Annotated in this window: 50 protein-coding genes, 1 pseudogene and 1 other annotated feature (2 of these 52 running past the window's edge); of the genes and pseudogenes, 46 read left to right on the top strand and 5 right to left on the bottom strand. The window is 37.1% G+C overall.

All coding sequences use genetic code 11. The annotated features are described in order from the left end of the window. The 9 genes from rapZ to ACFO5Y_RS04190 form a co-directional block, all read left to right on the top strand. Window positions 1–239 carry the end of an RNase adapter RapZ gene (rapZ, locus tag ACFO5Y_RS04230; RefSeq protein ID WP_138404437.1) on the top strand. 649 nt of this gene lie to the left of the window's left edge, so only the last 239 of its 888 coding nucleotides appear in the window; its start codon lies beyond the left edge, outside the window; it ends in the stop codon at window positions 237–239. Beyond that, window positions 236–1255 (top strand): gluconeogenesis factor YvcK family protein, encoded by a 1020-nt coding sequence (locus ACFO5Y_RS04225; RefSeq protein WP_197103696.1) that lies wholly within the window; start codon window positions 236–238, stop codon window positions 1253–1255. Before rapZ ends, ACFO5Y_RS04225 begins: the two co-directional genes overlap by 4 nt. Before the next feature lie 26 nt (window positions 1256–1281). Then, entirely contained in the window at window positions 1282–2211 is a 930-nt protein-coding gene (gene whiA / locus ACFO5Y_RS04220; RefSeq protein WP_197103695.1) for a DNA-binding protein WhiA, read from the top strand. Between the two features lie 103 nt (window positions 2212–2314). Then, window positions 2315–2737, top strand: a complete 423-nt coding sequence (locus ACFO5Y_RS04215; RefSeq protein WP_138404434.1) for a single-stranded DNA-binding protein — start codon at window positions 2315–2317, stop codon at window positions 2735–2737. 326 nt (window positions 2738–3063) lie between these two features. After that, window positions 3064–3780: a response regulator transcription factor gene (locus ACFO5Y_RS04210; protein WP_197103727.1), complete on the top strand. Its 717-nt coding sequence runs from the start codon at window positions 3064–3066 to the stop codon at window positions 3778–3780. After that, window positions 3780–5195 carry a sensor histidine kinase gene (locus tag ACFO5Y_RS04205; RefSeq protein ID WP_197103693.1) on the top strand — a complete coding sequence of 472 codons (1416 nt, stop codon included), beginning with the start codon at window positions 3780–3782 and terminating at the stop codon, window positions 5193–5195. Before ACFO5Y_RS04210 ends, ACFO5Y_RS04205 begins: the two co-directional genes overlap by 1 nt. 11 nt (window positions 5196–5206) lie before the next feature. Then, a complete protein-coding gene (locus ACFO5Y_RS04200) occupies window positions 5207–5995 on the top strand; it encodes a hypothetical protein (protein WP_197103691.1) in 789 nt (262 codons plus the stop codon). Between the two features lie 14 nt (window positions 5996–6009). Next, complete coding sequence (locus ACFO5Y_RS04195) at window positions 6010–6711, top strand: NAD(P)H-dependent oxidoreductase (RefSeq protein ID WP_197103689.1); 702 nt, start codon at window positions 6010–6012, stop codon at window positions 6709–6711. Between the two features lie 13 nt (window positions 6712–6724). After that, window positions 6725–6901, top strand: coding sequence for a hypothetical protein (locus ACFO5Y_RS04190; protein ID WP_171031295.1), 177 nt, complete (start codon window positions 6725–6727; stop codon window positions 6899–6901). Window positions 6902–6951: 50 nt separating this feature from the next. Here ACFO5Y_RS04190 and tyrS read toward each other — a convergent pair whose 3' ends face one another. Beyond that, entirely contained in the window at window positions 6952–8220 is a 1269-nt protein-coding gene (tyrS, locus tag ACFO5Y_RS04185) for a tyrosine--tRNA ligase (protein WP_197103687.1), read from the bottom strand. 318 nt (window positions 8221–8538) lie between these two features. Between tyrS and ACFO5Y_RS04180 the strand changes: the two genes are divergently transcribed. The 6 genes from ACFO5Y_RS04180 to ACFO5Y_RS04155 all read left to right on the top strand — a co-directional run bounded on the left by ACFO5Y_RS04180 (window position 8539) and on the right by ACFO5Y_RS04155 (window position 15268). After that, window positions 8539–10332, top strand: a complete 1794-nt coding sequence (locus ACFO5Y_RS04180) for a C40 family peptidase (protein WP_197103685.1) — start codon at window positions 8539–8541, stop codon at window positions 10330–10332. Between the two features lie 241 nt (window positions 10333–10573). Beyond that, window positions 10574–12607 (top strand): methionine--tRNA ligase, encoded by a 2034-nt coding sequence (gene metG / locus ACFO5Y_RS04175; RefSeq protein WP_197103683.1) that lies wholly within the window; start codon window positions 10574–10576, stop codon window positions 12605–12607. A gap of 97 nt (window positions 12608–12704) precedes the next feature. Next, entirely contained in the window at window positions 12705–13499 is a 795-nt protein-coding gene (locus ACFO5Y_RS04170) for a TatD family hydrolase (RefSeq protein WP_197103681.1), read from the top strand. Further along, on the top strand, window positions 13489–14076 hold the full coding sequence (rnmV, locus tag ACFO5Y_RS04165) for a ribonuclease M5 (RefSeq protein WP_197103679.1): 588 nt from the start codon (window positions 13489–13491) through the stop codon (window positions 14074–14076). The genes ACFO5Y_RS04170 and rnmV overlap by 11 nt, the downstream gene beginning before the upstream one ends. Further along, on the top strand, window positions 14063–14944 hold the full coding sequence (rsmA, locus tag ACFO5Y_RS04160) for a 16S rRNA (adenine(1518)-N(6)/adenine(1519)-N(6))-dimethyltransferase RsmA (RefSeq protein ID WP_197103677.1): 882 nt from the start codon (window positions 14063–14065) through the stop codon (window positions 14942–14944). Before rnmV ends, rsmA begins: the two co-directional genes overlap by 14 nt. A gap of 90 nt (window positions 14945–15034) precedes the next feature. After that, the gene (locus tag ACFO5Y_RS04155) at window positions 15035–15268 is read left to right on the top strand and encodes a Veg family protein (RefSeq protein ID WP_197103675.1); all 234 of its coding nucleotides are present in this window, start codon (window positions 15035–15037) and stop codon (window positions 15266–15268) included. Window positions 15269–15418: 150 nt separating this feature from the next. Here ACFO5Y_RS04155 and ACFO5Y_RS04150 read toward each other — a convergent pair whose 3' ends face one another. Next, window positions 15419–16375 carry an L-lactate dehydrogenase gene (locus ACFO5Y_RS04150; protein WP_197103673.1) on the bottom strand — a complete coding sequence of 319 codons (957 nt, stop codon included), beginning with the start codon at window positions 16373–16375 and terminating at the stop codon, window positions 15419–15421. Window positions 16376–16547: 172 nt separating this feature from the next. On the opposite strand from ACFO5Y_RS04150, the gene pth reads away from it, so the two are divergent. The 5 genes from pth (at window position 16548) to ACFO5Y_RS04125 (ending at window position 22084) form a co-directional block, all read left to right on the top strand. After that, complete coding sequence (pth, locus tag ACFO5Y_RS04145) at window positions 16548–17111, top strand: aminoacyl-tRNA hydrolase (RefSeq protein ID WP_197103671.1); 564 nt, start codon at window positions 16548–16550, stop codon at window positions 17109–17111. Window positions 17112–17217: 106 nt separating this feature from the next. Beyond that, entirely contained in the window at window positions 17218–20754 is a 3537-nt protein-coding gene (gene mfd / locus ACFO5Y_RS04140; RefSeq protein ID WP_197103669.1) for a transcription-repair coupling factor, read from the top strand. A 2-nt stretch (window positions 20755–20756) separates the two neighbouring features. Next, window positions 20757–21017 carry an RNA-binding S4 domain-containing protein gene (locus ACFO5Y_RS04135; protein WP_197103666.1) on the top strand — a complete coding sequence of 87 codons (261 nt, stop codon included), beginning with the start codon at window positions 20757–20759 and terminating at the stop codon, window positions 21015–21017. A gap of 94 nt (window positions 21018–21111) precedes the next feature. Continuing rightward, entirely contained in the window at window positions 21112–21516 is a 405-nt protein-coding gene (locus ACFO5Y_RS04130) for an FtsB family cell division protein (RefSeq protein WP_197103664.1), read from the top strand. A gap of 49 nt (window positions 21517–21565) precedes the next feature. Next, window positions 21566–22084, top strand: a complete 519-nt coding sequence (locus tag ACFO5Y_RS04125) for a S1 domain-containing RNA-binding protein (protein WP_197103662.1) — start codon at window positions 21566–21568, stop codon at window positions 22082–22084. Window positions 22085–22226: 142 nt separating this feature from the next. Here ACFO5Y_RS04125 and ACFO5Y_RS04120 read toward each other — a convergent pair whose 3' ends face one another. The 3 genes and pseudogenes from ACFO5Y_RS04120 to ACFO5Y_RS04110 all read right to left on the bottom strand — a co-directional run bounded on the left by ACFO5Y_RS04120 (window position 22227) and on the right by ACFO5Y_RS04110 (window position 24736). Beyond that, on the bottom strand, window positions 22227–23282 hold the full coding sequence (locus tag ACFO5Y_RS04120; RefSeq protein ID WP_197103660.1) for a sensor histidine kinase: 1056 nt from the start codon (window positions 23280–23282) through the stop codon (window positions 22227–22229). Then, window positions 23279–23953, bottom strand: a complete 675-nt coding sequence (locus ACFO5Y_RS04115; RefSeq protein WP_197103658.1) for a response regulator transcription factor — start codon at window positions 23951–23953, stop codon at window positions 23279–23281. Before ACFO5Y_RS04115 ends, ACFO5Y_RS04120 begins: the two co-directional genes overlap by 4 nt. 81 nt (window positions 23954–24034) lie before the next feature. Continuing rightward, window positions 24035–24736, bottom strand: a pseudogene (locus tag ACFO5Y_RS04110) (HAD family hydrolase). A gap of 199 nt (window positions 24737–24935) precedes the next feature. Between ACFO5Y_RS04110 and tilS the strand changes: the two are divergent. The 26 genes from tilS to ACFO5Y_RS03980 all read left to right on the top strand — a co-directional run. Beyond that, complete coding sequence (gene tilS, locus ACFO5Y_RS04105) at window positions 24936–26396, top strand: tRNA lysidine(34) synthetase TilS (RefSeq protein WP_197103654.1); 1461 nt, start codon at window positions 24936–24938, stop codon at window positions 26394–26396. Window positions 26397–26516: 120 nt separating this feature from the next. Beyond that, window positions 26517–27059, top strand: coding sequence for a hypoxanthine phosphoribosyltransferase (hpt, locus tag ACFO5Y_RS04100; protein WP_197103646.1), 543 nt, complete (start codon window positions 26517–26519; stop codon window positions 27057–27059). A gap of 102 nt (window positions 27060–27161) precedes the next feature. Next, window positions 27162–29288, top strand: a complete 2127-nt coding sequence (gene ftsH, locus ACFO5Y_RS04095; RefSeq protein WP_197103644.1) for an ATP-dependent zinc metalloprotease FtsH — start codon at window positions 27162–27164, stop codon at window positions 29286–29288. A 248-nt stretch (window positions 29289–29536) separates the two neighbouring features. Next, window positions 29537–31072, top strand: coding sequence for a long-chain-fatty-acid--CoA ligase FadD (gene fadD / locus ACFO5Y_RS04090; RefSeq protein ID WP_197103642.1), 1536 nt, complete (start codon window positions 29537–29539; stop codon window positions 31070–31072). A gap of 312 nt (window positions 31073–31384) precedes the next feature. Then, window positions 31385–32590: an acyl-CoA dehydrogenase FadE gene (gene fadE, locus ACFO5Y_RS04085; RefSeq protein ID WP_197103640.1), complete on the top strand. Its 1206-nt coding sequence runs from the start codon at window positions 31385–31387 to the stop codon at window positions 32588–32590. Window positions 32591–32680: 90 nt separating this feature from the next. Beyond that, on the top strand, window positions 32681–34939 hold the full coding sequence (gene fadB / locus ACFO5Y_RS04080; protein WP_197103638.1) for a 3-hydroxyacyl-CoA dehydrogenase/crotonase FadB: 2259 nt from the start codon (window positions 32681–32683) through the stop codon (window positions 34937–34939). A 29-nt stretch (window positions 34940–34968) separates the two neighbouring features. Further along, on the top strand, window positions 34969–36156 hold the full coding sequence (locus ACFO5Y_RS04075; RefSeq protein ID WP_197103636.1) for a thiolase family protein: 1188 nt from the start codon (window positions 34969–34971) through the stop codon (window positions 36154–36156). 37 nt (window positions 36157–36193) lie between these two features. After that, window positions 36194–36979, top strand: a complete 786-nt coding sequence (locus tag ACFO5Y_RS04070; protein ID WP_197103634.1) for an enoyl-CoA hydratase/isomerase family protein — start codon at window positions 36194–36196, stop codon at window positions 36977–36979. A 67-nt stretch (window positions 36980–37046) separates the two neighbouring features. Further along, window positions 37047–37994 carry a LysR family transcriptional regulator gene (locus tag ACFO5Y_RS04065; RefSeq protein ID WP_209494281.1) on the top strand — a complete coding sequence of 316 codons (948 nt, stop codon included), beginning with the start codon at window positions 37047–37049 and terminating at the stop codon, window positions 37992–37994. Between the two features lie 102 nt (window positions 37995–38096). After that, window positions 38097–39068 carry an NAD(P)H-dependent flavin oxidoreductase gene (locus tag ACFO5Y_RS04060; RefSeq protein WP_197103628.1) on the top strand — a complete coding sequence of 324 codons (972 nt, stop codon included), beginning with the start codon at window positions 38097–38099 and terminating at the stop codon, window positions 39066–39068. Between the two features lie 94 nt (window positions 39069–39162). Then, window positions 39163–40728: an acyl CoA:acetate/3-ketoacid CoA transferase gene (locus tag ACFO5Y_RS04055; RefSeq protein ID WP_197103626.1), complete on the top strand. Its 1566-nt coding sequence runs from the start codon at window positions 39163–39165 to the stop codon at window positions 40726–40728. 208 nt (window positions 40729–40936) lie between these two features. Then, a complete protein-coding gene (gene hslO, locus ACFO5Y_RS04050) occupies window positions 40937–41812 on the top strand; it encodes an Hsp33 family molecular chaperone HslO (RefSeq protein ID WP_197103624.1) in 876 nt (291 codons plus the stop codon). Window positions 41813–41967: 155 nt separating this feature from the next. Further along, window positions 41968–43413: a lysine--tRNA ligase gene (gene lysS, locus ACFO5Y_RS04045; RefSeq protein ID WP_231606817.1), complete on the top strand. Its 1446-nt coding sequence runs from the start codon at window positions 41968–41970 to the stop codon at window positions 43411–43413. Window positions 43414–43504: 91 nt separating this feature from the next. Further along, window positions 43505–43792, top strand: coding sequence for a GNAT family N-acetyltransferase (locus tag ACFO5Y_RS04040; RefSeq protein ID WP_197103620.1), 288 nt, complete (start codon window positions 43505–43507; stop codon window positions 43790–43792). A 255-nt stretch (window positions 43793–44047) separates the two neighbouring features. Continuing rightward, on the top strand, window positions 44048–44458 hold the full coding sequence (gene rpsL / locus ACFO5Y_RS04035) for a 30S ribosomal protein S12 (protein ID WP_197103618.1): 411 nt from the start codon (window positions 44048–44050) through the stop codon (window positions 44456–44458). A 43-nt stretch (window positions 44459–44501) separates the two neighbouring features. Beyond that, complete coding sequence (gene rpsG, locus ACFO5Y_RS04030; RefSeq protein ID WP_138405197.1) at window positions 44502–44972, top strand: 30S ribosomal protein S7; 471 nt, start codon at window positions 44502–44504, stop codon at window positions 44970–44972. An 83-nt stretch (window positions 44973–45055) separates the two neighbouring features. Further along, window positions 45056–47137, top strand: a complete 2082-nt coding sequence (gene fusA / locus ACFO5Y_RS04025) for an elongation factor G (RefSeq protein WP_197103616.1) — start codon at window positions 45056–45058, stop codon at window positions 47135–47137. Between the two features lie 148 nt (window positions 47138–47285). Further along, entirely contained in the window at window positions 47286–48470 is a 1185-nt protein-coding gene (gene tuf / locus ACFO5Y_RS04020) for an elongation factor Tu (protein WP_197103614.1), read from the top strand. Between the two features lie 123 nt (window positions 48471–48593). Next, window positions 48594–49574, top strand: a complete 981-nt coding sequence (locus ACFO5Y_RS04015; RefSeq protein WP_197103612.1) for an aminotransferase class I/II-fold pyridoxal phosphate-dependent enzyme — start codon at window positions 48594–48596, stop codon at window positions 49572–49574. A gap of 401 nt (window positions 49575–49975) precedes the next feature. Continuing rightward, the gene (locus tag ACFO5Y_RS04010) at window positions 49976–51157 is read left to right on the top strand and encodes an ABC transporter substrate-binding protein (protein WP_197103610.1); all 1182 of its coding nucleotides are present in this window, start codon (window positions 49976–49978) and stop codon (window positions 51155–51157) included. Window positions 51158–51527: 370 nt separating this feature from the next. Further along, window positions 51528–52460, top strand: a complete 933-nt coding sequence (locus ACFO5Y_RS04005) for an ABC transporter permease (protein WP_197103608.1) — start codon at window positions 51528–51530, stop codon at window positions 52458–52460. 2 nt (window positions 52461–52462) lie between these two features. Continuing rightward, complete coding sequence (locus ACFO5Y_RS04000) at window positions 52463–53386, top strand: ABC transporter permease (protein WP_197103607.1); 924 nt, start codon at window positions 52463–52465, stop codon at window positions 53384–53386. A gap of 10 nt (window positions 53387–53396) precedes the next feature. Then, window positions 53397–54452, top strand: a complete 1056-nt coding sequence (locus ACFO5Y_RS03995; protein ID WP_197103605.1) for an ABC transporter ATP-binding protein — start codon at window positions 53397–53399, stop codon at window positions 54450–54452. 3 nt (window positions 54453–54455) lie between these two features. After that, a complete protein-coding gene (locus tag ACFO5Y_RS03990) occupies window positions 54456–55385 on the top strand; it encodes an ABC transporter ATP-binding protein (protein WP_197103723.1) in 930 nt (309 codons plus the stop codon). Between the two features lie 164 nt (window positions 55386–55549). Then, window positions 55550–55774: a binding site (T-box leader), on the top strand. 99 nt (window positions 55775–55873) lie between these two features. After that, window positions 55874–56683: a transporter substrate-binding domain-containing protein gene (locus tag ACFO5Y_RS03985; protein WP_197103603.1), complete on the top strand. Its 810-nt coding sequence runs from the start codon at window positions 55874–55876 to the stop codon at window positions 56681–56683. Window positions 56684–56697: 14 nt separating this feature from the next. Next, window positions 56698–57671 carry the 5' portion of a M20 metallopeptidase family protein gene (locus ACFO5Y_RS03980; protein WP_197103601.1) on the top strand. The gene runs 241 nt beyond the window's last position, so the window shows 974 of its 1215 coding nt (coding positions 1–974); it begins with the start codon at window positions 56698–56700; the stop codon falls past the right edge of the window.

Below are 57671 nucleotides of genomic sequence, written 5' to 3'. Positions count from 1 at the left end.
AGCAACCGGAGACAGAAGAATTTTATTCACGATTTATGAATTTAATTAAATACTGTTTACCTGGTTATAAAAAAGAAGGTAAATCAAGCGTGACAATCGCTATCGGATGTACGGGTGGTAAACACCGTTCAGTTGCCTTAGCTAAGAGAATGGGTCAAGAATTAGAAAATGATCATTACGTGGTGAATGTCTCACACCGCGATAAATTAAAAAACAAGGAATCGGTTAATCGATCATGAGCGAAAAAGCCAATCCACGCTATAAAGTGGCGGTTATCGGGGGAGGGACTGGCCTTCCGGTAATACTTCGAGGGTTAAAACATTTGAATGCAAGTATTTCTGCTATAGTTACTGTTGCTGATGACGGTGGAAGTAGTGGAGTGATTAGAGACTATATTAATGTGGTACCTCCCGGAGATATTCGAAATTGTATGAGTGCCTTATCGGCACGCGAACCAGAGTTTATTGATTTATTTCAATATCGCTTTGAATCCACGGATGATTTTCTAGCTGGTCACGCGATCGGGAACTTGTTGATTGCTGCCTTAAAAGAAATGCATGGTTCAATGCAAGATGCTATCGACATGTTATCAAAATGGATGCATATTCAGGGACAGATATTACCAGCAGCTCAAGAGCCACTAGTACTGAATGCTTTATTTGAAGATGGAACCATTGCAGTTGGAGAGTCAAGCATTGCTTCTCACCGCAAGAAGATAAAAGAAGTATTAGTCACAACAACTGAAGGAGAAGAAGCCTTAGAAGCTTCGCCCCGTGTGGTTGATGCCATCATGGATGCGGATATGATTATCCTAGGTCCAGGAAGTCTTTACACAAGTATCTTGCCAAACTTAATGATTAAAGAGATTGGTGAAGCCATTGTCAAGACAAATGCTGAAGTTGTCTACATCTGTAACATTATGACTCAATTTGGTGAGACTGAGAACTTTACCGATGCGGATCATGTAGAAGTTCTCCATCAGCATTTGAATAATAAATTTATTGATACAGTTCTAGTGAATACAACGGAAGTCCCTGAAGATTATATTAGAACACAACCAAACGAAGAATATTTATTACAAGTTAAACATGATTTTGAAGGCATTCGTAAAGAAGACTGTCGAGTCATCTCTAGCGAATTCTTAAGTATGAAACATGGTGGGGCATATCATGATACAGAGAAAGTTGTCGAAGAATTAGGCTACTTGTTAAATTCTTTAAAATTATCCCCCCGAAAAGTAGAAAAGACACAATAGTAATAAAGATAGAGAGGTGAGGCACGATGACATTTGCTTCAGACGTAAAAAAAGAATGTACGCTATTAGAAGTACACCGTGAGCATGCAAAAGCGGAACTTACTGCGCTGATTCGAATGAATGGTGCTGTAAGTATATATCAACAAAAATTCATTTTGAATATTCAAAGTGAGAATGCAGCAATCGCGCGTCGAATTTATACACTTTTAAAAGATCATTATGAAGTTGAAGGTGAATTAATTGTTCGTCGCAAGATGAAGCTGAAGAAGAACAATGTATATATAGTACGTTGTCGTATTAGAGTGAAAGAAATTTTAGAAGATTTAAATATTCTAGATATGCTTGGCATTGGATTGAACACAAAAGTTACAAGTGATATTACCGAGAATGAACAAAAGAAACGTTCATACTTACGTGGTGCATTTTTAGCTGGCGGTTCGGTAAATAACCCTGAGTCAAATAATTATCACTTGGAAATTTATTCAAGTTATGACGAACATAATAAAGATATTTGTCAAATGATGAATGATTTTGATTTAAATGCAAAAACAATTAATCGCCGAAATGGCTATATAACTTATCTAAAAGAAGCTGAGAAAATCTCAGATTTCTTAGCGATTATTGGCGCATCAAGTGCTGTATTACGCTTCGAAGATATTCGTATCGTTCGCGATATGCGTAATTCAGTGAATCGATTAGTAAACTGTGAGAATGCGAATATGAATAAAACGATTGATGCATCTCAACGTCAGCTTGAAGCGATTCGTTTAATTGACGATTATCAAGGTTTAACAACTTTACCTGACAAATTAAAAGTCATGGCAGAATTTAGATTAAGCAACCCGGATATGAGCTTAAAAGAACTTGGAGAGCAAATACCTGGTGGACCAATTTCCAAATCTGGTGTGAATCACCGCTTAAGAAAAATTGTGAAAATGGCAGAAGAAATCGGTTAATTGTAAATTTTATGTAAAGTTTATGTAAATTTGAAAATAAAATAATGGAATCGCCCCTTTTTTACGTATATATATATAGACCAAAAAGAAAGGGGTGATTTTTTTGAATAAAGCAATGTATGTTGGAAGAATTGTACGAGATGTTAAACGTAATAAAGTTGGTCAAAATGGTCGTGTTGTTAATAATGTTATTGCGATCAATCATTACCAAAAAGATGCAAACGGTGAACGCCGAGCTGATTTTATTCCATTTGTCGCTTGGAACCATCTTGCTGATTTGTTGCATAACTATACAGCCAAAGGGCAACAAATTGCCATCACTGGTAAGATGCAAAGTCGCAAATACACAGACAGCGATAATAATGACCGTTACGTTATTGAATGTCTTGTTGAAGAACTAACTTTATTGCAATCACGGGATTCAGACGACTCAAAACAAAAGCAAACCGACAATAATCAAGTTGAGCAAACTCAAAGTGCGGATATACAAATTGATGAAGAAAGCATTCGCGCTGTGATGAACTAATAAAAAATGTAATTCTGTATTTTCATTCATAAACCCCAGTAAAGTATATTATTCAAAAGTACCAAAGCCTAATTTATAAACCTCTAAAGATGCTTAATATAATCGATACCTTTTTATTTACGTATATTCCAACCTCCCAAAAAAGTGACGTAGGTAAATACGAAGGTAGATTATATTGAGCATTTTTTTGCGTGCAAATATGACGAAATTGTGAATATTATGAAGAGATGGGGGATAATGGATTCAAATTGCTTAAAATCATCAAATTCATGTATAATAATGACTACAAGGCACAAGGACTGTGCAAAAGGAGGCAGGAAACAATGATGAACGTTTTAATGATAGAAGATAATGAATCAGTGAGCGAAATGATGTCGATGTTTTTTGAGAATGAAGGCTATGAAGCAACCTTTCATCAGGACGGGGCAGAAGGCTACGAAGCGTATAAAATCAATCCAACGAAGTGGGATATCGTGATATTAGACTTAAATCTCCCTTCAATGGATGGCATGCAAATCTGCCACAACATTCGAAAAATATCTAAGGAAACACCGATTATAATGTTAACAGCAAGAGATTCAGAAAGTGATCAAGTGATTGGGCTTGAAATTGGGGCAGATGATTATGTAACAAAACCCTTCAGCCCGATTACATTACTTGCTCGTATGAAAGCATTACACCGTCGAGCTCAAGTAACACCGACTCAAGAAGCGGAAGTTGAGACAGCTTCAGAATTTGATGTTGAAACAGAAATTATCCATATCAATACATCAACACGCGAAGCTTATTACAAAGACAATCCTATTGAGAATCTTACACCGAAAGAATTTGACTTACTTGTCGCATTTACAGAGCATCCTAAACGAGTATTTAGCCGTGAAGATTTATTAACAAGTCTTTGGGAAGACCCATTCTTCGGCGATGAACGTACCGTTGATGCACATATTAAGAAATTACGTCAAAAAATTGAACAAGTGGGTCCACAAATTATTCAAACAGTCTGGGGAGTCGGTTATAAATACGAAGCACCTGGTGAGGAATAATGAAGGTTTTATGGCAACAGCTGATTGCATTTTTATTAGTCATTATTGCAACGGTTGCGCTTTTCGCTTATCGAATTGAAGATGAGATGACGACTGAGATTGAACAAACACGGGAGCAACAATTACTAAATTACGGGTATAACATCGTTAATAATAACTTTTCACGGAATGATTTAGTGAGAACATCTCAGTTATTAGCAAGTGAGAATATTGTTATTCAAGTGTATTTATCTGACGGAAGAACGATTTACCCGATTTATGATCAACGCTTTGATGCAAATTTATCACAAGAAGAGTTGCAATTAATTCAATCCGGCCAGTATCTTGGTTTCCGAACAGTAGACCGTTATAACCAAAACGGCGAAGTCGAACCTTACTTAACTGTTTATCTACCCCATCATGATGTTGGGGAATTTCCATCAGGCTTTATTAGTTTGGCGGCTCCATTAGATGACCTACAAGCAAGACTCGATGCAGTCAGACAGAATATATTTATATCACTAATCTTAGCGATTATTATGGGGATTATTATTAGTACAGTTTATTCAATCCTACAAACACGTAAAATCCATCGCCTCCAATATGCAACTAGACAAATTGGTCAGGGAAATTACGATGTAACGATAGCAACGGATGGTCACGATGAGTTTGGAGATTTATCAAGGGATTTCCAAAAGATGTCACATTCACTAATGGAGTCGCAAGAAGAAATAAAGAGACAAGAAGGTTTAAGACGTCAATTCATGATGGATGTTGCTCATGAAATGCGGACACCACTGACAACGATGAGCGGACTTCTGGAAGGCTTACAGCATAATATGATTCCAGAGAAGCAACGAGGACGAAGCTTAGAATTGATTCAACGGGAAACGCAAAGACTGACTCGATTAGTCAATGAAAACTTAGACTACGAAAAAATCCGTAGCCATCAATTCGTCTTAGCTAAACAAGAGAATGACGGAAATAAACTTCTAGACCAAATTAAAGAACAATTATCACGGAAAGCAGCTAAGAAAAATATTAATATTTTAGTTGAAGCAGAAGAGGGCTTAATTGTGTGGGCAGATTATGACCGAATAATTCAAATTCTCATTAACCTCGTTACTAATGCCATTCAATTCTCTGAAGACAGTGATATTATTCTTCAAGGGAAGATGCAAGAAGAGTATAGTGAAATTAAAGTTATCGACCAGGGTATCGGAATCGATCCGGCACATCTAAAGAGTATTTGGGAACGATTCTATAAAGTGGATGAATCAAGGAAAAATACCGAATTTGGCGAATCAGGCATTGGTTTATCTGTCGTTCAATCACTTATTGAAGCTCACCAAGGTAATATAGAAGTCGACAGTGAATTAGGTAAGGGTTCAGTATTCACTGTGAAGTTACCACATAAAAAAGAAAGTAAACTCTGAAAGGAACCGTCATGACGAAGCAAGCAAAAATTTTAGTCTCATTGGCCTGTATTATACTTGTTGCGGTAATCATTCAATTAAGTTTCTTTTTGTATTCACAGCATCAAGTGAAAAACATCCATCACCAAGAAGCTTATGCTCAAGGAGTCACTCAACAAATTGATCAATATTACTTTGATAAAGAAACAGGCTTTATTATTGAAGATATGAACGAAGAGGATCTTGTGAATATCCGCTCGCACTTAAACGACTTAGAGGAATCAGAAGCTCTTGGACCGAAACAAATCCAAGCGTATAATGATTTACATCGGCGGTATTTCGCTCGCGATGAAGTAAATGCAATGTACGTTGAACCTGTAATCACTGGTGGACACGTCAATAGTAATGTCCCTTATGTTGAAAATATTGACTATTACACTTTACTTGAAACGGTTGATCCTTACCGCTTTCAAGAGACAGAGGATTACTTTCAAGAAACAATCAATTTACTCATTGACGATGCTTTAACCCAAACGTTAAATTACGAAACAGCGATAACGACGTTAAATAATTTAAAGTTTATTCCTGTGACGGATGGGTATTTCGAAGTCATAGCCCGTGGAGTGAAGGAAGCAGAAGAGGCATATGCCTTAGTGTACAATCAAACGTTATTGACTAAACTAAATGATGCTTTTCAAAGCTATGCAAGAGAGTTAATCGAGGAAATAAATACCAGTAATATTGATGTAGCGAACCATCAAGAATTACAAAGCGCTATGGAGATATCTCCATATTTAAAGCGCCTATTTGTAGGAGAATAACTTAGGAGGATTGAATGAGTAAAACGATTGTTTATGTAGCCCACCCAGATGTTGCGACTTCGAGTAGTCAGCAGTTTTTATTAAGTTCAGGTAAACATATCACAGAGGCTACTTATGTAGATTTACAAAGTGAATTTGACCAAAATGGGTTATTCAATGTTGAATCAGAACAAGCGCGTCTATTAGAGTATGACCGAATTATCTTTCAATTCCATCTTTATTGGTATCAAGCGCCAGCAATCATGAAACTGTGGTTAGATACGGTCATTGAAGATAGACAAACAAACGACCGGTTTGCTAGACAATTAGCGCACAAGGAATTAGGTTTAGTCGTTGTGGCAGGTGTGAAGGAAAGTCAGTATCAAGCAGGTGGGCGAGAGAAACGGACATTGTCAGAAGTACTATCACCATATGAATCACTGGCAAACTACTTTAATATGACGTACTTACCAATCTTCTCTGTTCACCAATTTGCTTATATGAGCGAACCAGAGAAGATGGAGTTAATGTATCAATACGCTTGTTATTTAGAAGAAGGCACGCATTTAAGTTATTTAACTTATCAGCGCTACTTGTTAGAAAAATTAGAAACCATTAAAGCTGAGCAATTAAACTTATCAGCAGAAAACGAAATTCTATTTGATTTGTGGAAGCAAACTCTAGAAGATCAAGCGGATGAAGTAAGTGAATTATTCACTTTAACTGATCGTTGGTAGGGAGGGTGATTCAATGAATACACAATATGATGATTACCATAGTGATTGGGTGGAGAAAGCAACAGATTATCCAACCAAAGCTTTATTAGTCGCTGCGATGAGTTTGTTTAAAGAGCAAGAGAAACGCATCGAAAACCATAAAGGGAAACTTGATGGTGCAAGTTGGAGTCCAGAAAATTGGAACGAATAAAAAAAGAAGTCACTTACTAAAAGTAGGTGACTTCTTTTTGTTCTGAAGTATTAATCTTCAAAAATAACTAAATGATATTTCTTTTTACCGCGACGAACAATGATGTATTTACCATCAATCGCATCGTCTGGGCCAATCTCATAATCAACATCATTAATTTTCTCTCCGTTGATTGAGATGGCATTGTTATTAATAAATTCACGTGATTGTCTTCTCGAATCAACAATTCCAGTATCAACTAACCAAATAGCTAAGTTCTCTGATTGTCTAGCAACTGTCGATTGTGGCATGTTTTTGAAACCTTCTTCGATTTGTTTCGCTGAAAGTTGGCCAACCTCACCGGTAAAGAGAGCTTCAGTAATTTGTTGCGCTTCATCTAGTGCTTCTTGACTGTGGACAAAGCGTGTAATTTCTTCAGCTAAACGGCGTTGAGCGACACGTAAGTGTGGATTTTCTTCAATTTCTTTCTCTAAAGCCTCAATCTCTTCTTTAGATAAGAAAGTAAAGTATTTAAGGAATTTAGTAACATCTGAGTCTTGTTGGTTAATCCAGAATTGGTAGAATTCATAAGGTGTTGTTTTTTCTGGGTCTAACCAAATCGCATTTCCAGCTGATTTACCAAATTTAGTTCCATCAGATTTAAGCATTAACGGAATGGTTAATCCATAGGCTTCTGCTTCAGAACCTTCCATACGACGAATAAAATCAAGTCCCGCTGTAATATTACCCCATTGGTCTGCGCCACCTACTTGTAATTGAACATCTAAGTTCTTGTATAAATAATGGAAATCAATGGATTGTAATATTTGGTATGTAAACTCAGTAAATGAAATCCCTGTTTCTAAACGAGAAGCCACGATATCTTTAGCAAGCATTGTATTGATGTTAAAGTGTTTTCCGTAGTCACGTAAGAAATCTAATAAAGATAATTCACTTAACCAATCGTAATTATTTACAACACGGAAGCCGCTATTTTCAGCGTCCCCTTTTAAGAATAATTTATCCATTTGTTGAGTTAATTTATTAGCGTTCTCTTTAACAATGTCCATAGTTTGTAATTGACGTTCACTACTACGACCAGATGGATCACCAATAGAACCAGTCGCTCCACCAATAACAACCACCGGATTATGACCAGCTAATTGGAATCGTTTAAGTATCATGAATGGAATTAAATGACCGATATGCATTGAATCCCCAGTCGGGTCAACGCCACAATATAGACCGATCGCTTTTTTATGTGTTAATTTTTCCAGACCTTCGGAGTCTGTTTGTTGATTGATGGCTCCACGCCACTCTAAATCTTCTAGAATATGCATTATGAGTCTCCTTTTTAGAAATGAATAGATAACCTTATTATAGGGATTTAAGTTAGTTTAATCAACGTTCTGTTACAAAAATATTGTTGATGACAGTATCCAAGTACTCAAAGTATCCGAATATTATAGGATAGAAAAAATATTTAAATGACAAAAATAGTGATATTTTACAGTAATGTTACAAACAGTATACGAATCAAAGAAAACCAACTATTCGACTCAAAGGTGTGTTATTATCTTCTCAGGTCGAAAAAGAGAAGATTTAATGAATATAATATGAATATAACAAAACTAGTAATAACAAAGGGGCAATAAACAATGAAGAAAACTTTTTCTAAGAGCTTATTCAAAACTTTATTTACATCTGCATTAGCATTAAGCTCGGTTGCAGCACCAGTTTTAGCATCAGCTCAAAACTATGACGCACTGATTAATGAAGCAGACGTACAAATCGAAGGTTTAAGTGCTCAACAAACAGCCTTATACGCACAATTAGCTACAGCATATGCTGAAATTGATACAATTCAAGCAGAGGCAACTGCAGTCCTTGAAGCAGTAGCAGAAGATGATGCGTTAATTGCTGAATTAGAAGAAGAAATTACTCAACTTGAAGATATTATCGGTAAACGTGAAGGCTTATTAGCTGATCAAGCACGTGCTGTTCAAGTAAGTGGTGGATCATCTAACTATTTAAACTATGTAGCATCATCAGAATCAGTAAGTGATTTTGTTGGTCGTGTAGATGTTATTAACAAAATGGTATCTGCAAACAAAGATTTATTAAACGTTCAAATTTCAGATAAAGAAGCGGTTGAAAGCAAAAAATCTGAAACAGAATCAACAAAAAATCAAAAAATCGAAAAAATGGTTGAACTTGAAGCATTAAAAGAAGAGTTGTCAGCACAAACTGCAGCTTCTGAAGAAGTTTACAACCAATTAACAAACGATATTTCATTAGCAGCTTCTCACCGTGAAGCATTAGTTGCTGAACGTCAAGCTTTCGAAGAAGCTCAACGTATTGCAGCTGAACAAGCGGCAGCAGCTCAAGCGCAAGCAATCGCTGAAGCCGAAGCAGCAGCCCAAGCACAAGCTGAGGCGGAAGCTCAAGCAATCGCAGAAGCACAAGCGAATGCAGCAGCTCAAGCTGAAGTAGCGGCACAAGCGCAAGCAGATGCTGAAGCGGCAGCTCAAGCAGCAGAAGAAGCTCAAGCAATTGCAGAACAAACTCCAGTAGTTGAAGAGACTCCTGTAGTTGAAGAAACACCAGTTGTAGAAGAAGCACCTGTTACAGAAGAAACTCCTGTAGTGGAAGTTCCTGTAGAGGAAGCACCAATCGTTGAAGAAACTCCTGTAGTGGAAGTTCCTGTAGAGGAAGCGCCTATCGTTGAAGAAACTCCTGTAGAAGAAGTACCGGTAGTTGAAGAAACACCAGTTGTTGAAGAGCAACCAGTAGAGGAAGAAGTTATTGCAGATACACCTGCATGGGAAGCTGTAGAAGAAGCACCTGTAGTTGATGATCAAGCAGCAGCTGAAGAAGCAGCTCAAGCACAGGCAGAAGCTGAAGCAGCAGCCCAAGCAGAAGCCGAAGCAGCGGCACAAGCTCAAGCAGAAGCTGAGGCAGCAGCCCAAGCGGCGGCAGAGGCGGAAGCCCAAGCAGCAGCTGAAGAAGCGGCGGCACAAGCTCAAGCAGAGGCAGAAGCAGCAGCGCAAGCGGCAGCAGAGGCCGAAGCTGAAGCGCAAGCAGCTCAAGGAAGTGTTGATGCATTATTATCAAACGCATCACAATACTTAGGAACACCATATGTATGGGGTGGGAAATCACCTTCAGGCTTTGACTGTTCAGGATTTGTACAACACGTATTCCAAGAAACTTACGGAATTAACGTAGGTGGCTGGACTGGAGCACAAGAAAACGCTGGAACTAAAATCGGTGTTGGCGAAGCTCAAGCCGGAGATTTATACTTCTGGGGAACACCTGGATCTACTTACCACGTTGCAATCGCAACAGGAAACGGTAACTACATCCATGCGTCACAACCAGGAACACCTTTAGAGTATAACTCAGTTAGCTCATACTTCATGCCAAGTTTCGCATTACGCGTGAACAAATAATTAATAGAATTTAACGACCAGGTCAGTCCACTCTGATCTGGTTTTTGTTTATTAAATTTTTTTGGGATTTTTCTAGGCAAACTCACGCCAAATAGCGATGTCATTTGTCTTAGAATGTGACAGAAATTCACTAGCTAATAAAATCCACTACCAATTCGCACCGATTTTCAATGTATAAAGCATAACAAGTGTGAGTATGCTATAATGTATTAAAATTATATTATGTAGGAGGCACTCATTCGTGACCGAACAAACAAAACCAACTTTTTATATTACAACGCCAATTTATTACCCAAGTGGTAAATTACATATTGGTAATGCCTATTCAACATTAGCCAGCGACGCTATGGCTCGCTATAAACGATTAATGGACTATGATGTTTACTTCTTAACAGGAACAGATGAACACGGCCAAAAAATCGAAACTAAAGCAGAAGAATTAGGTATTGAACCGCAAGCCTATGTAGATGGAATGGCAGAATCAATTAAAGAATTATGGAAATCATTAGAGATTACAAATGACGGTTTTATTCGTACAACTGAAGAACGTCACAAGCAAGCGATTCAAACAATCTTTGAACGTTTACTTGAACAAGGAGATATTTATCTAGGTGAATACTCTGGCTGGTACTCAGTGAGTGACGAAGAATACTTTACTGAAAGCCAATTATCAGAAGTTTACCGTGATGAAGACGGGAATGTCATTGGTGGAGTCGCACCATCTGGACACGAAGTAGAATTAGTTAAAGAAGAATCTTATTTCTTTAAACTAAGTAAATATGCTGAACGTTTAGAAGCATATTACGATGCCCATCCAGAATTCTTACAACCAGCATTTCGTAAGACTGAAATGGTTAATAACTTTATTAAACCAGGTTTAGAAGATTTAGCTGTATCAAGAACGTCATTCTCTTGGGGGATCCCAGTAAAATCAGATCCTAAACACGTCGTTTATGTATGGATTGATGCATTATCTAACTACATTACTGCCTTAGGTTACGGAAGTGATGACGATAGTCTATTCAAACAATTCTGGCCTGCAGATGTGCACGTAATTGGTAAAGATATTTCTCGTTTCCATATGATTTACTGGCCAATTTTATTAATGGCATTAGATATACCATTACCTAAGCAAATTTTTGCTCATGGTTGGCTATTAATGAAAGACGGAAAAATGTCTAAATCAAAAGGAAATGTCATTTATCCTGATACATTAATTGAACGTTATGGTCTAGATGCAACGCGTTTCTATCTATTAAGAGAAATGACACAAGGAAACGATACGGTCTTTACACCAGAAGATTTCGTTAACCACATTAACTTTGAATTAGCGAATGATTTAGGAAACTTATTAAACCGTACGATTGCGATGATGAACAAGTATTTTGATGGGAAAATCCCAACGGATTTAACAGCTTTTGATAAAACAGAATTCGATGCGTCAATTGAAGCATTTATCGAAAAAGAAATCGCAGACTATCATACAGCAATGGATCGTTTAGATTTCCATTCTGCGTTAAATAATGTCATGGCAATCGTATCTCGTACAAATAAATATATTGATGAGACAATGCCTTGGACATTGGCAAAAGAAGAAGAAAGCCGAGCGCAATTAGCTTCTGTGATGTATCATTTAGTAGATTCATTAAGAGTTGTGGCGCATTTATTACGTCCAATTATGCCAAATTCACCTGCTCAAATCTTTGAACAACTGGGTATGCCATCAGAAACAGACCGTTTACTGAAAGACCTTGCGCTAAACCAAGTGCCTGAGAATACGACCGTGATTAAAAAAGGTGTACCAATCTTCCCAAGATTAGACACTGAAGAAGAAGTTAAATTAATTCAAGAAGCAATGAATGGCAAAGGTAGCAATGAAGCAACTGGTAAAGTTGATGATGAAGACTGGAATCCAGAATCAGTTGAATTAGTTTATGACGAAACGGAATCAGTAGAGTTTACGGACTTCATTAAAACTGAAATGAAAGTGGCTGAAGTGATTGATGTTGCGCCAGTAGATGGCTCTAATAAGTTACTTAGATTCCGCTTAGATGCTGGAGATAAAGGACATCGTCAAATTTTATCTGGAATTGCGAAATATTATCTAGACCACGAAGCTTTAATTGGTAAAAAGGTTATCGTTGTAGCGAACCTGAAACCACGTAAGATGATGGGATATATTAGTCAAGGAATGATTCTTTCATCTGAATCAGATGGCAAGTTATCATTACTGTTTGCTGATCCAGAAGCAGCTAACGGAAGTTTAATCGGATAATTTATATATATAAAACCTTAGTCTCATTTATTGATTGAGATTAAGGTTTTATTCAGTTATTCTGTATAAGAGACTTTAACAAGGAAGGTAAGATATTTTGAAGTTATTTGATACCCATACGCATCTGAACGCCGATCAATTTGAAGGCATCGAGTCAGAAATCATCCAACAAGCTAAAGACAATGACGTAGAATATATGGCGGTGGTGGGCTTTGATGAGAAGACCATTGAAAAGAGTTTATTACTCAGCCAAGAGAATGAACACATTATTAGCGTCATCGGTTGGCATCCAACAGAAGCGTCACGTTATAATCAAGCCATCGAGAAGCAACTCGAAGAAAAACTCGCAGCACCGAAAGTACAAATGTTAGGTGAAATTGGGCTTGATTACTATTGGCCAGATTCTACTAAAGAAGATCAGCACCGAGTATTTAGACGATTAATTGCGATGGCAAAGGAACATAATTTGCCAATTACCATTCATAACCGCGATGCGACGGACGATGTTTATAAAATTTTAAAAGAAGAAGGTATTCCTAAAGCCGGCGGTATCATGCATTCATATGGTGAAACTAAGGAAGAAGTATATAAATTCCTAGATTTAGGAATGCATATCAGCTTTAGTGGTGTTTTAACTTTCAAAAAGACAGAAGACGTACGTGAAGCGGCTAAAGTTGTCCCAAATGACCGACTTTTAGTTGAGACAGATGCACCTTACTTAGCTCCTGTACCGAAACGAGGTAAACGTAACGAGCCAGCCTATGTTCGCTATGTGGCGGAAGTTCTTGGGCAAGTGAAAGACATGCCACTTGATGAAATTGCGACCTTAACAACGAATAATGCCTTTGAATTATTTAAGTGGTATCCAGAGACGAAGCAACATGAAAAATAATAAGCATGCTAATCCGCCCCGTGAAGTCATTGTTGTTGAAGGGCGAGATGATACGAAAAGATTAATCGAGGCGTTCGGTAAAACTGTCCAAACAATTGAAACGAATGGATCTGCCATTGATCAAGCAACACTCGATCAAATCAAAGCTGCTCATGAAAAGTTGGGAGTCATTGTCTTTACTGATCCTGACTTTCAAGGGGAGCGCATCCGCCGAATTATTGAACAAGCTATTCCTAGCGTTAAACACGCCTATATTAAGCCAGAAGAGGCGAATGCTGGTAAGCGAGGAAAGAGTCTAGGTGTTGAACATGCGACCAAAGAAAGCATTATAAATGCTCTTGAGAAAGTCATGACACCGAATACGGAGGAACCGACGTTTATACATAAAGCTGAATTAATGCGACTCAAACTTATTGGCCACCCAGAAGCAAAAACACGCCGAGATTACATATCTAATCATTATCATCTTGGACATATTAATGGCAAACAACTACAGAAAAAGTTAGCGATGTATCAAATTAATTTAGAAGAATTGACAAAACAATTGAAAGCAGGTGAACAAAATGGAAACATCTAAACGATTAATTGCAACACCCACAAGAACAGCTGAAATAATGAAACAGTACGATATCAAGATGAAAAAGAGTCTAGGACAAAACTTTTTAGTTGAACCATCAATCCTAGACAAGATGATTCAAACAGCGGATATTACTAAAAACACAACGGTCATCGAGATTGGACCAGGAATTGGTGCGCTGACAGAATTTTTAGCCTTATCAGCCAAAGAAGTACTGGCCTTTGAAATTGATCCCCGTTTTGTAAAAGTATTAGCCAACACCCTATCTGAATATGACAATGTGAACGTAGTTCATGAAGATATTTTGAAAGTGAATTTTAATAATCCGGAATTTGCTCATTTAAAAGAAGCTGAAGATTTAGTTGTTGTTGCGAACTTACCTTATTACATTACAACACCGATTATTATGCACTTATTAGACACAGATTTGCCTTTCAATCGCTTAGCAATGATGATGCAAAAAGAAGTAGCAGAGCGAATGACTGCAGAAGTGGGAACGAAAGCATACAATTCATTGACGATAGCCATCCAGAATAAAATGGAAGCAAGTATTTCCTTTATTGTTCCAAAAAGTGTCTTTATTCCGAAACCAAATGTTGATTCGGCCGTACTAATGTTAAGACGCCGCGAGAAACCTTTAGTCGAAGTGGATGAGCCAAGAGAGTTTGAGAAATTCATTCAAATGGCCTTTACTCAACGTCGGAAAACAATTTGGAATAATGTCAGAAATTATTATCAAAATGGTGAAGCAGACCAAACTAAATTAGCTGAAGGCTTTGAACAAGCTGAAATCGATCCCAAACGCCGTGCAGAAACACTGACAGTTTATGAATTTGAAGAATTATTTAATAAATTAAGCGAAATTTAATTTGAAATTTACTTGTCACCTTTCGAGAGTTGTGGTATCATTGATTTTTTAATCACTATGTGTTATAATAATACGGTGAGGTGATTGGGAATGCCAAATGAATTATCAGAGATAAAGACTTATTTGGAAGATCGTGTTGGTGAAGAGATTAGTGTGACTGTTCAGATGGGGCGCAAAAAGAAAAAAGAACGTAAAGGTGTCCTTAAAGAAACATATCGTTCAGTCTTCATTGTAGATTTAAATCAAGACGAAAATGATTTTGATCGCATTAGTTATAGCTACCGTGATGTATTAACGAATACAATTGAATTAGAATTCAAGTAGCCTTATATATAAATACTGATAAATACCTTAGCTATTCGTTCTGAGTGCGAATAGCTAAGGTATTTTTAGTTATATTAACAAATAAATTACCAGACCGCTGAAGGAGTCTTATCCTTATCTTCAGCGGTCTGGTTCTAATTTTGTGAATTTTTATTCTTCTAAGTTAGCAAAGCTTTCATTAATGATATCACGTAAAGTATTTGCAGAATGATCCATACGATCTTGTTCTAATTCATTTAAAGGAATTTGAACAGTTGAGATAATACCTTTTCGGCCAATAACCGCTGGCACTCCGATATAAATATCCTCTTGACCATATTCTCCATCTAAATAAGCAGAAACAGGGTAGATAGAGTGTGTATTATCTAAGATAGCACGACAGATGGCAGTTAATGAAGCAGCAATTCCATAATAAGTTGCTCCTTTGCGTTTTATGATTTCATAAGCAGCATCACGAACTTTAAAGAATACATTCGCTAAAGCTTCCTCATCTGTTCCAGGATGGTCTTTAATCCATTCGTAAATTTGTAAGCCACCAATATTAGCATGAGACCAAACAGGGAATTCTGTATCACCATGTTCACCAAGAATATATCCGTGAACATTACGTGCATCAACATCAACTAATGAAGCAATTTCTTGACGGAAACGTGCAGTATCTAAAGATGTTCCTGAACCAATCACGCGTTCTTTAGGGAAACCACTAAATTTCCATGTTGCATAAGTTAGAATATCCACTGGGTTTGTCGCTACTAAAAAGATTCCATCAAAACCTGAGGCAACCACTTCACCAACGATTGATTTAAAGATTTTTAAATTCTTGTTAACTAAATCTAAGCGAGTTTCACCCGGCTTTTGAGCAGCTCCAGCAGTGATGACAACAATATCAGCGTCATGACAATCAGAGTATTGAGCTGAATAGATTTTTTTAGTTGAATGATAAGCCAATGCACTTGATAAGTCCATCGCATCTCCAACTGTTTTATCAGTATCGATATCAATAATACCTAATTCTCGTCCAACCCCTTGAAGCGTTAATGAGAATGCAAAACTTGAACCGACCGCGCCGTCGCCAATTAAAATAATTTTGTCTAATGTTTCTGTCATAATAAAAATCCCCTTTCATTATATGCTCAGTATATCACAATTAAATCCTATTACTCAATATCAATTATAATTTAAACGTTTCCAAATTGAAAATAATTCAAACTCAGGATTTATAAGTAGGTTTGTGATATACTACCGAAGAGATTTTATTAAGAAATGATAGGTGATAAAAGTGAAGTTAGTAATAGGTTTAGGCAATCCTGGTAGCAAATATAACGGCAGCCGTCACAATATTGGCTTTGATGCCATTGACGAGATTTTGAGACGTCATCATTTAGAAATGACCGAACAGAAATTCAGATCAGACTATACAATTTGGCATCGAAATGGGGAAAGAGTTTTGCTAATGAAACCTTTCACATATATGAATCTTTCTGGAGAAGCATTACTACCAATAATGAGTTATTATGGTGTTGATATTGATGATATATTAGTTATTCATGATGATTTAGACTTGGATCCTGGCCGTGTTCGTTTCCGTAAAAAAGGCAGTTCAGGTGGGCAAAATGGAATTAAAAGTATCATCGATATGTTAGGCACAAACGAATTTAAGCGTGCTAAGATTGGTATCGGTCGTCCTCAAGGTGGTTGGAAAGTCGTTGACCATGTATTGGCACGATTTACAGCCGAAGATCGGATTTTAGTTGATGAAGCAGTTGACCAAACTGTCGATGCCATTGAAGCTTGGCTTGATGGCAAGGATTTCCAACACGTTATGAGTGAATATAATAAGTAAGATATGGTAGAATAAGATTACTATAGATATATGGATTAAAGGGGGTCAGTTACTGAGCCCCTAAATCCGTATTTATTCTTTTAATAGAAAGGAGCAGATATAAAGAATGACAACAATGTATACACAACCCTTTAGTCCAATGATTAATCAAATTAACGATTCAAAAGATTCGGATGCCAAACTCATTACTGGCTTGGACGATAGTGCGCGTTCTATATTTATTGCTCAACAATATTTGAATCAACCACAACAATATTTAGTGATTGAACCGAGACATAAACAACAAAATGAATTATTTGAAGATTTAGTGAGTTTATTGCCAGATGTACCAGTATTGTTATTCCCTAATGAAGAGTCATTAGCCGTGATGTATTCAATTTCATCGTTGGATAATACTGCTGAGCGTGTTAAAGCATTAAACGCATTAGCTAGCGGAGAACCATGTATTATCGTTGCATCTTCAGGTGCCTTACGCATGAGGCTCACACCAGTTGACCGTTGGAAAGATGCTTTATTTACCATGGAAATCGGGATGGATATTGAAAGAGAGAATTTAGAAAAGTTATTCAATCAATATGGTTACCGCCGTGAAGGGATGGTCCAATCACCGGGTGAATATAGTGTTCGCGGGAGTATCGTTGATTTCTACCCTTTAAACGCAGAGCAGCCAGTTCGATTAGACTTCTTTGATACAGAATTAGATTCAATTCGACTTTTCAATGCAGAAACGCAAGAATCGATGGAGAATATTGAACAGACTGAATTTTACCCTGCACAAGATGTCATCTTTACACCCCATGATCAAAGAGACATCTTAGACAAATTAAAGAAACATTTAGATAAACATCTGAAGAAAATAGAAGACGAAGAATTAAAAATGCAATTGAAATCTGTTCAAACGGAGCAATTTACATTATTGGAACAAGGTGAGCCTTTAAAGTATGCCAATGCCTACTTAGGTTTCTGGGATAAAGAGGGCACGTCGCTCATTGATTACTTACAAGATGATGCACGCTTAATCGTCATGGAGATGGGACGAATTCAACAGAATGAATTTCAAGCCATTGAACAAGATCAGTTTTGGATCGAACAAGAAATCAGTAAAGGACAGCTTTTGCCAGGGGTCTCTATTCAATTAGAAGCCTATGAAGAAATTCGCCAAGCGAATAGCCAAGTAGCGGTCCAATATTTCTCACTAATGCAAGGTGGTTTAGCAAATATTCGCTTTTCAGATGTCTTTGCTTTTCAATATCGAAGCATGAATCAGTTCTTCCATCAAATGCCTTTAATTAAAGCAGAGATGGAACAATGGTTGAAGCAAGAGAAATTAATTCAAGTGACCGTGTCAACGAATAAAGATGCGGTTAAAGCGCTGAATTTATTCGAAGAATATAATATTCATCCAACGGTTATCCAAGAGGGAGACGAGCCTCAAACGGGTGCCATCAATATCGTGACGACTTCTTTAGCCAAAGGGTTTGAATTACCGAATGAAAACTGGGTTGTCGTGACAGAACTTGAATTATTCAATCAATTAAGACGTAAAAAAGCAACGCCACAAGGTTTATCAAACTCAGAGCGAATTAAGAGTTATAACGAGTTAGATGTTGGTGATTACGTTGTCCACTTAAGTCATGGTATTGGACGTTACGTCGGGATTGAAACGATGGAAATAAGTGGCGTTCATAAAGATTTAGTTGCGATTGAATATGAAGATAATGCGCGCGTCTTACTCCCAGTTGAAAATATTAATCAACTACAAAAATACGTCGCTTCAGAGTCGAAACAACCGAGATTAAACAAACTAGGCGGAAGTGAATGGAAGAAAACCGTTAGAAAAGTTCAAGCGAAAGTTGAAGACATTGCTGACGAACTCATCGCCTTATATGCAGAACGTGAAAAACGAAAAGGCTATCCATTTACTCCGGATACCCCAGAGCAAAAAGAATTCGAGAACGCCTTTCCTTATGTTGAAACGGCGGACCAATTAAGAAGTACAAAAGAAATTAAAAAAGATATGGAAAAAGATAAACCGATGGATCGTTTACTTGTAGGAGACGTTGGTTACGGTAAGACCGAAGTAGCGATTCGAGCAATTTTTAAAGCTGTCATGGACGGGAAACAAGTTGCCTTCTTAGTACCAACAACAATTCTAGCTCAACAACATTTCAACTCGATTCAAGAGCGGTTTAGTGATTGGCCGTTTGAGATAGGTATGTTAAGCCGATTTGTCTCGCGAGCAGAGCAGACTAAGAATATTAAAAAGATTAAATCAGGCGAGTTATCCATTATCGTCGGAACTCACCGTCTACTTTCAAAAGATATTGAATTTAACGATTTAGGGCTATTAATTGTCGATGAAGAACAACGATTTGGTGTGAAACATAAAGAGAGACTAAAACAATTGAAAGCCGATGTGGACGTATTAACATTAACAGCGACACCGATTCCAAGAACATTACATATGTCGATGATTGGTGTGCGAGATTTATCACTAATTGAAACACCACCACAAAACCGATTCCCAGTTCAAACATATGTGATGGAATTGAATGCAGGCGTCGTTAAAACAGGTATTGAACGTGAGCTAGCCCGCGGAGGACAAGTCTTTTACTTGCATAACCGTGTCGCAACCATCCATCAAAAAGCTGAAGAAATTTCGAATCTCGTACCAGAAGCAAGAGTAGCCGTTGCCCATGGGCAACTATCGGAAGTAGAATTAGAACGTGTCTTAGTCGACTTTATTGGAGGCGAGTATGATGTTCTAGTGACAACTACCATTATCGAAACAGGTGTAGATATACCTAACGCAAACACACTTTTTGTAGAAAATGCGGACCATATGGGCTTATCAACCTTGTATCAGCTTAGAGGACGTGTCGGTCGTACACACCGTTTAGCCTACGCATATTTAATGTATGAGCCATTTAAACAACTCAATGAGATTAGTGAGAAGCGTTTAAACGCGATTCGTGAATTTACTGAATTAGGCTCAGGCTTTAAGATTGCTATGCGAGATTTATCGATTCGAGGGGCAGGAGACTTACTTGGTAAGCAACAATCCGGTTTCATCGATTCTGTCGGATACGACCTGTATACACAAATGCTTAAAGAAGCAGTGGATGCTCGCCAAGGCAATAGCGCGAAAACCTTTGGTGAATCGACTTCATTTGAATGGCAAGTCAATATTGATGCCTATATTCCGGGTGAGTATATCGATGACGATATCCAAAAAATTGGTGTCTACAAATCCATTCAAAACATCAGTTCTGAAGAAGACTATCGTAGCTTGCAAGATGAGTTGATTGACCGATTTGGTGAATTCCCTGATGAAGTATCTGACTTATTAGATATCGCTTTAATTAAACACTACAGTATTGAAGCAGGGATTGTATCATTTACACGTAAGCGTCAAGAAGTCATTGCGACGTTTAATGAAGAAGCCACACAGCATCTTCAAGGAGCAAATATTTTCCAAGCCTTACAAAATGTCCCACTGCAAGCTAAAGTACAAATCAATAAAAATAAATTAGAAGTCAGCTTAAATGTGTATAATAAAGATAATGATCAGTGGTTATCTGCCTTGATTCATTTCACTAAAGATACGGCTGATGTCTTAAATCAAGTTACGCAGGAGGTGTAAAGATGCGTCTAGACAAATTTTTGAAAGTATCTCGTTTAATTAAACGTAGAACTGTTGCTAAAGAAGTAGCAGACCAAGGCCGAATTACCATTAATGGTAACGTTGCTAAATCAAGTTCAGCAGTTGCAGTCGGGGACGAGTTAACGATTCGTTTCGGGAATCGACTCATGACCGTTGAAGTTAATGAATTGCAAGAATCAACTAAAAAAGAAGATGCTCAAAATATGTACAAAATCATTTCAGAAGAACGATTAGATCAGTAAAATTAAATCGAATCCGTTCACCGAATTTTATCAATTAGATTGGATATTTGAGGGAAATACTGTTATACTCGGATATGAATAAGGGGTGAAACGCGTGCAACAATCGAAAACAAATAATCATAGAAAAAATGAGAAAATTGTGTATCTTCCGAATCAACGGGGACAACATCGGAATGTTTCTGCTGACCCCGCTGAGGTAAACAACAAACCTAAAAAAGCGTTTAAAATGCAAACGTTAGGTGTTCTAGCAGTAGGTATTATCGGAGTAACACTAGCAACTGTCCCTCTCGTGCAAGCATATCTGGAATCAGATGCGTTAACACAAGAGTTAGCTACTGCAAAAGAACTGGAAAAGGAAGCAATGCAAGAGAATATTCAGGCTCAAGAAGAGTATAAACACATGCAAGATCCTGAATACCTCGCAGATGTTGCAAGACGTGACTATTATTATAGTAAACCAGGTGAAATTATTTTTGATTTTGAAGATTATCAAGAATAATCCCTTACTCATTACAATAGATAGAAAATCAAGGAGGAAATTGTAATTAATGTCAGTTGAAGTAGGTCAAAAAGTTTCAGGTAAAGTCACAGGTATAACAAACTTTGGTGCATTTGTTTCATTACCAGAAAATAAATCAGGACTCGTTCATATTAGTGAAGTTTCAGATGGATTTGTCAAAGATATTAATGATATCTTATCAGTAGGCGATGAAGTCACAGTTAAAGTTCTTAAAATCACCCCAGATGGAAAGATCAACTTGTCAATTCGTAAAGCGAATGAGCAAGAACAACCAGATCAAGCAGCTTCAAGACCTGCACCTTCACGCGATAAAAAACCGAGTGATCATAAAGGGCAAAGTCACAGCAATAAAGGGAGCTATAGCAAACCAAACCACAGTTCAAATAGCAGACCACAACAAAGTAGAAGCAATAACAGTAACAATAGTGGTGGGAATGACTTCGATTCATTAATGAACCAATTCCTAAAAGATAGTGAAGATAACTTATCATCTTTACGTCGTAATACTGAAGGTAAACGCGGTGGTCGTGGCGGCCGTCGTAACTAATCTACTTATTCAATCAAAAAGAGCGGACACCATTGCAATATGGTGCCCGCTCTTTTGCTGTATACAGATTCATGCGCGATATATGTGAGAGGAAGATTCAAATGACTTTTCAAATGAAAAGTATAAGGTACGCATGAATTGTTTATTTTGAATGTTCAATTTTCTTATGAGGTAATGTAATGATGACTTTCGTTCCATCACCAAGTTCACTTTGATATTCGATAGTTCCTTCGTGGTTGTCAATAATACGTTTAACAATCGCTAAACCAAGCCCATTACCTGAGCTAAAGCGACTACCGTCCACTTGGAAGAAACGCTCAAAAATAATATTTAACTTCTCTGAAGGAATACCAATCCCCGTATCTTCGATAATAATTTCAACCGAATCTTTTGAGTCTTTTAGATGCACGATGATTTGTCCATCCTGCTCACTGTATTTGATTGCATTATCTAATAGATTGATCCAAACTTGATTCAATAAATCTTCATTGGCATAGAGCACGGTTGAATCTAAGTCGATCGTCATCGTCAAGTTTTTCTCCTCCCATTGGTTGTGGAGGCTTAAAATACTTTCACGGATTTGTTCGTCTAAACGATAAGGTTTTCTTTCAATTGAAATAGACTGATTATCAAGTTTTGATAACTTTAATATATTATCGGATAAACCAGAAAGTTGTTTAGTTGCAACGATGATTCGATGCTGATAAGATTCCCGCTCACTTGCGGACAAATCAGGAGACTGTAAAAGCTGTGCATACCCTTGTATCGAAGATAAAGGGGTTTTGAACTCATGTGAGATTACGGATGTAAAGTCACTTTGTAAACGTTGAATACTACTTAATTCGTTGACCATTAAATTAAAAGAATGATACAATTCCGATACTTCAGCAATCCGTTCGTTTTCATCCAATTGCACTGAAAAGTCACTTTCTATCACTTTGGTCATCGCTTTCTTAAGTTTGATAATTGGATTTAAAATTTGGATCATAACAATTCCAGATATCACTAAACCAATTACACTACTAAAGATGATAGGGATGACCCAAGAAAGTTTAGGAGACCCCTCCAAACTTGGCAATAGGGCAAACTCTTCCAAAACTAAGATTATAATAATTAATACAGCAGCGAAAACAATCGTAAGTATTAAAGTTACAAATGAAAAGTAGATCCATAAGCGTGATTCAAGCCACTTTTTCATTGTGCTACATCTGCCTTATAGCCTAGTCCACGAATGGTTATAATCTTAAAGTCTTCATTATCAGAGAAGCGATCACGTAATCGTTTGATATGTACATCAATGGTACGTTCATCTGTTTGAGTATCTAATCCCCAAATTTGATCCATTAATTGTTGACGGGTAAAAATCTTATCCGGATAGGACAGCAGTTTTTGCAAGAGTAAAAACTCTTTTTGTGGCAGTGATGAAACATCGTCGCCAGTAGTAACTGAGAAGTTATCTTGGTTCAAAGTTGTGTCTCCAATAATTAAATGGCGACTGTTCGCTATCTTAGAACGGCGAAGTAAAGCTTCAACTCTCAGAACCATTTCTTTAACATCAATGGGTTTAACCATATAATCATCAACGCCGATTCTAAAGCCGAGTTTCTTATCTTCATAATCATCTTTGGCTGATATAACTAGAATAGGGACTTCGTCTCCGATTTGACGCATGGATTCCACAAATTCATAGCCATCCATTTCTGGCATCATAATATCCGTTATAATTAAATCAACATATTCTTTGTCTAAGTAATCCAGTGCCAGGACACCGTTACCAACTGTTTTAACGTCATAATCCGCATGTTCTAAGACGGATTGGAACATATTTGCTAATTCCAAATCATCTTCTATAATTAAAATTTTAGTCATTTGAATTCCTCCTATATATTAGGCTTAATCTAGCATGGATGTATTAACTATTTATGAAGCAATATGAATTAATACGAGTGCTTAAGAAAAAAGATTGATAATTTCAGAAATATGCTGAATCGTCGTTGGATGATTTGGATTGTCACGTCTGTGTGTAGGGAGTGTATAATGAATCGCATGCCATCCTGCTTGAGATGCACCTAGAATATCGTTAGTGTAATTATCACCGATATAAGCAAATTCATGGCTCAGGTAACCTAGCTCTTCTGCGACATGGTTAAATATTTCAATATCAGGTTTTGAACTATTTAATTCTTCTGAGATAAACCAACGATTTTCTGGAATCCATCAGTTGATTTGTAAGGTGTTTAATTTATTTCTTTGATCGATGGAAGGGCCATTTGTAAGAATGAATAAGTCATATCCAGCTGCTTGTAAATGCTCAAAGACATGAATGATTTCTGAATCTAGAGTTAAATGTTGACGGTAATATTCATTTAGTGCTTGGAATATCGTCGCTTGCTCAACACTCATTTCGCAATTGAAATATTTATAAGTAGAAAGGATTCGGTCAAGTTGATATTGCTCCTTAGCTTTTCCTTCACGAATAAATTTCTCATATTCAATATCGGAATGCACTTCAAAGATACGATAGAAAGTTTCAAACGATTGATGAATATGAATCACATTTTTCTGCATCGTTTCGAATGCAGCACGGTAAAAGTCACTTCTTTGATAAAGTGTATCATCTAAGTCCCAACCAATGGCTTTAATCTGTTTCATGATGTCTCCTTTGTAAATCTACCTTATAATATCAGGATTTATGTTTATGTAAGTATATGATAGCATGTTAATAGAGAGTTCCAAAAAAATTATGACGAAAGTTTAATACACTTAATGTATAGTTAATATATTTATTCTATACTTTATTTCTAATCGTGTTAAAATATACTTCGTTACTGAGAAAGCGAGGTGATGACGCATGAGTGATTTATTATATAACGTCAAACAATTATTGAATGAATGGCCCGAATGGTTTAAAAGTAAGCGTATCTTACTTGCCGTGTCAGGTGGCATAGATTCGATGGTATTATTGACAATCATGCTTCAAATAAATGAACAATTACCTAAAGAAGAAAGAAAAGAATTAATTGTTGCCCACTTTAATCATCGATTAAGAGAAGATAGTGATCAAGATGCCCAATTGGTAAAAGAGTATTCCCAAAAATATAAGTTAACTTACTTTATTAGTCATTGGGACAAACCAGCTTCAGTGAATGTTGAAGCAAGTGCGAGAGATGCGCGTTATCAATTTTTTGGGGATGTCATGGTTAAGACGAATAGCGATACGTTGATGACAGCACATCATTTGAATGATTTAGGTGAAACGGTATTAATGCGTTTAATCCGAGGAACTTCATTACGAGGTGTTCGCGGAATTCGCTCTAACTACCAACGTATATTAACTACTTCAACGAAATTTTCGAAGTCTGTTCGTGTCTTAAGACCTTTTAGTTCAACTAAAAAGGAAAAAATAAATGAATATGCCAAAGAACATCATATTCCTTTTAATGAAGATCAGACGAATACGGATATGACTTATATGCGTAATCGTATGAGATATAAGATGTTGCCTTTTTTTGAAGAGGAAAACCCGCAGTTTTTATCTAATTTACTTCTTCTGTCAGAACAGTTAGAAGCAAGTTATGATGCGCATTTTAATCAGTATTTACAGAAAGAACCCGAACTGTTGATGCAATTGTCACAGGGACGGTGGCTTTTATATGTACCTAAGTTTCTAGAATTATCTGATGATTTAATGCAGATATACTTAGCTATATTTTTGGAGGAAAGATTAATTCACCAAATTCAATCCTATAATAAAGCAGCTGTTAAGCAGTTAGAACAACTCATTAGACAAACAGATGCTCCAAATATGTTGATGAATATAGCGAATAACTGGGTAGCTTTAAGAGAGTATGATTATATTTGGATTCAACCTCAAGATTACGGCGTTGAAGAAGCTGAACAAAGTGAGATTAAGATTGAACAGTTTAATCACTGGTACGAATTGAATGAGCAAGAATTAGCAGGTGTGTTTGATATCGATGCGATTGCGACAGACTTAAAGAAAGATTTGTATGTTGAAATACCTTTATCTTTAACCGAAGAAAAACCAAGTATAACGTTGCGACATCGAAAGAATGGAGACACGTTAACTTTGCGTCGCCCAGATGGAACAAGTTATCATAAGAAAGTATCTCGAATCATGATCGATCAAAAAATCCCAAAATCAAAACGTGAAGATTATTGGGTCATTGAAAATCATGAAGGGACGATACTAGGAATGTTACCACCGATTAGTAAGGATAAAACTTACGTTAATTTGGAAGAAAAGCAAACTCATGTATTTATATATCAAAAAAGCGAGAATATTTCTTGATAATATGGTAACATTTACTTCATAACATCAATAAAATGACGCTTTCGCTTTTATTTAAACGTAAAAGAATGAGAATTGGCGTTAAGAATATATGATAATACAAAATAAAGGAGAAACTAAATGTTAGAACAAGACATAAAAGAAGTATTAGTAACCCGCGAGGAGATTCAAGAAGCTGTGAATCGCTTAGGTGAACAGTTAACGAAAGAATATAAAGACAAAGAGGTAGTAGTTGTTGGAATACTACGTGGGGCTTCAATTTTTATGGCAGATATTGTTCGAGCAATGGATGTCTATTTAGAGATTGATTTCATGGATGTATCTAGTTATGGTGATGCATTTGAATCTTCTGGAGAAGTAAAAATCATTAAAGATTTAGACACACATCTAGAAGGACGTCACGTTCTAGTCGTGGAAGACATTATCGACACAGGTCGTACATTGAAGTACTTAGTTGATTTATTCAAATACCGTAAAGCTGCATCTGTGCAAGTATGTACGTTATTAGATAAACCAGCGCGTCGTGTTGTGAAAGATATTATTCCAGATTACGTAGGCTTAGAAGTACCAGACGAATTCGTTGTTGGGTACGGTCTTGACTTTGAACAAAAATATCGTAACTTACCATACATTGGTGTACTAAAACCTGAGATTTATCAATAATTTTAAATTCAATGAAAAAGCAATATTGTAGTGTAAATCCGCTCAATTATGCTATTATAACTAAGATACATAATAATATGTATGCAAGGAGGAGATAGATAAATGAATAATCGAAATCCAAACCCGAATCGTAATTTCTTTCGGGGAACTTTACCCTACATCCTAATATTTTTAGCGATTATTGGTATGTTTCAAGTATTCTCAGGTAACCTAGGTTATGCTGGGCAAACTGAAGAGATATCATCGTCTGAATTTATGAGTGAATTAGAAAGTGGGAACATTGAAACTTTCGAAATTCAAATTGGATCTGGGGCTTATTCAGTTCGTGGGGAATACCGAACACCTAATGAAACTGTGGAGCAGGAAGAAGATAACTTTTTACAAGTTATTCAAGGATCTAACGAAGTTAGTTTATTTGAAACAACTATTTTAGGTAATGACGCAACGTTGAACATGGTGACGGATGTTGCTTTAGAAAATGATACTACAATTCAAACAATTCCGGAATCAAGTGCAGGATTATGGTTAAGTTTCTTACCATTCTTAATCTTATTAATCCCGACATTTTTCTTAATCTATTCAATGACTCAACAAGGTTCTGGCGGCGGAAAAGGCGTGATGAACTTTGGAAAGTCTAAATCAAAAGACGTTTCAAAACAAAAAGTCAAAGTACGCTTCTCTGATGTTGCAGGTGCAGAAGAAGAGAAACAAGAATTAGTTGAAGTGGTTGAATTCTTAAAAGATCCAGATCGCTTTACAAAGTTAGGTGCGCGTATACCAGCGGGTGTTCTTTTAGAAGGGCCTCCAGGTACTGGTAAAACGTTACTAGCTAAAGCTGTTGCGGGAGAAGCGGGCGTTCCATTCTACAGTATCTCAGGTTCTGAATTCGTTGAGATGTTTGTCGGTGTTGGGGCGAGTCGTGTAAGAGATTTATTCGAAAATGCTAAGAAAAATGCACCATCGATTATCTTCATTGATGAGATTGATGCCGTAGGTCGTCAACGTGGAGCTGGTATGGGTGGAGGACACGATGAACGTGAACAAACACTTAACCAATTACTTGTTGAGATGGATGGTTTCGAAGGTAATGAAGGTATTATCGTTATGGCTGCAACAAACCGTTCTGATGTTTTAGACCCAGCTTTACTGCGTCCGGGTCGTTTTGATAGACAAATTCTTGTTGGTAACCCTGATGTTAAAGGGCGTGAAGAAATCTTATTAGTTCACTCACGTAACAAGCAATTAGCCAATGATGTCGATTTAAAAGTGATTGCACAACAAACACCAGGTTTTTCTGGTGCGGATTTAGAAAACTTACTAAACGAAGCGGCTTTAATTGCGGCTCGTGTCGATCATACATCTATCCATGCGGAAGATATTGATGAAGCACATGACCGTGTAATTGCTGGACCAGCTAAAACAAACCGTGAAATGTCAGTGAAACAACGCGAAACGGTTGCTTATCACGAAGCAGGACATACAATTGTTGGTATGGTATTAAGTGATGCGCGTGTCGTTCATAAAGTAACGATTGTTCCTCGTGGACGTGCAGGTGGATATGCGATTATGCTTCCTAAAGAAGATCAATATATCATTACCGAGAAAGAATTATACGAACAAGTTGTTGGTTTATTAGGTGGACGTGCTGCTGAAGAGATTGTGTTTAATCACCAATCAACTGGGGCAAGTAATGACTTCCAACAAGCAACTCAAATTGTTCGTTCAATGATTACAGAATATGGTATGTCTGAAAAATTAGGAACTGTTCAATATGAGGGGAATCAAAAACCTTTTGCTGGCCGTCAATATGGTCAAAGCGTGACATATTCTGAACAAATTGCTTATGAAATCGACTCAGAAATTCGTCGTATTACAGACAAAGCTTTAACTGATGCACATAATATTATTAATGAACACCGTGAACAGTTAAATACTATAGCTGAAAAGTTATTAGAAATCGAAACATTAGATCAAAAAGCTATCAAATCTTTATTCGAAACAGGAGAAATGCCTGCGCCTGAAGATACAGATTCAAATGATAAATCTGAATTACCAGATGAACCTGACAGCTTCAAAGATGCGAAAGAAAAAGCAAAAGATGATGAAGATCATTCTGAAACTTATGATCGTGCAAAAGAAGAGACAACTTATGTTGAACCAGATGATTTAGCACCTTCAGACGATACAGAAGAAAGAAATTCTCACATTAATCAAGACAGAGATTTATAATTAGCGAAAGAAATCGATTATCCATTTTGGGTAGTCGGTTTTTTTGTTTTTTTAATTTTGAAATTTATATATTTGAAGATTGATATGAAAGGATTTCTAAAGGATTAAACTGTTAAATTTACGAGTTAAATACATATAAAAATTTATAATAAGCAATAAAACACTAGACAAATCGATTATCTTTAGTAGAATGAAGGTAACAAAAAATGATAGCGTTTACAAATTTAAAGTCTAAGGAGAATAAGACAATGAATTTGGATTGGATAAAAACGCGTGCGGTAGACACACCTGACAAGGTGGCTGTAATTGACCCTATTAAACAAACGGAATTTACTTATGAACAACTAAATCAACGTGCTGAAATGTTAGCACGACATTTAGTGGAGAATGAAGGAATTAAACGAGGAGACCGAATCGGTACCTTTGTCCCAAATGATATTGCCATTATTGATTTTCTGTTGGCTGCTATAAAAATTGGGGCTGTTTTTGTTCCGCTTAATTGGAGATTAAAGCCAATCGAAATTGGTAAAGTAGTTAAAGATGCTGGTTTAGAATATATCGTTTACGCAACTAACCATCTTGAACGACTCACCGAAGTTCCGCAAGAGTTTATTAAATATAATGTAGATGGACCAGAATATAATGAAATCGTGAATCTTGAGAATTATACACCTTTTGAAAGTGTTAATTTAGACTTACAAGACATCGCCATGTTAATTTATACGAGTGGATCAACGGGTAGACCGAAAGGTGTTATACACACGCATGAAAGTTACTTAAATAATGGCTTTAATCAAAACTTATCTTGGAATATGACGAGTGATTGGAAAACAATTGCGAGTGCGCCTATGTTCCATATCTTAGGTTTTATTGATATTGTCATTCCGATGTTAATGGTTGGAGGAACAATCGTATTAGAAAGATACTTCAATCATGAAACCATTAATGATTGGATCGTGAAGTATGAACCGACTGTTCTAGTTTTAATCCCAACGATGTACTATGCCATTGTCGCCCATCCGGAATTTAAACCTGAGAATGTTATGAATATTGAACTACTTGTTTCTGGGGGTTCACCTCCTTTACCAGCAGTTCAAAAAGTGTTCCAACAAATGGGTAAAATTATTATTAATGCCTATGGTTTAACTGAAGCACCATTATTAACCTTTAATAAATACGAATATGCAGTGAACAATCCACAATCAATTGGACAAGCGCTGATGTTTGTTGAAGCGAAAATTGTTAATGAAGATTTAGAAGAAGTTCCAGTGGGAGACATCGGAGAAATACTCGTTAAAGGTAAAAATGTCACACCAGGCTACTGGAAATTACCAGAAGAAAATGAAAAAGCCTTCCATGATGGCTTCTTTAGAACAGGAGACATGGGCTTTATTAATGAATTAGGTGAGATTACTATAGTTAACCGCCTGAAAGAATTAATTATTACAGGTGGAGAAAACGTGTTGCCATCAGAAGTCGAAGCGATTCTAAGTCAACATCCTCTAATTCGCTCGGCAATTGTCTTAGGATATGAACATCCTAAATTTGGTGAATCTGTATCTGCGGCTATCATGCTGAATAAAGAAGCCCTCGGTTCAGATAATTACAGAGAAGTCTTAGATGAATACTGCTTGAAAAACCTTGCAGGTTATAAAGTACCAAAACTATACTTAGAGATTGATGAAATTCCAGTAAACTCTGTTGGAAAGCCAGATCGTCTAGAACTAGGGAAGATGATGAATGACTATGCAAAATCAACAATAACTGATGAATTGAATATTTAAGGTTGAAGTCCCGGCTGAATAGTCGGGATTTTTTATGCTGTCTATTAAGTTTACATAATACACAATGATAAACTTCCGCTCAGGACAGCTGTTTACCCATGTAGTTCTTATGAAAGTTATTAGTTGTGCTAATAACTCAACCGTTTAAATGAGCAAAAATAATAATACGCCTCTTTATTAAGCATTCTAATGTATAAGATAAGGCTCCGTTATTTCACGAGGTCCAGTTAACAGCGTATTATATTAATTGTAAACGTTATCATTTTTGTGTAAGTAATACATGTTATTGAAAATTTTAGGAGGCAAATGAAAATGGACAACAGAAAAGAAGTATTAAAACAATTATTCCCTGAGGATATTTTAAACATTAGCGAAGGTTTAACAGATGGAGAAGTTGAGTTTTTAAGACAATTAGTGGAGCTGCTAGAAACAAAGTATCGTCCCGTAGTTAATCAAGCTTGGGTTGATGCAGAAGTGCCAAAAGGATTTTTTGAAGATATCGGTAAATTAGGATACTATACAAACCCTTTATTATTCGAAGGGCGAGAAGGTAAGAAACAAACGAGTCAATTATTCCAATTTTTCTTCGCCTTTACTATGTCGAGATTTGACGTATCATTAAATACTTTAATTGGAGTTCACTCGGGCTTAGGGTTTAATTCATTCTTATTTGGAGGTAGTCCAGAACAAGTTCAAAAATATGTCCCTAAATTAGCGAGTCATGAATTACGTACTTGCTTCGCTTTAACAGAACCTGATCATGGATCTGACGTTGCTTGGGGCTTAGATACGACAGCACGTCGTGAAGGTGACAAATGGATTCTTAATGGAGCTAAACGTTGGATTGGTGGCGCATCAGTCGCTGACTTGATTCCAGTTTATGCAAGAGACGAAGAAACAAACAAACCAAAATGCTTTATCGTCAAAGCAGGTCAAGAAGGATTAGACATTGACATTATTGAAAATAAAATTGCACTTCGTATTGTACCAAACGCAAATATTCACTTAAAAGATGTCGTAGTAGATGAAAGTGATCGCCTACAAAACATCAATAGTTTCAAAGATATTGCTAAAGTTCTTTACTCAACTCGTGCAGGCGTAGCTTTCATGGCAACAGGAGCGATGGCAGGAGCACTTCAAGCAACCCTTAAATATGTAACTGAACGTAAACAATTTGGAAAAGACATCTCAAATTACCAATTAGTTCAAGAGAAATTAGCGATGATGCAAGCAAACGTAACATCTGCCATGGCCCTTTGTTCACAAATTGCTCGCCAACAAGAGAATGGTGACTACAACGAAATCGTTACTTCAGTAGGTAAGATGATTAATGCTCTTCGCTTACGTGAGACTGTAGCAATGGGTCGAGGAATTTGTGGGGGGAACGGAATTGTTGTCGATTACGATATCGCAAGATTCTTCTCTGATGCAGAAGCTGTTTATACATATGAGGGTACACACGAAATTAATGCCTTAGTAATTGGACGAGCAATGACTGGACAATCAGCATTTAACTAATATTTATCAAGTGACAGTCATTTCCAAACAAATTTGGAAATGGCTGAGTCACTGTTAAAGTAAAACGATATATTTTGGAGGGAAATAACAATGACAATTAGAAAAGCAACCGTATTAGGTGCAGGTGTCATGGGAAGTCAAATTGCAGCCCTACTTGTAAATGCAGGGATTAAAGTGCAATTGTTAGACGTTGTAATTGACGAAGAAGATCGTAATAAACTATCTAAAGCGGGTTATGACAGAATTACAAACAAAAAGAAATCGATGTTATATGATTTGAATTTCGAAGGGAACTTAACTTATGGGAATTTTTCTGAGGATTTAGTTGAACCATCAGATTCAGATATTTTTATTGAAGCAGTTAAAGAAGATATTAAGATTAAGCACGATATTTGGACAAAGATTAAACAGGTCGCTAAAGAAGAAGCAATTCTAGCAACAAATACATCTGGAATCCCAATTGAAACAATTGCTAAAGTGTTTGAAAGCGGCGAACAAGAACGTTTCTTAGGGATGCATTTCTTCAATCCACCGCGTTATATGAAATTATTAGAAATTATTCCAACGAAGAATACATCTGAAGAAACGGTAGAAGTAGTTAAACAATTCTCAGAAGATGTCTTAGGAAAGGGTGTTGTGATTGCTAATGATGTCCCAGCCTTTATCGCCAATAGAACAGGAACACATGCGATGGCAGACATTATGTTCCGTGCAGAGCGTGACGGCTTATCAATTGTTGAAGTGGATGCTTTAACAGGGAAAGCAATTGGAAGACCTCGAACAGGAACATATGGTTTATCAGACTTAGTCGGAAATGATATTGCTGCCTTTGTTGTAGGCGGATTAATGAAAGATCCTAGTGAGCAACCTTACTTCAACAACTCATCGCTTTTACCAAAACTTTTAGAAAAAGGAGCTTTAGGTAATAAAGCAGGTTACGGATTCTACAAAAAAGAAGGGCGTAAACGCTTAGTATTAGATCCCGAAACTATGGAATACGTCGAGCCAGGCAAACCACAATTAGAAATATTATCTCAATTTGGACGTGACTTAAAAGAAAACTTAGATGTAATCTTTAAAGCAGAAGACAAAGCAGGTAAATTCTTATGGGAAACTTTGAGAAGCACATTTTTCTATGCGGCAAATAATGTTCCTAAAGCGGCAAAAGATTATAAAGACATTGATCGTGCAATGGTTTGGGGCTTTAACTGGAAAGTCGGACCTTTCCAACTGTGGGATTTAATGGGCTTTGACCGTGTGAAAGAAAGAATCCAAGCAGAAGTAGGGGAATTACCTGAATGGGTAGCAAATAGAACAGAAAGCTTCTATAAAGAAGGCGATGTTCTTGAGAATATTACGCCAATTGAAGAACGTGTAGAGAAAGAAATTTGGAAAGATGACAATACAACATTAAGTGTCATAAATACGGATCAATTACTATTCAAATTCCATACACCAAACAATACGATTGATGAAGGTCTAACAAAAGGGCTGATCAAAGCTGTAGACGAATTAGAGTCAGGTCATTATTCAGGAATGGTTATTTATTCAGATGGACCACATTTTTGTCCAGGAGCTAACTTGAATATGATGAAGAAAGCCATCGAACTCGAAGAAGTCGATACCTTACTAGGTAAAACATTAAGTGAGTTACATGAAGCAGTGAACCGTGTTCGCTACAGTAGTAAACCGATTGTGACAGCGGTTAGAGGACGCTCTTTAGGTGGTGGAGCTGAATTAATCTTAGCCTCTCCTTATGTTGTAGCAGCGGCAGAAAGCTATATCGGTTTAGTTGAAGTCGGTGTAGGACTTATTCCTGGTGGTGGCGGCCTAGCTGAATTAACAGAGCGTGTCATGACTCGTGACGAGCAAAAAGCAAGTAAGATGAAAACTTTAGGTGCCGTCATAACACGAGTCGCTTCTGGAGATGTTTCAATGAGTGCTTATGAAGCCCGTCGTAAATATTACTTAAGAGGTTCAGATGACATTATTATGAATGCGGATAAAGTTGTGGACGTAGCCATTGAGAAATTAACTTATTTAACTAAAGTAAATTACATTCAAAGAACAAAAGTTAACTTCCCAGCCTTAGGAACAAACTTTAAAGCAGTGGTCGAAGGGCAATTAGATTCAATGCGCCTAGGACACTTTATTAGTGATTATGACATGGAGTTAGGACTTGCGATTGCAGATGTAATGACAGGTGGAGAGCTCCCAGAAGGAACCTATGTTAATCAAGAATGGTTACAACATCTTGAGAAACAACATTTCCTAAAATTAAGTAAAAATCAAAAAACATTCGAACGAATTTCGCATATGTTACAAACGCGTAAACCGTTAAGAAATTAATACGGAAACTTGAAAGGAATGAATTAATTATGCAAGATGCTTATATCGTTGCTTATGGACGTTCGGCTATTGGAAAAGGAAAAGCGAATGGAGCCCTTGCCAACGACCGTCCAGATGATATTGCAGCTGAAGTATTAAAGGGTGTCATCGATCGTGTCGATGGTGACTTTGATCCAGCGCTTATCGAAGATGTGATTGTTGGTTGTGCCTTCCCAGAAGGGATTCAAGGAATGAATTTTGCTCGTACGATTGCATTAAGAGCAGGATTACCTTACTCTGTTGCAGGACAAACAGTGAACCGTTACTGCTCATCAGGATTACAAACGATTGCCATTGCTGCAAATGCCATTATGGCTGGTCAATCAGACGTGTTGGTAGCAGGTGGAGTTGAGTTCATGAGTTCTGTCCCAATGGGGGGCAATGAAGTAACAAACAATCCTACACTACAAGCAGAAGATTCAGGTGTTTCGTATCCAATGGGACTCACTGCTGAAAATGTCGCAACTAAATATAATGTCACTCGAAAAGATCAGGATGAATTTGGAGTGCAAAGTCATCAACGCGCACATGCTGCACAAACAGAAGGACGCTTTGATGATGAAATCATCCCCGTAACAACACAAAAAGTTGAATACACAAAAAATGGACCTCAAGTTAAAGAGGTTAAATTCGATAAAGATGAAGGGATTCGTCCAGAATCAACACCTGAAACTTTAGGGAAACTAAGAACGATCTTTAAAGCAGACGGCTCTGTCACTGCAGGAACATCATCGCAAGTAAGTGACGGCGCGAGTTTTGTTGTCATCATGTCAAGCGAAAAGGTAAAAGAATTAGGCGTGAAGCCAATCGCTCGCTTTGTTGGTTATAAAGCTGTAGGAGTTGATCCGAAATATATGGGGATCGGACCAGCCTATGCTATTCCAGAAGTTTTAGAATTAACAGGCTTAAAACTAGAAGATCTGGACTTAATCGAGTTAAACGAAGCCTTTGCATCTCAAGCGTTAGCTTCAATTCGTGAATTAGGAATAAACACAGATATTACAAACGTTAACGGAGGAGCAATTGCTTTAGGACATCCACTGGGTGCAACCGGAGCCGTGCTGACATCACGCTTATTAGCAGAGATGGGTAAACGTAAAGATTCGAAATACGGAATGGTATCAATGTGTATCGGAGCCGGTATGGGTGCTGCAGGTATTTTTGAATATATTCATTAGTACTAAACCTTAATCAATGAAAGTAAGGAGATAAGCAATGTATCAAACGATTCTATACACAATAGAGAACCAAGTAGCGACCGTTACAATTAATCGAGAAGAGTATGGAAATGCTTTTTCAGAAACGACGTATCAAGAAATTATTGATGTAATGGCAGATATCGATCAAAATCCAGAAGTAAAGGCAGTTATCTTAACAGGTGCAGGCAAGTATTTCTGTGCAGGAGGAGATGTTAAATACTTCCAACACCTCATTGATACCGGACAAGGAATACCAGAAGAGGGTGTCCTTAAAACAGGAGAAATGGTTCGAAGTATCCGACGAAATTCAAAACCCGTAATTGCAGCCATTAATGGAGTGGCTGCAGGAGCTGGCTTAGGACTCGCTTTATCATGTGATTTCATTGTGATGGGTACTCAGAGTCGCTTACTTACGGCGTTTATTAATATGGCTTTTCCAGGAGATACTGGTTTGATGTACAATTTACAACAAGCCTTAGGATCGTACCGAACAATGAAACATATTATGTTGAATGAACCGATTAATGCAGAATTGGCAGTCGAATATGGCCTCGCTTATAGTAAAGTCGCAGATGAAGATTTACTTGATGAAGCCCAAGCATTAGCTCAAAAGCTCGCACATGGACCGACTCAAACAATCGCTTACCAAAAAGCTTTATTGGCTAGTGTCTTATATCCTCAAATGGATGAGACAAATCGATTAGAAGCGAAGTATATGAGAGCAAGTTCCTTAAGTGGTGATCATTCTGAAGCGGTTGAAGCATTCTTAAGTAAAAGGCAACCAAAATTCAAAGGGAATTAATAATGCTGTGATACACTGTAAGCATAGCAATACTATCCAGTAATATTAAGAATTTGAGGTGCTTAGAATGATGGAAATTAGTCAAATGCAATATTTTGTAGAAATTGTTCAATCAGATTGTAACCTGACTGTCGCGGCTGAGAATTTATATGTTTCTCAGTCAGCGTTGAGTCAGTTTATAAAAAACTTTGAACATCAACAGGGAGTTTCTTTATTCAATCGAAAAAATGGACGAATCGTGAATGTATCTGATTCGGGAATGCATGTGTATCAATCCGCACTAAAAGTATTAAATCAATATAATGGCCTTGAGCATGTCATCGAAAGGGAATCTTTATTCCAAAAAGGGACGATTAAAATTGGGATTCACCCAACGTATTTACGTTTTTTCTTTAATAAGTTTATTCCTCGCTTTCTGATAGAGAATCCAAATGCACATATCGAAATTGTTGAAGCAGGTACGAATGAGTTACAACAAATGCTAGAAGATAATGTGATTCATATCGCAGTTCTAGCTCCACCGAAAGATTTTGATACGTCTAATTATGAAGTACATCCCTTAGTTCGAACTGAAGTGGTCGCCTTTATGGGACCAGATCATCCACTCGTTACAAAACGTTTACTAAAATGGAACCACTTAGACAGCTATCATTATGTAACCTATAACAAAAAAGATGCCGTCTATTATTTTGTAGAAGACAAATTAAAAGAAAATAACAGTACAGCAAAGCAATTATTTACCTCAAGTTCTTGGGATTATATGATAGAAACAGTGATCTACAACGAATTAATCGCTCTTTTACCGACAGTTTACTTTAGTATGTTTATTTCAAGACTAAACCAAATGGGTGTAGTAGAAAAGCGTTTTGAGGATCCAATTCCGTATATCCCGACATTAATGCGAGAGAAGAAGAAGCATTATTCTAAAGTGGAAGATTTTGTTTTTCAATCTATATATAATAATTTCCATTTTGAAAATGATTCATTAAAATACGATTTTTTATTAGATGATTAGATATGAGCTAGGAACGGGTAACAAAACTTAACAGGAAATAGTTTGTTATTTGTTTGAAATCATCGCTCTATCATCATCGAAAAATGAAGGAGAGATGATTCGATGCAAACAAGAGTCACTGAACTATTAAATATTAAGTACCCAATTATTCAAGGAGCCATGCAATATATGTCGCTAGCGGAGTTAGCTTCAGCGGTATCTAATGCAGGGGGATTAGGGATTGTTCCAGCGATGGCTTTTCCAGATGTTGATGCCTTGCGAGAAGAAATTCGAAAAGTGCGCAGTTTAACTGATAAGCCTTTTGCCTTTAATATTTCTTTAGTGCCAGAAGTTGTGATGCCAGCGGTAATTAATGATTATATTCAAGTGTTAATTGAAGAAAAGGTACCGGTTGTTGAAACTTCAGGACAAAGACCGGACAAATTCATTCAACCACTGAAAGATGCAGGTATTATTGTCATTCATAAAGTAACGTCAATTCGACACGCTTTAGCGGCTCAATCTGATGGTGCGGATATTATTACAATGGTCGGAGCAGAAGGTGGTGGGCATCCGGGCTTAGATCAAGTCAGTGGTCAAATCCTTTGGGCAAAAGCAGCTGAAGAATTGGATGTACCTGTTCTTGCAGCGGGAGGGATTGTTGATGGTAAGAGTATGTATGCTGCCATGGCATTAGGAGTGGACGGTGTGTTAATGTCTACTCGGTTCCTAGCGACGCCTGAAGTGAATGCATCTGATGCTTATCGCCAAGCCTTATTATCTGTTCCAGAGTATGGGACGGTCTTAACAATGAAGTCACTTCGCAATGCGATGCGTGTCGCTAATAATAAGATGGCTCAAGATATTCTTAAAGCAGAAGCGAATGGAGCGACTTTAGAAGAGTTGATGCCATTAATTTCAGGTAGACGCTCCTATGAAGCGATGAAAAATGGAGATATCGATGGTTCACAATTAAGTATGGGACAAGGGATTGGTCGAATCCATGAGATAAAATCGGTATCAGATATCTTCACTGAAATGCTCGAAGACTTTAATCAAGTGCACACACGAATGACACAATTAAATTCAAATTAAGCGAATTAAAGGTCAACTAAATAAAAATTCATTGAGTAGACTGAGTGGCAAACACTGAGTCTACTTTTTTATCAACAATATAAGAGGTGTATAGATGGATACAAAAGAAATCTCAGTAAAAGATGTGATGCAATATGTTCCAGATCAGGCTCAGATTGCGACAACGACCTATGGTTTAGGAGGTATGCCAGAAGAGTTATTAAAAGAACTAGGCGCCTACTACAAAGAAAATCAACACCCAAAAGACGTTACTTTAATAGCTGTGGCAGGAATGAGTCGCGGTGAAGGAACGGGGATGGATTACTTACTTGAACCCGGTTTACTAAAACGTTTTATCGGAACTCATATGAGTGGAGCGCCCTTATCAGCAAAAGCCGCTCTCGCAAATCAGTATGAATTATATATGATTCCACAAGGAGTGATTGGTAAACTCTACCGAGATGCTGCAGCCAAAGGACCGGGTGTGTGGAGTAAAGTAGGTATTGGAACCTTTGTAGACCCTCGCCAAGATGGGGGACGCATTAATGATCGTGCAAAAGCAGCCGGAGAATTGGTAGAAGTTACGGAAGTGAATGGGGAGGAATGGTTGTATTTTAAACCTTTACCCATCAATGTGACTTTTATTAAAGCGACTTATGCAGATCCAAAAGGGAACTTAGCCTTTACTCATGAACCCTTGAAACTCGAAGCACTGACGCTTGCGATGGCAGCGAAGAACGCAGGTGGAATTGTCATTGCTCAAGTTGAAGACGTCGTTTCTGCCAACACACTAACAGCTAAAGAAGTTGATGTACCAGGTGTACTCGTTGATTATGTTGTAAAAGCTAAACCAGAATACCATCAACAAACCTTTATGACCCAGTATAGTCCGCTCTTATCCAATGAAATTAGAACACCAAAAGTGAAGAGTCGGAAGTTACCCCTCGATAACAAAACAGTCATCGCAAGACGGGCGGTGCGAGAGTTAAAGCCAAACAGTTTTATCAATATTGGCGTTGGAATGGCAGATAAAGTGTCACGGTTAATTAATGAGGCCAATCTATTAGAACAGTTCACTCTGAACACAGACTTAGGTGCAATCGGTGGAATGACAGCCTCAGATTATAATTATGGTACGAACTATAATGCAGATGCGATTATCAATACATTAGATATGTTTGATTATTATCACGGGGGCGGCGTAGATACAACTGTGTTGGGCTTTGGTCAGATGGATGTTAATGGGAATATGAATACTACACAAATTGGAGATATGCTCATTGGTCCAGGTGGTATGATCGATATTTCAGCAAGTGCTTCAAAAATAATCTTTATTGGAACCTTTACTGTTAAAGGGGAAACTAGCGTAGAGAATGGGCAACTCGTCATTAATCACGCAGGTGTCGATAAGAAGTTTAAATCTGCCTTGTCGCATATTACATTCTCAAGTAAAGAAGCCATTGCTAATGGCAAAGAAATCATCATTGTAACGGACAGAGCTGTATTTGAAATTAATAAAAATTCAAAACTTGTGCTAACAGAAATTGCTCAAGGATTAGACTTAGAAAAAGATATCTTAGATTGGATGGAGTTTGAACCACTGATTTCAGACAAACTGAAAGAGATTGACTCAAGTTACTACAGTGAATCATGGAATTTAAGAGACTATATAAAAAATTAAATAAAACAAAGCTCTTACAGGTGAAAACTTGGAGAGCTTTTTTATATTCTGTGTGTATTTTCACTGACTTGGTGGTAAGATATGTGAAAGTGAGAAAAGACCTTTTGATGATGATTTCACTAAAGAATGTGTGTTATTATATGTTAGTTGAAAATAAAAAGGTAATACATTACAATGCAACATGGAATTTTCATGGAGGAATGAACATATGACTGATAAATTATTACGTGCGCTTGCCTTTGATGGGCAAGTTAAAGTGTATGTGATTGATGCGAAAAATACAGTTGAAGAAGCAAGAAGACGTCACGATACTTGGCGCACTGCGACAGCTGCATTAGGGAGAACTTTAATTGGAACAGCCTTACTCGCTGCGAATTTAAAAGGGAATGACCAAATAACTGCAGATATCACAGGGGAAGGACCTTTAGGTCGAATTCTAGCGACAAGTGATGCAAAAATGAACTTAAGAGGTTTTGTAAATAACCCACAAGTTGCCTTAGATTCAAATGAAGAAGGCAAAATTGATGTCAAAGGTGCCGTAGGCTTACCTGGTTTTTTAAAAGTAAGTAAACAAATTGAAAACTACGAACCTTACATAGGACAAGTGCCATTAATCAGTGGAGAGCTTGCAGAAGACTTCACCTATTATATGGCAGTATCAGAACAAACACCTTCATCTATTGGACTAAGTGTTCTAGTTGATAAAGGCGATATTGTTGCACAAGCCGGTGGCTTTATGATTCAAGTCATGCCAGGGGCAACTGAAGAAACCATCTCTGCTTTAGAAGATAAAATTAATAACTTAGGTCGTGTATCTGATTTATTAAACAGTGGTCTAACAGTAGAACAACTATTAGATAGATTAGTTGGCGAAGGTAATTCTAAAATCTTAGATTATTTAGATGTCCGTTTTAACTGTCATTGTTCGAAGGAACGTTTCTCTGATGGAATCAAATTATTAGGCAAAGACGATATTCAAGCAATGATTGACGAAGATCATGGAGCAGAAGTAGTCTGTCATTACTGTAATGAAGCCTATCAGTTTAGTGAAGAGGAATTGACTGCATTAGTAGAAGAAGCCTAATATAGATAATAAAGACAAGCATTGTATTTGTTTGTTAGATGTGCTTTAATTTTTAAGAGAAGTAATAAAGTAAATGAGGAGTGAATAACGTGAGTGATAATCAAGAACAAACACATGAAGAGTTAAATGACCAACTATTAGTTCGTCGTGAAAAAATGACTTCAATGTTAGAATCAGATAGCGTCAACCCATTTGATGCTGGTTTTACAAGAACACACTATTCAGTAGATATCGTAAGTGAATTTGATCACCTTACAAAAGAAGAATTATCAGAAGCTGAAAAAATTAACGTAAAAGTTGCAGGACGTATGGTGTCTAAACGTGGTAAAGGGAAAGCTGGTTTTGCCCATATTCAAGACATGAAAGGCCGTATTCAACTTTATGTACGTAAAGATATGATTGGTGAAGAAAGTTATGATTGGTACAAACAAGCTGACTTAGGAGATATTGTTGGTGTTGAGGGGTATTTATTCAAGACAAATACGGGTGAATTATCCGTTCGTGCAACGTCTTTCACTCCTTTAACAAAAGCATTACGTCCATTACCAGATAAATATCATGGTTTAGCAAATGTTGAACAACGCTACCGTCAACGTTACTTAGACTTAATTAGTAATGATGAGAGTCGCGAACGATTTGTGAACCGATCTAAAATCATCTCAGAAATCCGTCGTTATTTAGATGACAATGACTATATGGAAGTCGAAACACCGGTTTTACATAATATCGCAGGTGGAGCAAATGCCAGACCATTTATTACACACCATAACGCCTTAGATATGGAATTATATTTACGAATCGCTTTAGAATTACATCTAAAACGTCTTGTAGTTGGTGGTTTTGAGAAAGTATACGAGATTGGTCGTGTATTCCGTAATGAAGGTGTGGATACAACACACAACCCTGAATTTACTATGTTAGAAGTGTATACTGCTTATAGTATTTTTACGGATGTCATGGATTTAACAGAATCATTAATTAAGCATGTGGCTAATAAAGTATTAGGCTCTGGTGTATTGGTATATGACGATCAAACGATCGATTTAGAATCAGAATGGCGTCGTATTCATATGGTAGATATTATTAAAGAAATTACTGGCGTTGATTTTTGGCAAGAAATGTCTTATGAAGAAGCAAAAGCTTTAGCTAAAGAACACCATGTAACTGTCAACGACCATGACACAACTGTTGGACATATTATCAACAACTTCTTTGAAGATAAATGTGAAGATACAATTGTTCAACCAACATTTGTATTTGGACATCCAGTAGAGATATCACCATTGGCGCGTAAAAACCAAGAAGATCCAAGATTTACAGATCGTTTCGAATTATTTATCGCGGGCCATGAATATGGGAATGCCTTTACTGAGTTAACTGACCCAGTAGACCAACGTGAGCGTTTTGAAGCTCAAATGGAAGAGAAAGATCAAGGAAACGACGAAGCGCATCCAGTGGATGAAGATTTCTTAGAGTCATTAGAATACGGTATGCCGCCAACAGGTGGGTTAGGAATCGGAATTGACCGTCTAGTTATGCTGTTAACAAACGCGCAATCTATTCGTGATGTATTATTATTCCCAACTTTACGTAACAACTAATAACACCTAGATTATTCGCTTCAAGCATTAAATTTAATTAAATCATCTAACCATGGTAAACTATTTATATAGACGTCAAGGAGGCGATTTAATGGAGTTTAAAAGAGAAGGTAACGCAATTGTATATCGTGACGAAGCAGATAAGTTATTAGCGGAAATTACGTTTCCACCAAGCTCATCAAACGACCAAGTGGTAGTCGCTGATCATACTTTTACAGACCCCGCATTAAGAGGACAAGGGATTGCAGGTAAACTTTTAGATGAATTAGTATCAGAAATGGACAAAGAAGGTAAGAAAATCAAAGCGACTTGTCCATATGTTGTGAGAAAATTCAAAGAAGAACCTGAAAAGTATGACTTTATCAACGCTGATAAATAACATATTTCCGACTATTTGTTTAAAATTAACAATTAGTCGGTTTTTTTTGAAAAAAATGCTCAAGACTATTGACGAAAGTAAATCCTCATGATACTATACCTAAGGTGTTTTAATGACAGATTCCTGGTCAACAGTCGTGCTGACTGCTTTAAAACTCTTATCTTAAGCAACTGAAAAGTTGTTTATTGAATTTTACTATAAAATGACACACTTGGATGTGTGGACTAAGAAAAGAAGACGGGAGGAGGACAATTCATGCCTACAATTAATCAATTAGTTAATAAACCACGTAAGTCTAAAACGACTAAATCGAACTCTCCAGCTTTAAACGTTGGATATAACAGTTATAAACGTACTTCAACAACTACTATGTCACCACAAAAACGTGGTGTATGTACTCGTGTTGGTACTATGACACCTAAAAAACCTAACTCGGCGTTACGTAAATACGCGCGTGTTCGTTTATCAAACTTAATGGAAGTTACAGCATACATTCCAGGAGAAGGACACAACTTACAAGAACATAGTGTTGTGTTAATCCGTGGAGGACGTGTAAAAGACTTACCAGGGGTACGTTACCACATCGTTCGTGGAGCGTTAGATACAGCTGGTGTTACTGAACGTCGTCAAAGCCGTTCTAAATACGGAACAAAAAAACCTAAATAAATATAAAAAATAAAATTAATTCCTTATGAAAGGAGGAGTTTGAATGCCTCGTAAAGGTAATGTAGCAAAACGTGAAGTTTTAGCAGATCCAATTTACAATTCAAAATTAGTTACACGTACAATTAACCGTATCATGGTTGATGGTAAACGTGGAAAAGCTTCTAAAATCTTATACTCAGCTTTCGATATTATTCGTGAAGAAACAGGTCAAGAGCCATTAGAAGTCTTCGAACAAGCAATCGAAAATATTATGCCATTGTTAGAAGTTAAAGCTCGTCGTGTCGGAGGTTCTAACTATCAAGTTCCTATTGAAGTTCGTCCAGAACGTCGTTATACTTTAGCTATCCGTTGGCTAACTCAATACTCACGTTTACGTGGGGAGAAAACAATGGAAACACGTCTTGCACGTGAATTAATGGACGCAGCTAATAATACAGGTGCTTCTGTTAAGAAACGTGAAGACATGCACAAAATGGCTGAAGCCAATAAAGCCTTCGCGCACTTCCGCTGGTAGAAATTGGTTGGCTGTTTTATGCAAGGATTTGCATAGGCGATTGACAATTACTCATTATATATTTGAAAGAGGGGTAAAATAGTATGGCAAAGAGAGAATTTTCTCTTGATAAAACGCGTAACATCGGAATCATGGCCCATATTGATGCAGGGAAAACGACAACTACTGAGCGTATCCTTTACTATACAGGACGTATACACAAAATTGGTGAAACTCATGATGGTGGATCACAAATGGACTGGATGGAGCAAGAACAAGAGCGTGGTATTACAATTACATCTGCAGCTACAACTGCACAATGGAATGACCACCGCGTAAACATTATTGATACTCCAGGTCACGTGGACTTTACCGTAGAGGTAGAACGTTCATTACGTGTACTTGATGGTGCAGTAACTGTATTAGATGCTCAATCAGGTGTAGAACCTCAAACTGAAACAGTTTGGCGTCAAGCTACAACTTACGGTGTTCCTCGTATTGTATATATCAATAAGATGGATAAACTTGGTGCTGATTTCTTAAACGCGACTGAAACACTTCACGACCGTTTAGATGCAAATGCTCACCCTGTTCAATTACCAATTGGTGCAGAAGATGACTTTGACGGGATCATCGACTTAATTGACATGAAAGCATACCACTATCATGATGATTTAGGTGAAGACGTTGAAGAAATTGAAATCCCTGAAGACATGAAAGAATTAGCTGACACATGGCGTACAAACTTAATTGAAGCTATCGCTGATTTAGATGAAGATATTATGATGTCTTACCTAGAAGGTGAAGAAATCGATGTTGCAACTCTTAAAGCGGCAATCCGTAAAGCGACAGTTGCGGTTGAGTTCTACCCAGTTTATGTTGGTTCTTCATTCAAGAACAAAGGGGTACAATTATTACTAGATGGTGTTGTTGATTTCTTACCATCACCACTAGAAGTACCACCAATTGTCGGTACTATTCCAGGAACAGAAGATACTTTAGAACATCATGCTGATGATTCAGAAGACTTTGCTGCTTTAGCATTCAAAGTTATGACTGACCCATTTGTAGGACGTCTAACATTCTTCCGTGTATATTCTGGTACATTAGCTGCCGGTTCATACGTTCTAAATGCGACTAAAGACAGCCGTGAACGTGTTGGTCGTATCTTACAAATGCACGCTAACTCACGTGAAGAAATCCCAGAAGTATTCTCAGGAGATATCGCTGCTGCGGTAGGACTTAAAAATACAACAACTGGTGATACTTTATGTGCTGAGAATGCGCCAGTGATTCTTGAATCAATGGAATTCCCAGAGCCAGTTATTAACGTTGCAATTGAACCTGAGTCAAAAGCTGACCAAGACAAAATGTCTGCAGCTCTTGCTAAGTTAGCTGAAGAAGATCCAACTTTCCGTGCGACAACTGATCACGAAACTGGACAAACAATCATCGCTGGTATGGGTGAGTTACACTTAGATATCATCGTTGACCGTCTAAAACGTGAATTTAAAGTTTCTGCAAGTGTTGGTGCACCACAAGTTTCATACCGTGAAACTTTCCGTACAGCTACAAAAGCAGAAGGTAAATTCGTTCGTCAATCAGGTGGTAAAGGACAATTCGGACACGTTTGGATTGAATTCTCACCTAACGAAGAAGGTGCCGGATACGAATTTGAGGATGCAATTGTTGGTGGGGTAGTTCCTCGTGAATACATCCCAGCAGTAGATGCAGGACTTAAAGACGCAATGGAAAACGGTGTATTAGCAGGATTTGAATTAATCGACGTTAAAGCTAAGCTTTACGATGGTTCTTACCATGATGTCGATTCTTCTGAGACTGCCTTCAAAGTTGCTGCTTCATTAGCATTACGTGAAGCTGCTAAGAAAGCTGATCCAGCAATCTTAGAACCAATGATGTTAGTAGAAGTTACAGTTCCTGAAGAATACTTAGGTGATGTAATGGGACACGTGAACTCAAGACGTGGACGCATCGAAGGTACAACTGCTCGTGGTAACGCACAAATCGTTCGAGGATTCATTCCTTTAGCAGAAATGTTCGGTTACGCGACAACATTACGTTCATCTACTCAAGGTCGTGGTACATTTACAATGCAATTCGACCACTATGAAGCTGTTCCAAAATCAATTCAAGAAGAAATCATCGAGAAACATAGCGGTAGATAATCTGCTTTATAACTAAGCAGAAAGCTTGCTATAAACGTGAATATGTGGAGGTAAATGGTTGAATTTACCTTCCTTTCACGGTATAATCATTTTGATAGATTAGGAAATAATCTATAATAGGTTACATATATTTTAGGAGGATTAAATAATGGGAAAAGAAAAATTTGAACGTACGAAACCCCATGTTAATATTGGGACTTTAGGTCACGTTGACCACGGTAAAACAACTACTTCTGCTGCAATCGCAACAGTTTTAGCTAAAAATGGTTTTGGTGAAGCTCAAGATTATGCTTCAATCGATAACGCACCTGAAGAAAAAGAACGTGGAATCACAATCAATACTTCACATATTGAGTATGAAACTGCTAACCGTCACTACGCACATATCGATGCGCCAGGACACGCGGACTACGTTAAAAACATGATCACTGGTGCTGCTCAAATGGACGGTGCTATCTTAGTAGTATCTGCTGCTGACGGACCAATGCCACAAACTCGTGAGCATATCTTATTATCACGTCAAGTTGGTGTGCCTCACTTCGTAGTATACTTAAACAAAGCTGATATGGTTGATGATGAAGAGTTATTAGAACTTGTTGAATTAGAAGTTCGTGACTTATTATCAGAATATGATTACCCAGGAGACGATGTTCCTGTAATCGTTGGTTCTTCATTAAAAGCTTTAGAAGGCGACGCTGAAAACGAAGCTAAAATCTTAGAATTAATGGAAGCTGTAGATACATTCATTCCAGAACCAGCTCGTGAAATCGACAAACCATTCATGATGCCAGTTGAGGATGTATTCTCAATTACTGGTCGTGGTACAGTTGCTACTGGTCGTGTAGAACGTGGACAAGTTAAAGTAGGTGACGAAGTTGAAATCGTTGGTATCAAAGATACTCAAAAAACTACTGTAACTGGTGTTGAGATGTTCCGTAAAATGTTAGATTACGCTGAAGCGGGAGATAACATTGGTGCATTATTACGTGGTGTTACACGTGATGACATCGAACGTGGACAAGTTTTAGCTCAACCAGGTTCAATTACACCACATACTAAATTCTCTGCTGAGATTTATGTATTATCTAAAGAAGAGGGTGGACGTCATACTCCATTCTTCGATAACTACCGCCCACAATTCTACTTTACTACAACTGACGTTACAGGAATCATCGAATTACCAGAAGGAACTGAAATGGTAATGCCTGGTGACAACGTAACTATCTCTGTAGAATTAATTCACCCAATCGCTATGGAAGATGGAACTCGTTTCTCTATCCGTGAAGGTGGACGTACTGTTGGTGCCGGAACTGTTACTTCAATCGAACAATAATTCCAAACCACAATTAAACACCCCTTATGGGGTGTTTTTTTATACAGATTTTTAAATTCATTAGATTTCAATTAAAAATATTAGTGTTATAATAAAATATATTTCAAGAAACGAGGTTGAATTATGATTATAATGAACAGAAATACAAGTCCAATTTCACCGATTAAAAAAGAATATATGGATGAAGTATATAATAGAACAGTATTTCAAGATTATCCGGATGTTGAATTAGGACAATTGAAAGCTATTTACGCTAAAGATAATAATTTAAATGTAGATGAAATTGAATTGGCTAGTGGTGCAGATGAGTGGATCCAGAAAACCTTTATCACTTTAGGTCAAAAAGGTATTATGACAATCACTCCAGATTTCTTTATGTATAAAGATTATGCTGAGCAACTACAATTACCTTTTTATGAGGTAGAGAGCGAAGCGGATTATTCATTTGATTTTGACAAGATAGTTAAAGCAATTTATAAGAAAAAACCGTCTTTATTCATACTATCTAATCCTCATAATCCAACGGGATTAATGTTCAAAGAAGATGAATTACAAGCAATTACGGATGCGATGGAAGCAATGCATGGATATTTTGTCATCGACGAAGCATATATTGAATTCGGTAAAGAATACGCACGCCCAGATGGTGGGCATGTATTAATTATTCGTACTTTAAGTAAAATATACGGATTAGCTGGCTTAAGAATTGGAATTATTATTGCCAAAGGGGAGACTTACGATAAAGTTACTCGAATTAATCACCCTTATCCTTTAGATCACGTAGGGATGAATTTAGCGAGTATCTTTCTAGAAGATAAAGCATGGGTCAAGGAATACGCCAATTATCAACTAGAGTCTCGTGGTATGCTAGTTGAAGCCTTTAAGCAAGTAAATCAAGTAATGAGTGTGAATGATAGTTACACCAATTTTGTATTCACCTATGGAGAAAGAGCATTGAGTTTAGGTCGCTTTCTAGAAGAGAATGGTTTTTCGGGCCGATTTTATGAAGAAGATAACTTAAAAGAGACAGTCCGTTACTCGATTATTAAACACGAAGATTATCCTAGATTAAATGGACTTATTGAAGAATGGCTAAAAATTTAATCCATAAAAAAATAATATAAGCACATAAAACAGGTCTAGTGGTGGATATTCAGAAATAATATGCATAAATCCTTGCAATTAAAATGATTAAAGTATATTATAATTATATTAGAAAATGATTAAAGGAAAGAGAGAGCTATGCATAACTTACAAAATAATAACATTATTATTATTATTAAGACCAGGACTTGAACCTTAGATTAAAAATCTAACGTATTCCAGTCCTATTCGTGTAAGCTATGAATGGGTCTTGAGTAATAGTCATCCATTCATTGAATGGATGACTATTTTTTTGTTTAATCAGGAAAGAAGTGATGAGCCATAAACAATGACATTTCAGATATTATAAACATTACATTTTTTACAATCCCTTATCATTCAAACAATACAGGAGGAATATTATGAATTTCAAAAAATTAGGTTTAAGTCTTTTAGCCGGTGTCACTTTATTTGCCTCATCATCAAACTTATCAGCCTTAGCACAAGAAGAAAACGAGACAGTAAAAATTGGAGCTAACATGGAAACATCTGGCTACTCAGCATCTTATGGGCAAGCTATGTACGAAGCTATACAATTAGCTGTTGAAGAAGTAAACAATGAAGGTGGGCTTTTAGATGGCCGTGAAGTAGAAATCATTCATTATGACAATAAATCAGATAAGACCGAAACAGCTTCAGTTGCTACTCGCCTGGTTGAAGAAGGGGCAGTAGCTCTAATTGGACCGGGTGCAACAGATTTAGTATTAGCACAAAATCCCGTAGCAGAACAATCTGAAGTTCCAGCGGTCATTCCAGCAGCAACAGCAGATGATTTAACTATGGATGATGACGGGAATGTATTAGATTGGGTATTCCGTCTTGCGTTCTCATACACTTACCAGGCGAACGCTGCAGCTCGATTTGCAACGGATGAACTAGGTGCACAAAAAGCAGTTGTCCTAGTAGACCAGTCAAATGATTACTCTGTAGGACAAGCAGAACCATTCATTAAAGAATGGGAAGCGTTAGGTAATGAAGTTGTATTGGAAGAATCTTATACGAGTGGTGATACAGATTTCTCAGCTGTCCTAACGACTTTAATGGCGACTGAATTCGATGTTATTTATTTACCAGCCTTTTATACTGAAGGAGGCTTAATTACTAAACAAGCTAGAGAGATGGGTCTAACTCAACCAATCTTAAGTGGACACGGATTTGCAAGTGATGCCTATGTAGAGTTAGCAGGTGCAAGCAATGCAACAGATGTATACTTTACGTCAAACTTTTACACAGGAACTGAAGAAGAAGCAGGTAAAGCATTCGTAGAAGCTTATGAAGCAAAATTTGGGAAAACGCCAGACACTTTCGGAGCACTTGGATATGATGGAGCAAAATTATTATTTCAAGCGATCGAAGATGCAGGATCTACTGACCGAACAGCAGTGAGAGATGCTATCGAAAATATGGAAACCTTCACGGGTGGAGTTACTGGGGAGTTTTATATTGATGAAGAACATAACGCCGTTAAACCAGCACCAATGTTACATTTAGTTGATGGAGAAGTTGCAGAAATTTATGAAGTTGACGGAAGTTCTAATGAATAATTAGCATAATATATAATTAGCCTCTACAATGACAAAGTTTGTCACTCTGTAGAGGCTTTTCTTTTTAGTGCATATAAGCAATATTTATGAAAATGAAATTATGATAATAATATCATATATTAACTTAATTTTATGCTCATATTAGATTTTTATTCTTAATGGTTTCTGATATAATGTATAAATGAATATATCACCCCCGTGTAAGTTGCACTCTGGTGGTGGTTTTATTTATCGTTATGAACTAAATTGTGAATATGATTTTTAATATCACTCAGTTTGTAATATGATTCTAATCGAAATTCGATCACAAGAATTTCGATATAATATTCCGTCATAAATTATGATGTAATTAATAAGGAGGAAAAAAATCGTGGCAAAGTATATCTTGAAACGCGTTGGACACAGTCTATTGTCATTATTTGTCATTGTAACTGTTACTTTTTTTCTAATGCGTTTAGCACCAGGTAACCCTTTTGCAGCTGAACAGCAAGTGGTTACACCACAAATTCAAGAGCAATTGAATGAAGCCTACGGACTAAATGATCCATGGTATGAGCAATACTTTACTTATGTAAAAAATGTTGCAACACTCGATTTTGGAGAATCGATGAAATATCGAGGGCGCTCAACGAATGATATGATCGCAGAAAGTTTCCCTGTATCTGTGACACTGGGAGCAGCTTCACTGTTATTTGCGATTGGCTTTGGTGTATTATTAGGCGTTCTTTCGGCAATGTATCACAATAAAGCAGGTGATTATATTGCGACAATCGTTGCCGTATTAGGAATTTCAATTCCATCATTCGTTCTAGCTGGACTCATGCAATATCAGTTAGGGCTTCAATTAGGTTGGTTCCCAATCAGTGGTTGGAAAACGAACATGCATGTTATATTACCAACGCTCGCACTTGGGTTAGGGTATATGGGGAATATAGCCAAGATGACCCGGTCAAGTTTATTAGAACAAAACACATCAGAGTACGTGAAATTAGCAAAAGCCAAAGGGCTGAAAAAATGGGGAGTGGTATTTAAACACTCACTGAAAAACGCCTTGCTACCAGTCGTAACTTATTTAGGACCATTAACTGCAGGTATATTGACGGGGAGTTTCGTTATTGAAAATATCTTCGCAATTCCTGGATTAGGACGTCACTTCGTCCAAAGTATTAATAACCGTGATTATACTTTAATTATGGGTATTACAGTGTTCTTTGCGATTGTATTATTAGTAGCGGTATTAATCGTTGATATTTTATATGTATTCTTAGATCCACGTATTCAATTGGAAGGAGATGACAACTAATTATGACTGAAGAACAAGTGCTTTCACAAAAGAATTTTGAAATCGTTGGTGGACGCGAAGAAGATACGGACGTCTTAAGTGAGAAGTCGATCTCTTTCTGGGGCGAGGTTATGCGTGCCTTTATTCGTAACAAACTAGCAATTGTTGGTATAGTTATCTTAGCTATTATCGCAATTATGGCTATATTTGTACCAATTTTGTCACCATATGATTATGCTGAGCAAACAGGGGTATATAACTCTCCGCCGACAGCAGATTTTTGGTTTGGTACTGATAATCTTGGACGTGATGTATTCGTACGTTCATGGGTAGGGGCAAGAATTTCTCTACTTATTGGTATCTCTGCTGCAATTATTAACTTAGTTGTAGGAGTTGTTTACGGAAGTGTTTCTGGATTAATCGGTGGTCGCGTTGATAATATTATGATGCGTATCTGTGATATCTTAAACTCTGTTCCAGAACTATTAATCATTATTTTATTACTAGTTGTATTACAACAAGGTTTAGTACCAATGATTATTGCATTGTCACTAACTGGTTGGATTCGTATGGCTCGTATCGTGCGTGCGGAAGTTATGTCGTTGAAAGCTCAAGAGTATGTTCTAGCATCTAGAACACTTGGGGCATCAGCGTCTCACTTAATTCGCCGACACTTAATTCCAAACGCAATGGGATCAATTATTGTAACAATGACGTTACAAATTCCTGCTGCAATTTTTAACGAGTCTTTCTTAAGTTATATTGGTCTGGGTGTTACACCACCTTTAGCAAGTTGGGGTACTATGGCTTCAGAAGGTAACGAAGCGATCCTAACAGCACCATGGAGACTATTATTCCCTGCATTATTAATTTCAATTACTATCTTTGGATTTAATGCTGTCGGTGATGGTTTACGTGATGCGCTTGACCCTAAATTACGGAAGTAAGGTGATATAAATGACAGATAATTTATTAGAAGTTAAAGATTTGCATATCTCTTTCAAAACGTATGCTGGTAAAGTACACGCGGTTCGTGGGGTTAACTTTGAACTGAAAAAAGGTGAAACATTAGCCATAGTTGGTGAATCTGGTTCAGGTAAAAGTGTGACAAGTAACGCAATTATGCGTTTAGTTCCACAACCACCAGGAATATATGACCAAGGAGAAATTATATTTGACGGTAAGAATATTTTAGATTTAAGTGAAGATGAAGTCACACAAATTCGTGGGAATGATATCGCGATGATCTTCCAAGATCCAATGACTGCTTTAAACCCAACAATCAAAATTGGGCATCAAATTACTGAAGTATTTAATATTCACCGTAAAGATATTAGTAAAGCTGAAGCGAAAAAACGCGCGATTGAATTACTAACATTAGTTGGAATTCCGTATCCGGAAGAACGCTTTGAACAATATCCACATGAATTCTCAGGTGGTATGAGACAACGTGTTGTTATTGCGATTGCTTTAGCAGCTGAGCCTAAATTACTTATTGCGGATGAGCCGACAACTGCCTTAGACGTAACTATTCAAGCTCAAATTTTAGAATTAATGAAAGAAATTCAACAAACAACAGATACAGCCATCATCTTTATTACCCATGACTTAGGGGTAGTTGCGAACGTTGCTGATAAAGTGGCTGTAATGTATGCAGGTCAAATCGTTGAATATGGTTCTGCTAATGAGATTTATTATAATCCAAAACATCCATATACATGGGGCTTACTAGGTTCGATGCCGGACTTAGATAGTAATAATGAAGAGGATTTATATACAATTCCAGGAGCGCCACCAAACTTAATTGATCCGCCTAAAGGGGATGCGTTTGCACCGCGTAATCAATTCGCTTTAGCAATTGATTATGAACAAGAACCACCTTTATTTAAAGTGAATGACGAACATTATGTTAAGTCTTGGTTAATGCACGAAGATGCACCACATATTCCGGTTCCTGATATCATTCAGAATCGTATCGATCGTTATACATCACAATCGAAAGGAGATGCATAATTGATGGAGAGAAAAAAATTACTAGAAGTTAAAAACTTAAAGCAATATTTTGGTAAGAAAAAGAATCCAGTTAAAGCAGTAGACGGCATTTCTTTCGATATCTATGAAGGTGAAGTATTAGGTCTTGTAGGTGAATCAGGAAGTGGTAAGTCAACAACTGGCCGTTCAATTATTGGTTTATACAATATTACAGATGGAGAAATCTATTACGATGGTAAACTCATTAGTGGAGATAATTCTCACGATGAAGCGAAAGAATTAGCAACAAACATTCAAATGATTTTCCAAGATCCATATGCTTCATTAAATCCGCGTATGACGGTTGGGGAAATTATTAGTGAAGGTTTCGATATTCATGGATTATATAAAAATAGCCAAGAACGTTTAGACCGTATCTCTGAATTGCTAACATCTGTAGGATTGAATGCTGAACATGCGGGACGTTATGCACATGAGTTCTCTGGTGGACAAAGACAGCGTATCGGGATTGCCCGTGCTCTAGCTTTAGAGCCTAAATTCATTATTGCTGATGAGCCAATTTCAGCCCTTGATGTTTCAATTCAAGCACAAGTTGTTAACTTGATGAAGCAATTCCAACGTGAACAAGGATTAACTTACTTATTCATCGCCCATGACTTATCAATGGTTAAATACATCTCAGATCGTATTGCCGTTATGTATCGTGGTAAAATCGTTGAATTAGGTAACGCTGATGAGATTTATAATAATCCAGTACATCCTTATACGAAGTCATTGTTATCAGCAGTACCAAAACCAGATCCAATCAGTGAAAGTAAGCGTCAACGTGTTGCTTACTCTCATGAAGAAGTTCTTGAAGAAGAATTAGCAACACACGAAGTTGGACCTGAACACTATGTATATGCTGCTAAGACAGATGTAGATAGATGGGTTGGACAACAAACAACAATTTAATCAAGCTTTCTAAACACAGGCATCTTATTGGTGCTTGTGTTTTTTTATTAGTAAAATGTAAGTTTTATTAAATTAAAAAGGCCCACTTCAAGCTATTTTAATTATATTCTAATATAAGTGTTGACTTTCACTTTGCAAGTTGATAGAATAATTTCAAGTTAATAAATAAGTCAAAGAATAAGAGAGTAAATTACTTCGAGGTAACAGCGAGATAGGACAGAGTGGAAGCCTATTTATCTAAGAGTAGTTGAACCGCACTTATGAGACAAGTTAGTGAATGTATAGCTAGCTTCGCTGTCTGAGCGTTAACAAAAAGAGTGAATAAACCCTATATGGCCGTATAGGGGAGTTAACTAGAGTGGTACCGCGGAATAAACCCCGTCTCTATCGTTGTATTTGTACAGCGATAGAGACGGGGTTTTTTTAATACCATCAAAGCGTAGTCAAAGATTTATTAATTAATAAAACAAACATAGGAGCAAATCAAAATGAAAAAAATAAGTAAAATAATTTTAGCTTTTGTTGTAGGGATGTTTTTAACTTCTGCGGTAAATATTAAGGCAGCGACGTTAGAAGAAATCAAAGAAAAAGGTCAATTAGTTGTAGGTATGAATGCAGAGTATCCACCATTTGAATGGGTGGAAGTGGTTGATGGTGAAGCCGTTGTCGTTGGTATTGATGCCTCTCTAGCTCAAATGATTGCCGATGAGATTGGGGTCGAGTTAGTGATTGATAACCGGGCATTCGATTCGTTAATCCCAACATTGAATACGAATAAAATAGATTTAATTATTTCTGGAATGTCGAATACAGAAGAACGTGCCAAAGTCGTTGATTTCTCAGTGTCATATTATGAACCAGTAAGTCAGTTTGCTGTTGCGAGTGATCAAGTGGATAACTTTAACTCCTTAGAAGATTTTAACGGAAAAAGAGTTGGCGCTCTGCTAACGTCAACACAAGAAATTTTTTTAAAGGAAAATATGCCTGAAATCGAATTAGTATCTATGGGTAAAAACGGCGATTTAATTGAGGGGCTAAAAGCCAAAAAGGTAGATGCCATCTTCATGTCAGACTTAACGCTTCAACAATACTTAACAAATTACGGCGATGTAGTTTCAGTTGTTGAAGGCATTGACATTGATAATGAACTTCTAGGAACATCTGTCGCGATGACAAAAGGAAATACGACTTTACTAGAAGTTGTAGACAAAGTAATTACAGAAGCGAAAGAAAATGGCGATTTAGATAAAGTATTTGAAGAAAATATCGAAAAAGCAAGTAAAGCTCAAGAACAGTAATAGAGGAGAAAACAATGGCACTTGAAAATTTAAAAGATTTAGAACAATACACAGATGACTTACTTGAACGTAGACGCTTTTTACATCAACATCCTGAAACATCGTTCAATGAATTTAAAACGGTGGAATACATTGAAGGCTTTCTACAATCATTAAATCATGTTGAAATTATTAAACCTACTCAAACAAGTGTCATTGGCGTATTCAAATCGAAGCAGGCGGGTAGTCGAATCGGTTTACGGGCGGATATTGATGCCCTCCCAATTCAAGAAGAATTAACAAATTTAGACTTTTGTTCGATGAACGACGGTGTGATGCATGCGTGTGGTCATGATGGCCACACAGCTATGTTAATGACAGCATGTCAGTGGTTAGATGATCATTACGACACATTAGAGGGTGAGATATATTGTATCTTTCAACATGCAGAAGAATTACCGCCAGGTGGCGCGAGCCAAATTATGGCAACGGGTGTTTTAGATGATTTGGATTTTATCTATGGGCAACATGTCTTACCAGAGATTGAAGTTGGAACGGTAGACATTAAAACCGGTCCCGTCACAACTAACTCGGATGGTTATAAAGTAACTTTGTATGGTTTAGGTGGACATGCATCGACCCCATCAAAAGCGATCAACCCGATTAACTTGGCAAGTAAACTCATTCAAGCATTCAATGAGATTCCGTCGCAACATATTGATGCACAACAATCTGCTGTTGTGTCAAATACATATATTAAGGCGGGGAATAGTATTTCCTTAAATATCATTCCAGATACTTTGGAGTTTGGAGGAAATATTCGATCCTTTGATGCAGATGTTCCAAAACGTATCGAAGAGAGTATGAAGCAAATATTAGAAGGAATCTGTGGCGCTTATGGTGTCGGCTATAAGTTTATTTATGAAGTAGGTGCTCGTTCGGTGTATAACGATGACGTCAAGACAACGCTATTACAAGAGATTGTCGGAAATTCTTTAGACGTTAACGT

It is taken from the genome of Ruoffia tabacinasalis (assembly GCF_042652985.1).
Lineage (GTDB): Bacteria > Bacillota > Bacilli > Lactobacillales > Aerococcaceae > Ruoffia > Ruoffia tabacinasalis.
Note: the sequence above shows the minus strand (reverse complement) of the source record. Positions and strands in the feature narration are given on the sequence as shown.

Coding starts and splice junctions, on each gene's coding strand:
- ACFO5Y_RS04225 (WP_197103696.1), top strand. CDS start 236: ATGAGCGAAAAAGCCAATCCACGCTATAAAGTGGCGGTTATCGGGGGA.
- whiA (WP_197103695.1), top strand. CDS start 1,282: ATGACATTTGCTTCAGACGTAAAAAAAGAATGTACGCTATTAGAAGTA.
- ACFO5Y_RS04210 (WP_197103727.1), top strand. CDS start 3,064: ATGAACGTTTTAATGATAGAAGATAATGAATCAGTGAGCGAAATGATG.
- ACFO5Y_RS04205 (WP_197103693.1), top strand. CDS start 3,780: ATGAAGGTTTTATGGCAACAGCTGATTGCATTTTTATTAGTCATTATT.
- ACFO5Y_RS04200 (WP_197103691.1), top strand. CDS start 5,207: ATGACGAAGCAAGCAAAAATTTTAGTCTCATTGGCCTGTATTATACTT.
- ACFO5Y_RS04195 (WP_197103689.1), top strand. CDS start 6,010: ATGAGTAAAACGATTGTTTATGTAGCCCACCCAGATGTTGCGACTTCG.
- ACFO5Y_RS04190 (WP_171031295.1), top strand. CDS start 6,725: ATGAATACACAATATGATGATTACCATAGTGATTGGGTGGAGAAAGCA.
- tyrS (WP_197103687.1), bottom strand. CDS start 8,220: ATGCATATTCTAGAAGATTTAGAGTGGCGTGGAGCCATCAATCAACAA.
- ACFO5Y_RS04180 (WP_197103685.1), top strand. CDS start 8,539: ATGAAGAAAACTTTTTCTAAGAGCTTATTCAAAACTTTATTTACATCT.
- rnmV (WP_197103679.1), top strand. CDS start 13,489: ATGAAAAATAATAAGCATGCTAATCCGCCCCGTGAAGTCATTGTTGTT.
- rsmA (WP_197103677.1), top strand. CDS start 14,063: ATGGAAACATCTAAACGATTAATTGCAACACCCACAAGAACAGCTGAA.
- ACFO5Y_RS04155 (WP_197103675.1), top strand. CDS start 15,035: ATGCCAAATGAATTATCAGAGATAAAGACTTATTTGGAAGATCGTGTT.
- ACFO5Y_RS04150 (WP_197103673.1), bottom strand. CDS start 16,375: ATGACAGAAACATTAGACAAAATTATTTTAATTGGCGACGGCGCGGTC.
- mfd (WP_197103669.1), top strand. CDS start 17,218: ATGACAACAATGTATACACAACCCTTTAGTCCAATGATTAATCAAATT.
- ACFO5Y_RS04135 (WP_197103666.1), top strand. CDS start 20,757: ATGCGTCTAGACAAATTTTTGAAAGTATCTCGTTTAATTAAACGTAGA.
- ACFO5Y_RS04125 (WP_197103662.1), top strand. CDS start 21,566: ATGTCAGTTGAAGTAGGTCAAAAAGTTTCAGGTAAAGTCACAGGTATA.
- ACFO5Y_RS04120 (WP_197103660.1), bottom strand. CDS start 23,282: ATGAAAAAGTGGCTTGAATCACGCTTATGGATCTACTTTTCATTTGTA.
- ACFO5Y_RS04115 (WP_197103658.1), bottom strand. CDS start 23,953: ATGACTAAAATTTTAATTATAGAAGATGATTTGGAATTAGCAAATATG.
- tilS (WP_197103654.1), top strand. CDS start 24,936: ATGAGTGATTTATTATATAACGTCAAACAATTATTGAATGAATGGCCC.
- hpt (WP_197103646.1), top strand. CDS start 26,517: ATGTTAGAACAAGACATAAAAGAAGTATTAGTAACCCGCGAGGAGATT.
- ftsH (WP_197103644.1), top strand. CDS start 27,162: ATGAATAATCGAAATCCAAACCCGAATCGTAATTTCTTTCGGGGAACT.
- fadD (WP_197103642.1), top strand. CDS start 29,537: ATGAATTTGGATTGGATAAAAACGCGTGCGGTAGACACACCTGACAAG.
- fadE (WP_197103640.1), top strand. CDS start 31,385: ATGGACAACAGAAAAGAAGTATTAAAACAATTATTCCCTGAGGATATT.
- fadB (WP_197103638.1), top strand. CDS start 32,681: ATGACAATTAGAAAAGCAACCGTATTAGGTGCAGGTGTCATGGGAAGT.
- ACFO5Y_RS04075 (WP_197103636.1), top strand. CDS start 34,969: ATGCAAGATGCTTATATCGTTGCTTATGGACGTTCGGCTATTGGAAAA.
- ACFO5Y_RS04070 (WP_197103634.1), top strand. CDS start 36,194: ATGTATCAAACGATTCTATACACAATAGAGAACCAAGTAGCGACCGTT.
- ACFO5Y_RS04065 (WP_209494281.1), top strand. CDS start 37,047: ATGATGGAAATTAGTCAAATGCAATATTTTGTAGAAATTGTTCAATCA.
- ACFO5Y_RS04060 (WP_197103628.1), top strand. CDS start 38,097: ATGCAAACAAGAGTCACTGAACTATTAAATATTAAGTACCCAATTATT.
- ACFO5Y_RS04055 (WP_197103626.1), top strand. CDS start 39,163: ATGGATACAAAAGAAATCTCAGTAAAAGATGTGATGCAATATGTTCCA.
- hslO (WP_197103624.1), top strand. CDS start 40,937: ATGACTGATAAATTATTACGTGCGCTTGCCTTTGATGGGCAAGTTAAA.
- lysS (WP_231606817.1), top strand. CDS start 41,968: ATGACTTCAATGTTAGAATCAGATAGCGTCAACCCATTTGATGCTGGT.
- ACFO5Y_RS04040 (WP_197103620.1), top strand. CDS start 43,505: ATGGAGTTTAAAAGAGAAGGTAACGCAATTGTATATCGTGACGAAGCA.
- rpsL (WP_197103618.1), top strand. CDS start 44,048: ATGCCTACAATTAATCAATTAGTTAATAAACCACGTAAGTCTAAAACG.
- rpsG (WP_138405197.1), top strand. CDS start 44,502: ATGCCTCGTAAAGGTAATGTAGCAAAACGTGAAGTTTTAGCAGATCCA.
- fusA (WP_197103616.1), top strand. CDS start 45,056: ATGGCAAAGAGAGAATTTTCTCTTGATAAAACGCGTAACATCGGAATC.
- tuf (WP_197103614.1), top strand. CDS start 47,286: ATGGGAAAAGAAAAATTTGAACGTACGAAACCCCATGTTAATATTGGG.
- ACFO5Y_RS04015 (WP_197103612.1), top strand. CDS start 48,594: ATGATTATAATGAACAGAAATACAAGTCCAATTTCACCGATTAAAAAA.
- ACFO5Y_RS04010 (WP_197103610.1), top strand. CDS start 49,976: ATGAATTTCAAAAAATTAGGTTTAAGTCTTTTAGCCGGTGTCACTTTA.
- ACFO5Y_RS04000 (WP_197103607.1), top strand. CDS start 52,463: ATGACTGAAGAACAAGTGCTTTCACAAAAGAATTTTGAAATCGTTGGT.
- ACFO5Y_RS03995 (WP_197103605.1), top strand. CDS start 53,397: ATGACAGATAATTTATTAGAAGTTAAAGATTTGCATATCTCTTTCAAA.
- ACFO5Y_RS03990 (WP_197103723.1), top strand. CDS start 54,456: ATGGAGAGAAAAAAATTACTAGAAGTTAAAAACTTAAAGCAATATTTT.
- ACFO5Y_RS03985 (WP_197103603.1), top strand. CDS start 55,874: ATGAAAAAAATAAGTAAAATAATTTTAGCTTTTGTTGTAGGGATGTTT.